Here is a 56,783-nt window from a genome sequence, read left to right on the forward strand (position 1 = left end):
GATCGGAGCGAATACCCGTTCCTTTTCGCGAGGTGCGTTGCCTGCAGGAGCCATTCAATCTAAGGAGATGACCGTCGCGCTGGCAATTACTGTCACAGAGCATGCCCGTAGGCACTAGGGTCAGATGGGATATTCGGCTTGAGCCCATCTTCGAGAATTTTGGATAGGAGGTGCTGCGCTTGCTGCTGATGATAAACGTGGTCTGTTCTCTAACAGCCACAAACATCAGAAAGGAAGCGCAGCATGAAGTATGATGCGGGTTTGGACGTCTCTCTGAAATGTCAATCGGCGCGGAATGTTAGGCGCGATTACGACCGGCGTGTTGATTCCGGTGCGGTCACAATGGCGGCAAGCGTACTTGAACCGCACATTCTGCAGGACCTTTGCCTTGACCTCGATATGGAGCTGTTCGCTAACAGCCTCGCCCATGCGATGCATCTGACCTTGGCAGCAGGGACATGACTTCTGATCCTCAGGGAGGTCATATTCGACACGCTCGCGCGGCAGGTCGTCAGGCAAAGGCCTGCGGCCACGCTTCTTTCCCGCCTGAACTTCTACCGCTGGCAGGCCCGTATCCGGGAGATCGGCGACGTCATCGCCGTAATTACGATCATCCCCGTCCGCGGCCGCTTCGGCTTCGTGGAAGAGACGATCGATGTGCTTTTCGCTGCGTGGGGCAAAACGGTGCAGCTGTGCAAGCGCCAGCTCTTCTTCCAACTTGACGACACGCCGCGAGAGCGCCGCCTTCTCGGCCTTGAGCGCGGCGATTTCGGCAGCATTTGCCGCCAACTGCGCCATCAGCACTGCAATGTCAGGACCGCCGGCCCGTACCATCCCATTCTTGAATCTGACCGCCTCGTGGCGTCAACGGCTCAATGCGCCACCTTCAACCGGCAATCCGATACTGCCGCACCGGATGGCGGGTCATCGCATCGATATCGATGCCGTCAAGAATCCAGTGAAGCTGTTCTGTCGTCAGCACAACGACCGGCACCTCGCGTCGAGGCCATCAGAACTTGTCCTCGGTCAACCGCTTCAGGACGAGCACGAAGCCCGAGCGATCAAAAAACAAAAGCTTCATCCGGTCACGACGGCGGTTGCAAAAGGCAAAGACCGCGGGAGCATAGGGATCGAGCTCCATCACCTCCTGCACCAGGACAGCAAGGCTGTTGATGCCCGCCCGGAAGTCGATCGGTTCGCGATGCAGGTAGACCTTGAGATCAGCGTCCAGTCTGAACATGACCCAACGCTCCTATGATCGCCGCCAGTCCATCGACATCGCTGCATTCCAAGGTCAGACTGACCCCGTTCGGCAGCAGAGCGCTCACCTTGTTGGATGCATGAGAATGTCTGATCGGCTCCGCCTCCGTCAGTCGACCGCTGGCAAGAGACGTGTGCGTATCCGACGCAATCTGAACGGAGCGACCGCCGAGACCGCGGGCAAAGCACGCTCTTCTCTGGCCTTCTTCACCCACTTGCGAACGAGATTGGCATTGACGCCGTGCTCCAGAGCCAGCCGCGAGACCGAAACGCCGGGCTTTAAACACGCCGCGACAAGCTGATCTCTCGAGGCAAGGTCATATCGGCGGCGGCCGTCGCGACCAACAAGCCGCACCTGCAGTTTAGGAGCATCTTCATCCATGATTTGGTGTCCACCTATTTCAGACTGTGCAAAAACTCCGTGGGATTCCAACGGTAAGCGAACCGTAGTATGTTGTTTACATGGCACATTATCTGGCTCAGACCGCTCGCAGCTGCTGCTTCTCCCCGAAGCGGTTGATGATTATGTCGGATCGGACAATCCGGTTCGCCTCATAGAGGCTTTTGTGGATAGCCTTGATCTTGTCGCCGCTGGGTTTTCCCGCGCAACGGCAAAAGAGACGGGCCGCCCCGGTTACGATCCGGCTGATCTGCTTAAACTTTATCTCTACGGATATTTGAATCGGGTACGTTCGAGCCGAAAGCTGGAAGCAGAAACCCGCCGTAATATCGAGGTGATCTGGCTGCTGCGCCATCTGAAACCTGATTATCGGACAATCGCATCTTTTCGCCGAGTGAATTGCGCAGCTTTCAAGCAAATTTTCCGCGAGTTTGCCATCGTCTGTCGTCGGCTCGATTTGTTCGGCAGGGAAATGCTTGCCGTGGATGGTACGCGCATCAAGGCGGTCAATAATAGGCATCGCAACTTCACGCGCACAAAGCTGTTGGATCTTGTACGTCGCGCCGACGAAAAACTCTCCGACTATGTGAAAGCGCTTGATGACGGTGATGCCGACGAGGAGAAAGCGGCCAGTAATATCAGTTCGAACGGTAGAAGCAGTGACACTGAGAAGAAGATTGCGGCGCTCAGGACGAGGCGGCTGAAGTTCAGCAGTTTGCTTGCCGAGCTGGACCGCACAGGTGAGGATCAGATATCGCTGACGGATCCAGATAGCAGGGCTATGCCGAATATGATGAAAGTTGGGGTTGGGTACAACGTTCAGCTGGCAGTTGACGTGAAGCATAAGCTGATCGCTGAGGAAGAAGTCAGCAACAATGTTCTCGATATCGGCTTGCTCGCGCCGACCGTTGAGTCAGCCATGCAGCTACTCGGTGTCGAGCAGATCGAGGCAGTTGCCGATCGTGGCTACTACAAGATCGAAGACATAGAAGCTTGCGAGAAGGCTGGCATCACCGCCTATGTGCCAAGACCAAACCGTGGATCGACAAAAGACGATGGGTTTTTCTCGAAGGGGAAATTCACCTACCAGCCAGATATAAACGCTTATATCTGCCCCAATGGCGCAGTCATGTCTCCTCGTCGGAGTGGTAAAAAACGAGGTCTTGCAAGAACCTATTTTGCAAACCGCATCGCCTGCCAATCATGTTCCATCAAAAACAGATGCACGCCAACTGCCTTTCGACAGATCATGCGCCTGGAGAATGAAGCTGTTCTTGATCGCATGGCGGAAAGGCTGAGCCAACGTCCAAATATTATGAGTCAGAGAAAGGAAAGCGTCGAGCATCCTTTTGGGACTATTAAGCAATGGATGAACCAAGGCGCGTTCCTGATGCGTGGGCTGAACCACGTTCAGGGAGAGTTTAGCCTAACTGCAGTCGCCTATAATATCAGAAGGGCAATCGCCCTTGTTAGCATCCCGGACCTCATAGGCGCTATGAAGGCATAATCGGGAAATCTGCGTTTTGAGCGCAGGAAAATCCATTAAGGTACTACATTTTGGTCTCCTACTGACCCAATCGCGTTAATGAGAGAAATTCCCAAGAATTCCTCATCGGTCCAAGACGAGTCCGCGTATCACCCGATCCTTCGACGTTTTAGGACGGTCTGATTTTGGTGGACACTTCATGCCTGAGAGCACCGCACTTCAGAAGGTGCGCAGAAATTCGCGCTTACGATTTAACAGCTCCTGAGCCTAGATCATCCCGAGCACGAAAGCAGTCGTTGTTGACAACAAAAAACGCCGGCGAAACTCGCACCGACCCTTCTAATCGTGGGGCATAAGGTTTGCTCTATGATTTCGGCCGGCGCCTGCGCGAGTGGCAAATCGGCTTGCTCAAAGACCAACTCAAGTTCGCGTAAAGTTGAAATACCTGCTAAGCGTTCTCTGCCGTCGGCGCTGATTTTCACGGGTACAACGTCACGTCACAGCACCTCCTTTCCGAAAATTTTCAATCGAGCTCGACGTCTTTTCAGATCATCCATGTTTGCTGAAGGGCCGGTGGTCCGGTCAGGGCTATGCCAGATGTCTGCGGCACGGCGACAGGAACATATGTCTCTTTGTAGTGCTTGGTTGGGCTGCGGCAGAAGATTACGATGGCAATTAGGCATATCATGCCGAGCAAGATGAGAGCGGGCAGATCAAAACGCGGGTCATTCAGCAGCTTTGAAATATTCTGTTTCATTATCCTTCGCCCTACCAAGTCGATGCCACGACAGTCACCTGAAACAATGTTCTGCCGCTCAGGTCTTTCGCCTCGACACTCATGCCCATGGTGTCGCCGATCACTTCGGCCTCGAGCAGACACATGGCCAAAACGCGCTTTGCCTCCTCCTGCACTTGCTTGTGATCAACGAAGTAGCGACCCTTGGGATCGTTGAAGAACCGTTTGCCGTCGCTCCTGTGTAAATAAACAAATGGCATTCACTGCTCCCGCGGATCACGGAAGGATTTTCGCCTCTCCGGCCCAAACCACACAGCGGCGGCTCCTGCGATGAGCGGCACAATACTTTCCAGTAAGAACACGGTCGTCGGCCAATTCATCCGGAAGCCCTCGCCCAATTTGCAGTGTTTTCCTTATACAGCCCGTTCATCAGCCGGGGGCGCGCGCGAGCAAGGCTTTCAATGGTTTCGATCATGCTATGCACTTCGTCGGCGACTTCGTAGGAGGTGGCGCCTACCGAGATATCCAGAGTGAATTGCCTCTGCTCATCGCTAATCTTGTCACCAAGGGCAGACCGCTCCGACTTCGCAGAAGCGCGCGTGACAATTTCCTCGACGAGATCATTTTGCAGGTCTTCGTCCAGTGTGGATCCTACGGCAAGCCGCCGAAGAGCCGGTATGAGCTCTTTGACATTAAATTTGCAAACCAGGTTTTGCATGAAAAGCCTCATCTTTAGATGGCAGGTCAACTTACCTGCTTATGATGCGTTCCCGTCCGATAGCGTACCGGGTAACGGTTGCAACAGTGCTCGTACAAGTGTTCAGTGTCGTGGGAACATTTACTCTGGCAAAGGGTTGGGGAGCCAGATGAAAGGAGTTCCCATGACAACCAAAGATCCTCAGGGCAAGAATACGAGTGGAGGCGGCCACCTCGGTGGAACGCATCTAGGACAGTCGCCAGATGCGAAAACAGACTCTTCAAAGGTCAAAAAGGGCGATAAGGCCCGCCCGAACGACGGCAAGAAATAATTTTATCTCCCTTTTGACCACGGTGCACTGGGAGTACGGAAGGAAAGAGGCCGGAGCGACATCGCCCGGTCTTTTATTTGGAGTCGCTTGAATATCGTGCCTACAGTCCAATGCCGCACGAGACGGACGGGCTGTGTACTAAGAGCGAGAATGCCAACGATCGATGAGACGTGAAAGGTGATAGGTATCGTGAGTGCCAGATAGGGTCTGCAGGTGCGAATAGGCGGGACGCTGCCGTACCGCACATCCGGACTTGTCTTCCTCATGGATAAAGCTTGGCAAAACCAGCGCTGAGAGGGCTTCGGCTAAACCGCGTCGAGTTTATCAATCAAGCGATGGCTTACCTTTTCTGCCAGAGGAACCGATCGGTTGCAGTGTCGGATCCGTGACATCCTTTGAATTTTGCTCGCTGGATTCCCCACCGGCGGCTCAAGCGTGGGATCGGCCTTTTGCGCCGGCTTGACAGGCTGCGCGCGAACATCAACTTTGTTCCCTTTTCGATGATCTGGCATTACATCTCCTCGTTGCACGTTTGCTAAACGTTCTCGATCCATCCGAAGCACACAGGCTACGAGCTACCGGCCTCGAAACTCGCCGCAAAAAAAGCCTCACGTACCACTTCGACAGGCACTTTTCTGCGAAATGTTTAGGCATTGAGGACGAGCATTGTCGTAGTGGATTTCGTCTCTGCCGGCCAGCGATAGGTTAGGTAGTTCAAGGCTTCTTTCGGGCCATGAACAGCCTCAACAATTCCCCGGCCGTCCTTGATCCGGACCGGAAACTGCTATTGCGCAGCCTCAAGATGATTCCGTGTCATTAGTCCTTGCTTTGTTTGCGAACTAAACTCGCTGCTTCCAACATTCGTTGCCGTACGATACCAGACACAAGGTCTCGCGAGCGCTGGAGACCGCCCCCAGACGCGGCCCTGGTAGAGAACTGCCGGCAAAAGGGATTTCGGAATGCCCCCTTCGCAGTGGATTATTTGCAAACACGCAAGCCTGCTCAGTATTCGACGGGCATCGTCGACATCGATACCCTACCGGCAAGAATCTTCCGCTTGGTATCGTCGGTGGTTGGCACGCCGATATTGTCCGGGCTAGGCTTGGTGACGCTGATCGCGTGATCCTTGGCCAAGTGATCGAGATACGAAATCGTTGTGCCTTCCTTGTCGCAACGGGAACCATCACCGCCTGCGCACTGACGACTGCGGCATCGGTCTAAAGACCTGCGTTTGCTGCCATTTTGACCGAAACAACCTCTCCTCGCTCTCGGTTGAATTTCGCGCTTAGAAACCCGCGTCCGAGTCTTCTTGCGTATTACATCCTTCTCTCCATTATAGACAAAAAAGCTATTCCCACTCCCAGTTGTTCTGCAGGGCTCTATGGATAGCGAGAATTGCCGGATGTACGGCGGAGTCTGGCCTTTTGATTGCGCTCATGTGACTCGGCATACTCGGATCCAAACCAGCCCCTCGGTTACTGGTGGCCTCTCGCGGCCCGAAATCAGACGTTGGGCAAACGAGGGGATTAGTGATCTGGCGCGTGACCCATAGGGTAACGAGAATCTCGGCGGATCCACCCCGCCGCTCCAATAAACCCGCCTTCAACCGTGACAATAGCCAAGAGCAGACGTCACAGAACACCAAACCAATAGATCCTGGTCCTCCACCCCTATGAATCGCGGCACTGGCTGGATCCCGCGAAGACAAAGCGCGACTTGTTGGACGCTGGGAGGTCCCTCCGTATGCGGATGAAGGGAACAAAAAAGATCTTGTGTTGTTCAAGCTTGCGGAGCGCAAGATGGCCTAGTATTGCGAGTGTTCTGCCACGGAAGGACCCAGGTTGGAACATATCAGCATCCCGCTATTTGTGGGAAAACACGTTCTTATCGTTGAAGACGAGTATTTCCTCGCGGATGAAACCCGGCGGAAGCTGGAGGCCGCCGGAGCCATCGTCATCGGGCCGGTCGCCGCAGTGAAAGCCGCGCTCGATTTGCTCGATACGGAGAAGATTGATGGCGCCATTCTTGACATCCATTTGGGCGACGAGCTTGTGTTCCCTGTTGCGGAAGAACTCGAACGGCGTGATATCCCGTTCGTGTTCGCGACCGGGTATGACCCGTCAGCTCTTCCCTTAAAGTTCACCGGATTCTCGTTGTGCGAAAAGCCGGCAGAACTTTCCTACATTGCAAATGCCCTGTTCGGCAGGGGTGGCGCGGATTTACATTGAGGTTTCACGGTCCTAAGGGTAAAGCACCTTACTTAACTGGATCCGCGCCCGGCTAATCCGGCTCTTAATGGTTCCTACAGGGACATCACATCGCTGTGCCGCATCTCCATAGCTCAGGCCCTGGACGAGAACGAGATCTACGACGAATCTGTGGCTGTCCGGCAAGTTTGTGATTGCTCTCTCCAACTCGCGTCCCATGATCGCCCAGTCCTGCGTCGGAGGCGAAGAGGCGCGCCCAGCGTAATCCTCGACTTGGCCAACTTGTTCCCTCTTGGCAACCTTGAACTTTGTACAGAAGGTATTTCTCATGATGGTAAATAGCCAAGATCGAAGCTGGGTTCCATGTTGGTAGCTGCTGGAATGGGCGATAGCCTTGGTCAAAGTCTCCTGCACGAGGTCTTCGACATCTGAGGGAGACTTATGGAAGCGACGCGCGAACGCGCGCAGAGCGGGCAGTGTATCCAGCAGCTCAGCGTCCGTGAACCCTGATGTGCGATCAGTCGACATAGTTAGCTCTCCTCTGTCGAGAACAACTAATCCGACGCGACCTCGTTCCATACGCCCGCTCACTTTATTGACGAGTGGCGCCCATCCTCCGTCATCGTCCGCTATTTGTATTCCTCAAGGGGGACGACTACCTGCAGGCCATTGATCTGACACTTGGGCGTGAGCTGCAAGAAAGCATGTTGTCGGTCCATTTCCTGGCCTCGAAGGTGGCCTCGCGCAGCAGTTCTCGACATTCAGAAGAGGCCTAAAAAGTCGCAGACAGTCTGACGACCCATCAAGCGCCGCCGAGACTAGTCGCTGCAAGCAGGTTAACGGTCTCGGTCAGATGGATGCTGTCATCCTAACGCCAGGGTTTTATCAGTGGGGACCGGAGCGATACGCTAGAGGGCGTCCGACGATAGTGGCGGTGAGCACCCTTGCCGCATGAACGCTGACTGCGATTTTCACCGCGCGACCGAAAAGGCAGGTCTATCGCTGCCTTTTTCCCGCATGGATGAGATTGGCGGGCAAAGCCCGCCAATCAAACTTAGCGAGATTTCTTGTAAAGCTTTTCGGCGATCTCAAACATTTCTTCCGGCGCGTAGTCCGGGGTAAACGCAGAGGGGACGCCGACAAATTGTTGGATTTTGCCACCTTCCGGCATGCCGTCTATGACCTCAAGCTCACCGGGGGGGTCAAGCGGCAGTGCAACCTCGCCATTGCCCCAAATGCCCGACATCTCCTTGTAGTCATTCGGGCTAAAGGTATAGAGGCGACGATGTGATCCCTCATCGAGATATTTCTGGCACTCGGGGATATTGCCAAGTGGGATGTTCGGGGTTGGCAGGAATTTCTTGACGTCGACGCCGGTGATCTTTTCGAGAGCAAGCGCGTATGCATGCGCATGAACTGATCCTCGCACCAGCAGGTAGCCGCAGACTTCGCGGCCGGTCGGATCAGAGAGGGTCTCATAGACACGAAGCTTGTGAAGCCGGGCGCCGCATTCGAGATGGAAATTATGCAAAAGATCGACGACCACGTTTCCAGTCGTGGTGATGAAATCGTTATTCCAAGAAACGCCGTTGCTATTGACGGGCATCGCGCCGCCTCCTCCAGAAAGGAACGCTGCCGCGAGGCGAATGTCTTTCATGCCTTCCCAAGGGGCGCTTGAGATATCGCCGCCATCACCGGCATCGCCATCCGGAATATCCGGACCGTTGTTCAGCATGGCAACGCCATTACTGACGAGCTCCACATGCCCGAGTTCCTCAGCGGTAATGCTGGCGACGAGGCTGTAGAACGGTCGCAGCTTTTCCTTCGAACGGAAGTTGAAGCTCTGGAACATATAGTTGCCGAGGGTCGACATCTCTCCGTATTTGCCGCCGAGAAGCTCTTGTAAGGCAGCGGCGGCATTGGGATCGGCGCGTTTGGGCGCCGGCAGCTCCGCTTGGAGCTGGTCTACTCGCATGAACATGGTACGTCCTTTCGGGTTGAGGTCCGCACGAACAGTCAGTCCATCCGATAGTTCCGTGGTGGGATGATATTATCTTATGTCATCGACCAGAGTTTTGCGCCTTCAGTCCAAAGCGCCGCAAATTGCTAACCCATCCTAGAAAATACTGCCCGCGCGAAAAAGTTTTCGTACCAGTGGATTGACGCGATGCTCCTGGTAACTGCTCACGACGGATAAGGTTGAAGATCCCGTCGAATGGCCGAGTGTGCTTGGCGTGGCCGGCGACAAGTGTTGTTAGATGGCGTCGAGCCGCTCTTGGATGCCTTGGCCGTCTTCCGGAATCTCCTACTGGATCTGCAACGAACAACGGATTTTGAAAAAGCCGACCGTGAGATTCTACGGTTTACAATTTGACCCTCTCCACGAGAAGAGGAGGTGCCCTCGAGGTTGGGGTTGCCGCCCCTAAGTCGGATGGCCGCGGACCATCAAGCGCCTTGCGGGGACTATGGGTTGGGCGACCTCGCGAGCTAAAGGGCGCCGCTCGAACCGGAGAAAATTCGAATAGTCATGACAGGACAGGCAAGATTGTGGGCTTCCGTGATAGCAGGTATTATCTCAGACCGGCGTGCGGAGTTAAGGAACTATCGGCCGCCCCTCAAGTTAGCCTAAAATGATAGATGGAGACTTGTTAGCTTGCCGCCGGTGAAAAATCCAGGCGTCTCCTCGCCATCGGGCTGAAGCGGATGTCTTCCATGCGTTTTCGGATTGTCGCAACCGTTTTTATTTCCGCAGCACTGGTAGGTCTGGGCGGCGCATGGCTCCTGACGACCCCTCGCCCACAATTTGGGCCGAGCGACCCGTTCCCGCGCACAGACGGAAATGCCGAGCGCGGGCGTGATGTGTTTAATGCAGCCGATTGTGCGTCCTGTCACGCTACGCCCGGCCAGCCGGATCGCTTGAAACTCGGCGGCGGCTTGGCGCTCGCGTCGCCCTTCGGCACCTTTCGACCGCCGAACATTTCTCCAGATCCCGTCGACGGGATTGGGAATTGGGGCGTTTCGGACTTTGCGAACGCGCTCGTTGCGGGGGTATCGCCTGAAGGACGTCATTATTACCCGGCTTTTCCTTATACCAGCTATACCAGCATGACAGCCGCTGACATTAACGACCTCTTCGCGTATCTGAAGACCTTGCCCCCGGTCGCCGGCCGTGCACCGCCGCACCATCCAAGCATTTTGTTCGCAGTCCGCAGATCCGTCGGACTCTGGAAGCTGCTTTTCTTTGATCCTGCCAAGTCAGGGTCGAACAGCGACGTTGCAACGGGCGGCATCGAGCGGGGCCGCTATATCGTCGAGGCGCTGTCGCATTGTGCTGAGTGTCACTCGACCCGCAACATTTTCGGCGCGATCAAGTCGACTGCCCGATTCGCCGGCGGCATCGATCCGCAGGGTACGGGTTTCGTTCCGAACATCACCCCCGTGGGGATCGGCGGCTGGACTGAGGACCACATCGTCGGAATGTTGGAGACGGGTGACACACCCAGTCACGGACGCGTCGGCTCGTCGATGGCCGATGTTGTGAGAAATACCGCGATGTTGTCCGACAAGGACCGCAAAGCGATTGCCCAATACATCAAGTCCCTGCCGGCACGGCCGACCCCCGAACCGTGATTCAGCGCTGGTACAGGTAGGCGGCGACGTCCCTTGCCTCGGACTCGGTAATGCCTGTGATTGGCATCGCAGTGTTCGGTGAGAATCTTTGTGGCGCAACGATCCACTCGACCAGATTGTCTGGCGAATTGGTGAGCACACCTCCAATATAGACACGGCCTGAAAGTCCGGAAAGGGGTCCTCCCACCTGGCCGTCAGCACCTGGCGCGCCCGGAATGCTGTGACATCCGGAGCAACCGTATTTCCGCAAGAGCGGCAACGCTTTTGAGGCGTCACCATGGGTCAGAGCGACCGCCACGGCGTACCGCTCTTGATGTTCGGATATGATCCCAGCAGCCACAAAAGTTCCGCTTACGGCCAAAAGCCCCGCAGATATCGATACTATTGGAGTCAGCCAGTTTGAAACTCTCACGTCAGACATTGGCGACACCTTTTAAGCCGGAGCCGTTGATCCACATGGCCAGCATGGTCAGAGCAGCACCTGCATAGACAGTGCCAGTCGGCACCCACATTAGCATTCCCGCAAGCTGCTGGTCCTCCAGAGGCGTCAGTCCCCATGCCTGCGCATCCGCAGTTTGGGCGAGGTATAGAACCCTTGGGGCAAGCGCCATAAGTGCTCCTAGGATACCGGTGTGGATCATCGTTACGAACAGGTGCCATGCGGCGACCCCGCGACTGCAACGCCAAAGGATCGACCACCAGAACACCAGGGCGGTGATCAGGAAACTCAGATGCTGCAGGCGATGTAGGCTGATATCGGTCACGGAGGCGTCGAACAGCCAGGGCAGATGCCAGGCCCAAATCGCTACCCCGTGCAGCAGCGTGGCGTTTTGCCCACGTGTCGACCATCCCCAGATCCCCCGCATCACTGCGCTGTTCATTGCGGTGCCCACAATATGCCGCCCGTGCCTTGGCAGGGCCCAGACAAACGCTGACACCGGACGTGATAAGGCAAACAGAGGGGCCGACACGGCCATGACCACTTCGTGCTCGATCATATGGAAGGTGAAGAGGTGTTCGCCCAGCCAATGGAGGGGAGACGTCAACGCCGCGGCAAGCGTTGCCCAGCCACTGATAAAAAATCCGAGGCGCAAGGCAAAAGCGCCGTTGCCATGTGCTGCTCGGCTCGAGATCTTCACCGATCCCACGCCATAGGCCATCGCCATGATCGCGAGAGGTACGACGATCCAGGGGTCGAAGGTCCAGGTCGCACCGTCGGAATGTGCGTCTGTGCCATGGGCCCATGCGGGGTTGCTGGCCACCACGATCGTGAGGAAAACGATCATCTCTCGCATGGGCTTATCAGCAAAGCTGCTGCTCCCTGCAGGGAGACGGCAAAACAAAACAGCAGGCCTCCACACCAGCACAAGGTTCCGAATTGGACCCGTCGATGATTTTCTATTGATCTCGACGCCATTGCTCCGGCTCCAATAGCAGAAAGAGAGATGATCACCGCCAGAAGGCAGGCACACAGCGTCAAAGCCGTGTTGCGATCGCAATCGACCGGGGGTAAGATCAGTCCTAGTTGCGTGGTCAAACCCCAAAGACCGACGGGAACGAGCAAAGCGGCATTTTGGACGATCGCAGTCTTCATAGCCGCGGAACCCAATAGATACAGACGTAGATCGGGATCCAGGTAGCGACCACGAAGTTCCAATACATTGCGTTGTCGCCGACATCTCCGAAGCGTCGCGGATTATCGCCGTGACGAGTGAACATCAGGCAGGTGAGAACGAGGGTCTCTACGAGATCTGTCAGGATATGCGTCGTGTGCAAACCGAGCAGCAGCCAGACCACCGACCCGTAAGCATTTTGGTCCCACGGGATGTGCATCGCCGGAAACTCAAAGATCCGGACGACAAGCGGAACAATCCCGAAGAACGACATGACGATCAGCCCCAAGCGCACCTTGCGCATGTCTTGCTGCGCCGCCCAGCGGGAGACCAGGAGATTGGGAACAAGACTTGTGACCAGGAGGACAGTCATAACTGTGCCCGCCCCCAGATCGGGCGGCCCGACCCCAATTGGCCATATCGCCGCGATGCTCATGAGGTAAAGATAGAGCACGATCGCCAATGCGAAGCCGGTACCTTCGATGAGCATGAAGGCAAGGGTGCCCCACCACGCAGGGCTTGCACTGCCATCGCAATGTCCAGTCAGGTCGGAAACGTCGAGAACCACGGCTTCTTTCACGATTCGTCCTCCGGTTCGCCTTTGGGCCAGAACCACCCGATCAAGGCTATGGCGATCGGGATCGAACCCCAAACGACGGCCCAGGGTGTAAAGATCGACCAGATCAGCACGATGGTGGTGGCGATTGCCGTCCAGAAAGGCCAGACCGAGTGACCCGGCGAAGACTCCCGGGCTTCCGGCGACGCATCGACCACTCCCGTGACCAACAATTCCCGCCGATCAACACGCAAGCCGCTCGCAACGGTCAGGACTTCGCCGTCAGTCCAGAGCGGCGTGCTGTCGCCAACAACTGGAATGCGCTGGAAATTGTAACAGGGTGGAGGTGACGGCGTCGCCCATTCGAGCGTGGATGCCCGCCAGGGATTGGCTCCGGCGGGTCGGCCGTGACGTGCGCTTCGAACCACATCGATGAAGAACAGAAGAAATCCGGCCGTCAAGATCAAGGCGCTCAGGCTGATGAACATGTTCAACCCGCCCCAAGGCATTTCGGGTTGATAGGTGTAGATCCTTCGCGGCATGCCTCGCAGGCCAAGAATGTGCATCGGAAAGAAGGTCAGGTTGAACCCAACGACAATCAGGCCGAACACCCACTTCCCCACCCGCTCGCTCATCATCCGACCGGTGAATTTCGGGAACCAATAATAGATCGCGCCGAGCAGCGGAAACAAGGCACCCCCGACTAGGACATAGTGGAAATGGGCGACGACGAAGTATGTGTCGTGAACCTGCGTATCGAACGGAACCGAGGCGACCATGACCCCGGTCATCCCACCGATCACAAAGGTAAAGATGAAGCCGAGGACGAACAGGAACGGTGTCTTGAAGATTGGCCGGCCCCACCAGATCGTCGCCAGCCAGCAGAAGATCTGCAGGCCGGCGGGAAGTGCGATCGCCATGCTGGATGCTGTAAAGAAACTAGCGCCCAGCCGGGGCAAGCCGGCGACAAACATGTGATGCACCCAGAGCCCGAACGCCAGAACTCCGGTGGCGATGAGCGCCATGACCATCGCCAGATATCCGAAGACGGGCCGCTGCGTGAAGGTGGCTACAATAGTAGAGACCATGCCGACGGCTGGTAGGAAGATGATGTAGACCTCAGGATGGCCGAAGAACCAGAACAGATGTTGCCACAGCAACACGTCACCGCCCTCGGCGGGATTGAAGAAGTGGGTGCCAACCAGACGATCGAGGATGAGCGATGTGCTGGCGATCATGATGGCAGGCATTGCGAGAATGACTAGAAATGACGTGACAAGCATCGACCAGACAAACAGCGGGATTCGATCGAGCGACATACCGGGAGCGCGCTGCTTGAAAATGGTGACAACCAGTTCCAGCGAAACCGCAAGGGCGGAGATCTCGGTAAAGGTGATCATCTGCGCCCAGATGTCCGCCCTTTTTCCGGTCCCGTATTGCGGACCAGCCAGTGGCACATAGGCAAACCAGCCGACATCGGGACCGGTATCGATTGCAAAAGCCACCCAAAGTAGGATCCCGCCGGCGAGAAACATCCAGTAGGAAAAGGCGTTCAGTCGTGGAAAGGCGATATTGCGGGTGCCGACCATTAGTGGAACGAGATAGACCGCCATCGCCTCCATCACCGGCACGGCGAAAAGGAACATCATGTTCGTTCCATGCATGGTAAAAATCTGATTGTAGCGATCGGGACCGATGAAGCGGGCTTCCGGCTGGGATAGCTGCAGCCGCATGGCGAGGGACAGGATACCGCCGAGGGCCAGAAAAACGAAAGCCGTGACGATGTAGCGCCGACCGATAACCTTGTGATCGACATTTGTCAAAGCGCCCCAGAAACGGCGCGGCGAGCCCCATGTCGCGTTCAGATGTCGCTGAAGCTCTGCCTCTGTGAGTTGGCTGTCCCTGGTATCCCGATCTGGTCTAATAGCGTTCATTTGAGACTGTCCATGTAACGGGAAATCTGGCGCAATTCGTTGCTTGTGAGTGGCACCATCGGCATGTTGTTGCCGGGTTTGAGGGTTTGAGGGTCGGCAATCCAGGCTGCGAGCGAGCCTGGGGTCGTCTCAAGAAGCCCGGCGCCGATGGTCTGGCGGCTCCCGACGTGGGTCAGGTCGGGGCCGGTTGTTCCCGTGGAGGACCTGCCTCGGACAGTATGGCAGGCAGCACAAGGCTTGGCCAAGAACACTTTTTCGCCGGCCGACGCTTCGGGGTCCATGGTTTGTGATTGGACTTTTCGCTGCGAGGCGAGCCATCGCGCATAGGACGCCTCGTCGTCCGCCACGACCAAGATTCCCATATGGCTGTGCTGCAGTCCGCAGAACTCGGCGCATTGGCCGCGGTAGATACCGGGGCGCTCGGCGCGAATGAGCAAGGTATTGCTGCGGCCGGGAACGAGGTCCTGTTTTCCGGCGAGACTTGGGACCCAGAAGGAGTGGATGACGTCAGCGCTTTCCAGTTGCAGGCGTACGTCCCGTCCGACAGGGATATGAATCTCGTTTGCAGTTTCGAATTCCAGCGCCGGATCCCGATTTGGATACCGGATGCGCCACCACCATTGCTCGCCCTTGACGGATATCGAAATCGCGTCGCCCTGGCTCCCGTCGATGGCTCGCGTGGTATAATAACTCGCGATGGTAAGTCCCGTGATGATAACGCCAGTCGCGGCGACAGCGCCAGATACCACGATCTTCGTCCAAGGGCCGTCCGGTTGGGTTGACGCCTCCCCGGTGCGTGACCTCACCAGCGCGTAAATCAGCGCAAAGATAACCAGCAGCCAGACAAATCCGCAGATCCAAACGAACGCTGTCATCAAGTCCTTGAGGTGGATCGCGGGCGCGCCGTGCACGTCAAGCGCTGATTGCGAACCGCTGCAACCTGCAACGCCTGTCAAGAAGAAGAAAAGAAGAATATCGACCACTTTCATGGTCTCGGACCCTGGTCGGGATTAACGCGGGTTGGGACGGGCTCGAACAGGATCACTGCTGGAGCACGGTTTTCAGCCGGGCGCGTTTGCCTGGCATCGTTGCGGCCAGGTGCTGCAACCTTGGCCTGATAGGCTCCAATCGATTGGACATATCCTGCCAGCTGCCAGATCTGCCCGATTGGGATCTTGTCCTTGTAAGGCGGCATGCCATGCGGCCGCCCGTCGCGGATGGACGATACGATCGACACCATTTCCGGCCCGTAGTGCCACCAACCATCGAGAAAGGAAGGTCCTTTTCCTCCCTGACCGTCGCCGTGACATGTGGCGCATCCAAACCAAGAGTACAGGCGTTTACCTTGGGCAAGGTTATAGGAGCCGTTCTCATAAGGCTGGCCGAGCGCGAAATCGACATTCGGCGGCGCGCCGCTGATCCCGTTTGGCATGAGTCTGATCTTTTCCAGCTCCGAGATGACGACAGGGTCCTGGCGCAACTGCAGGGGTTCCCCGACGTAGCCGAGCAGAGCGGCAATCCCCAGGCACGACGCGAAAGCAGTCATGATGCCCAGCCACTGATCTATCTTGAGACCCGAAAGTGCGGCCCGGTACACTATGAGTCGCGAACTACGAACAAGCGTGCGATCGTCAGGCCCCTTTGCAGTCTTCGAGATCCTTGCAGATATCGCAACGGCTACACCTGCCACGATGGCTAAAGACCAGAACACCAAACTCGACCGCCCTTTGCGTAAACGCGACGACATCATCAAATCCTGGGCCAAAAAGTTTAATCGTGAGGCAGTACTGAGGACGGTGTAATCAGGATGGGAAGGAGTTTGTAGGACGGCGTTTTCGATTGGGCATCGTGATGTTCTAGAGGAAACAGCGGGTTCGTCTCAGGGAAATAGGCCCCGCACGACCCTCTCGGGATATTGTATTCGACAATCCGGAAGCCAGTAACTTTGCGTACCGTCTCCTCCCCGATCGCCGTGGTAAGATCGACGCTCGTGCCGTTAGTCAGCCCCATTGCGGCTATGTCGTCGCCGTTCATGAACACCACTTTTCGCGTCCCCTCCACACCGCGGAACCGGTCGCTATAACCGTAGACCGTTGTGTTGAACTGATCGTTCGACCGCAGGGTCGCCAAATGCAGCACGTCAGTTCTGCCGGAAGTAGAAAGATCCGGAAACAGCTTGCCCGGCGTAATGAAATTTGCCTTACCACTCGTCGTCACCCATCTGCGCTCCCGCGCTGGCAAGGGCCGCGGGAACCCGCCCGGCTGAAACAGCCGCTTGTTGAAGTCCTTGAACGTCTCTGGATAGGTTGCCTCGATCGCATCCCTGACCGTTCCATAGTCGCCCACCCATTGTTCCCAAGGCACCCTGGTGGTACCTAGCGTCGCCTTGGCGATACCAGCAACGATCGCCGGCTCGGATAACAGATCCGGGCTGGCGGGCTTTGTTTTTCCGCGCGAACCGTGAAAATATGCAATGGAGCTTTCCATAGACACGGCCTGGGGACCCGTCGCTTGCTGGTCAATCTCTATACGACCAAGACAAGGCAGGAGGTAGGCGATTTTCCCATGGATGACATGGCTGCGGTTAAGCTTGGTAGCGATCTGCACAGTTAGACGCAATTTTCGCCAAGCTGCTTCCACGGCTTCCGTTTCGGGAATGGCTTTTAGGAAATTACCGCCGAGGCTCACGAAACCGCGACTCGAACCGTCGATAATTGCCCTGCAGGTTTCGACCGTTGAGCGGCCCATCCAGCGCGGCGGCTCGAACCCGTAGAGCTCAGCTAGCTTGTCGAGTGGCGCGAGCCCCGGTTTCTCGGTTATGCCGACCGTTCGCTGCCCCTGGACATTCGAGTGGCCACGCACAGCGCAAATGTTTGCACCGGGCTTGCCAATATTGCCCCGTAGAAGTGCAAGGTTCACGACCATATGAACGTTCTGAACCCCCATCAGGTGTTGGGTCAGCCCCATCCCGTAAATCGTCAGAACGGCGTTCGACTTAGCATAGGTCGCGGCCGCCTGGATCATTTGTACCCGGGTCAGGCCGGAAATGCCCTCGAGATCTTCCCATCGATGTCCTCGGGCAGCTGCTGCGAAGAATTCGAAGCCAGCAGTGTGCTCCTTGATGAAATCATGGTCAAGAATATGCTTCTTGTCGGCCGCCGCCATCGAGGCGGCAAAGGCCACCATTGCTGCGTTCTCCGGATCGGCTGGCTTGTCGTCGTCGCCGGCAACCTGCGACACACTGGATGCGTTCAGCGTATCGTCGGCTTCGATTAGCGCTTTGCAGACGCCGAACAGGGCCGCGATGTCGCCGCCGTTCCTGACCTGGTAGTAGTCAGAGGAAATCAACGTCTCATGCCCGGTCAGCATCTGCGTCGGAGATTGCGGATTGACGAACCGCTCGAGGCCACGCTCGCGCAGCATGTTGAAGGTGACGATCTTTGCGCCGCGATCGACTGCATCCTGCAGATCATGCAGCATTCTAGGCGACGATGTGCCGACATTCTGGGCGATGTAAAAAATGCAGTCGGTGTTCTCGAAATCCGATAGGATTGCCGTGCCGACTGACGCACCAAGGCTCTCGGGCAGAGCGACCGACGAGCTCTCGTGACACATGTTGGAACTGTCGGGCAGGTTGTTGCTGCCGTACATCCGGGCGAACAACTGGAACATGTAGCTGGTCTCCAGCGAGGCCCGGCCCGATGTGTAGAGATCAACTTGTTCGGGCGCCAGACCCCCCAATTCGTGGCCTATTTCCGCGAAGGCCTGTTCCCATGGCACCGGAAGATATTTGTCGGAAATGGCATCCCATTTCATCGGATGGGTCAGTCGGCCCTGCTCTTCCAGGTCATGGTCTCGCCAGCTTTCCAGTTCGGTCAGGGTGTGGGCGTCAAAAAACGCTCGGTCGGCGCGCCGACTGGTGACTTCCCAGGCAGTTGCCTTTGCCCCGTTCTCACAGAACTCCAGTGGATGGGTCTTTGCCGGCTTTGCCCAGGCGCAACTCACGCACATGTAGCCTTCTGGCTTGTTCTGATGCCGCAGCAGGTTGGCGCCTCGAACGGGGACATGTTCGCGAACTAAGATTTCCGTTACGGACTTCGCGGAACCCCATCCGCCCGCAGGACCGGCATAGGTTCGAACTGTAGGCTTGGAGGGACTACCACTCATGACGGGCACTCCGGTTTACGATATCTCGGCCGACCTCGCGTTGACCAATCCTTTGGGGAAAGACAGGAAACGGGCAGGTCGACGCAATATTTCTGTCCGGTCGAACACCTGCAGCTGGGTCCTCCTCCGATCGACCCCGCCTTATTCGCGTAGGATACGATCTAGCGTGTATCTGGTCTACTCGCCTGCACATGTTGCATCCTTTCGGTTGGAGGCTGCGCACGAACAGAGGAGTTCGTGGAAAGTTCCACCCAGCTTGTGGCTTGCGCTTCATTTTAGGAGCTCGAAAACCTGACTCAATCGTACTTGTCCGTGGTCGGAGGACCCTCCACTTAAACGCCAATTGCACTCACGGGTAACCATCGGCATCACGCGAAACCTAGACGATGATGGCTCGGGGTCTGCCAGCGCTTTTGCTTGCGTAACAAGAGAAGCCTTAAGTCACTCCCCTCAGTCAGTTCATCCCGCGACAGAGAATTTTTGTCGGGTTGGGCTTCGCGATATCATATGGCATACGGCGCCTGCAGAGGCCGTCGAAGCGGACCATAGGCGTTCGACCCGCCGGTCCTTGACGAGGTCGATCTCTCATACGCTGATTTCGACGCTTAATGCCTTGCGGTAGCGGAGTTGCCAGAGACGATTGTTCAGAACGCTTCCAGGCATGGTCGCCAAGCGCCTGCGGAAAGGCTGAACGCCGTTGGTTCCTTAGGCGGGCCAAATGCTCCCGCGTCGTATGCTGGTTCTACGCAGGCCAGCGTTTCCTCGTCGTCGAGGACTAAGAGAGCCTAGCTTTGCAGCTTTGCACTCGATGTCGCTGTTTCAGATATCAACCTGAATGGACAGTTGGTCTACCCACCAGCAGCGTTGCTGGCAGAACGCGGGACGCCGTTCGTCTTCGTTACCGGCTACTGCGAGATGCCGATACCTGATAATTTGCTAAGGCACCGTGCCTCAACAAGCCATGCGATAATAGAACGCTTTCATGCATAGTGAAGCCGGCCAGCGTTTGACCTCAAATTGCTACCCCCGAGCGCCGACCAAGCAGCACGTCGGCGGAGCGCCGACGCTATGACTTAACTGCGATAGATCGCCGAAGGCGACTGAGGCGGTGATAGGCTTCGAAAAAGCACCCGCCGAGGGAACTTTCGCTGTTGCAGTTTGTTCGGTCGCTCTCGCAATTGCTTAGCCTGCTCCGAGCGTCTCAAAGTGATCCATCGCGCTCATCGGCTGACAAGCTCGGAATATTGTATGACCGGCACCACTGACTTTATAGCGGAACTTATTCGGGCCGCCAACTCACCGGCGCGGCTGACACCAGATGATAAACTAAGTTTGCTCAAGCGCGGTCGATCGACTGGGGTTGCACCGCGCGGACTGATCCTCAAAACAAGAAAACCGGATCCGATTGAAATATCCCCCAGTCACGCCGGCGGGGGTATGCCTCAGAGAATTTAGAATGTTCAGGATCAAACGGTTTCACACGCCATTCTTGCGATCGCCGAAGAAATACGCAAGCTTCGGATCATCAACCAGGGCGTCAACCGTGAGTAGAATGAGCACGCGTTGGTCGTCATATTCACGTTGACCTGAACAGCAAAGGGACATGTGACATGAAGGTAAGAACAGATCGGAAAATCGATGAGCGCCTATGAAAATCTTGCGAAGGCAGGAGTAGCGGTGTGGCTGGACGACCTAAGCCGGGAGCGCATTACCTCCGGTAGTCTGGCGCAGATGGTGGATAGAAAGGAAATCGTCGGAATAACGACCAATCCGACAATTTTCGCGAAATCGATAAGCGCTGGATCCGGTTACGACGGGCAAATTCGTGAACTCGCCCTGCGCGGAACAGCAGTTGGTGAAGCGCTTCGGCTCATCACCGGGCGCGATGTACGGGATGCCTGTGACGCGCTAAGACCAGCGTTCGAAGCCAGTCAATTTCGAGACGGACGCGTTTCGATCGAGGTAGATCCCCGTATATCCGCTGACGCTGAGCGCACGGCTGCGGAAGCCCGTGGGCTTTGGTGGCTTATCGACCGGCCAAATCTCTTCATTAAGATTCCGGCAACCAGGGCAGCACTGCCGGCGATCACGGCGGCTATTTCAGACGGCATTAGCGTCAACGTCACCCTGATATTTTCTGTCGAGCGATATGGTGCCGTTCTCGATGCTTTCATGTTGGGGTTGGAACAGCGGCTGAGCAATGGCGGCAGCTTAGCCGGTGTTGAGAGCGTTGCCTCGTTTTTTATCAGCCGGGTCGATATTGAAGTCGATCGCCGTTTGAGCGAACTCGGTTTTTCGGAGGACGCAGATGATCTGCTCCGACGAGCCGAGTTGCACGGAGAGGTTGCCATTGCAAATGCTCGGCTAGCATACGAGATCTACGAAACCGCGCGCACCTCAGGCCGGTGGCAAAATCTCGCCAGTCATGGAGCCTCACTACAGAGGCTACTATGGGCCTCGACCGGCGTAAAGGACAATACCCTCCCCGCTACCCATTATGTGACAGAACTGGTGGCGCGAGACACGGTGAACACCATGCCTCAGGCGACGCTTGAGGCTGTTGGCCTCTACAGCGCCCCTACTCCTGATCGGATTAGAAACCAGTATGATGAGGCCCGGTTGGTGGTGGGGAACCTCGCCAACCTGGGCATCGATCTTGAGGATATAGCGGAAGCGCTCGAGCGGGATGGTATCTCCGCCTTCAAAAAATGTTGGGCAGAGCTCGTCAAGTCCGTGGAGGATCAACTAACCGACAACGGTGCGGACGTCACGGACGAAGGAGCCGTCAAGCCAGCACAAGGTGACAGCACGACGGCGTCCCCAGCTGCTGCGGCACCCGCCGGGACCGAAAAAAGGGTCGGCGAACCCCGCTCTTGATGTGGAATTCACGAGGCATACCGAGATACGGAGGGACCAATCGCTCGCATGAGGAAAATGGGTGGGCTAGCAGTCGTCAACAATTGCTTCAAAAAATATCTTGCCCTCAAGCACGGAGTTTTTGCAAAACCGACTTTGCCGTGCGCGCCACGGAGCCTGCCGATATATCGAATTTCGCATAGACATCGCCGATTTTACCCGACGCACCGAAGCGATGCATTCCGACGAAGCCTCCATCAATACCTATATAGCGGTCCCAGCTATCTTGCACCGCAGCTTCGACGGCAACACGCGCTCTGGTCTTGCCGAGTACCGCGTGTTTGTAGGCTGTTTCCTGTTGCTCAAACAGCAGACGACACGGCATTGAAACGACCGCCGTCCGGATGCCTTCGTTCTGGAGCGTCGCCCGCGCTTCGATGGCGAGATGCAATTCCGATCCGGTTGCAATCAGGGTGAGTTGACGCTCACCGCCCTGTGCTTCCTTAAGGACGTACGCACCTTTCGCCGACAGATTCTCTTGCGACCGTTCGCGACGTAGCAGCGGCATGGGTTGCCGGGACAGTGCGATAAGAGCTGCTTGGCGCGGCGTGTCCAGAATGACTTCCCAGCACTCTGCAGTTTCGATCGCGTCACCGGGGCGAAAAACTGCGAGGGCGGGAATGGCGCGCAACGCCGAAAGGTGCTCAACCGGCTGGTGGGTCGGCCCGTCCTCCCCAAGCCCGATGGAATCATGGGTCATCACGAAGATCGTTCGGATTTCCATCATGGCCGCCAATCGGATTGCAGGGCGGCAGTAGTCGGAAAATGTCAAGAAGGTGCCGCCGTAGGGGATAAGACCACCGTGCAAGGCAATCCCATTCATCGCTGCCGCCATGCCATGCTCACGTACACCATAGTGAATATAGGATCCTCCATAGTCACCGGGGTTGATACCGACCTGGTCCTTCGCTTTAGTATTGTTGGATGGGGTAAGATCGGCAGAGCCGCCGAGTAGCTCTGGAATAGCGTCGAACAGGTGATTGAGTACGGTTCCGCTAGCCTGGCGGGTGGCGAGTTCCTTGTGGCTTCCCAGAAACTCGCGCTTCGCCGCGTCGATGGCGGAGCGCCAGTCTGCGGGAAGATGTCCGTCGATCCGCCGCCTAAACTCCGGGTTGTTCAAGGATGCCGCTTCGACAAGATCCATCCATACATGGCGGGACTGACGGCCTTTACGGCCGATTTCGCGCCAGCTGCCAAGCAAAGAGGCCGGAATTTCAAAAGGCGGCGACGTCCATCCGAGCGATTTGCGGGCGCCGGCAATCTCTTCCTCGCCGGGTGCATCGCTGTGAGCTTTCTGCGTGCCAGCTTTTGTTGGGAAGCCAAAGCCAATAATCGTCTTGCAGGAGATCATCGACGGCTGGTCGCGCACATCCTGCGCTTCAATGATCGCGGCACGGATCGCGTCCGGATCATGACCGTCTATCTCTTGCACGTGCCAGTGCGAAGCCCGGAACCGCGCTGGCTGATCGTCCGATTCAGAGAGACTCGTCGCTCCGTCAATGGAAATTGAATTGTTGTCGAAAAAGGCGATAAGCTTGCCGAGTTTCAGGTGGCCGGCAAACGAAATGCTTCTTGGCTGATACCTTCCATTAAACAGCCGTCGCCTACAAAAACGTAGGTGTGATGATCCACAAGGTCGTCGCCAAATTCGGTATTCATTATTCTCTCGGCGAGCGCCAAACCAACCGAATTCGCAAACCCCTGACCAAGTGGGCCAGTGGTGGTCTCAATTCCCGGGGAAAAATGATACTCCGGGTGTCCCGGCGTCCTGCTGTCGACTTGCCGAAACCGCTTTATTTCGTCAATCGTCATATCCTTATAACCCGTAAGGTAAAGCAGGCTGTAAAGAAGCATCGAGCCATGGCCATTGGAAATCAAAAAACGATCACGGTCGAACCATTTTGGTTCTTCAGGGTCGAATTTCATGAATTCTGAAAAGAGTACGGTCGCGATGTCTGCCATTCCCAGAGGCATACCGGAGTGACCGCTGTTTGCATATTCGACCGCATCCATCGACAAAAAGCGAATGCAATTGGCAAGCTCGCGCAGCTGCTCCAGCCCCATTGCTTCGTGAAGACGTGACATCGTCGGACTCCTTAGCTTCTGAGGTTGTGCTGAACTCAGCGATTAACGTTTTGTCTTATGGGGTAGGTTGGCAATGCGTACAGGCGAGCGATCTCAGGCTTCTATGCCAACATGGCTCGGTCGCGGGCGTCAGCTTAGTTGCCGATCAGGCCAAATATGACCAGACCCGCACCTAAAGCTATCATGGCTGCCAAAACGATTGCGATGGGGTGAAGTTTGGCTTTCTCCGAAAATTTGTTCGCAACCTCCGGCTCGCGCATTGCACCGTCATAATTTTCCTGGACATCGGGTTTTACGTCAATATGGTCGTCGACAGCGATGCGAGCCTGTTCTGGAGTTATAGCCTGTCCGCCAGCCTCAGAATCCGTCTCCATGGGCGCAGCGGCTGGGTCGAACCCTGGCCTTATATCCCCTGTTTCACCCGACTGGATCTGCCCTCGAACTTGTGCACCGGTGGGACTTTGACGATTTACCATTATTGATCCAGCGTGTTTGCAATGGGTGTTGAAAGCTTCTGCAGTCGTGCATCAAGCTTATTCCAAGTAAGGGCGCCGCCGACGATAATTAGGCCGATCGCAACGATCGCGCCGACGTAGACGAATATCAGGCCCCGGGGCGTTCCTTGGTTCATTTAATATCCGGTCTTAATCCAACCCGGTCCCACCTCAGTATGAGATGTCCCCAGCACTTCCGCCGGCGCCCAACATTGATCGGCGCTGAAAGTTCCCTAGAATCTGAAGATACACGTGGTGGCAATTTTGCACTACCGCGGCACCGCAATATCGCAAACGGGGCACCTAGCGGCGTGTCAGTTTAAGGTCGCTGGTCGAAATCGATTTGCCCGTTTTTGGATCACGATCGTTTGTCGTCAGCCGCAAACCCGTTGCGCCTGTGCGCTGGACAGTCGGCACTGCATCCCTGTCTCCGTTTATGACCTTCGCCCAGCGAATCGCAAAGCGTAAGCGATCGCCGGACCTGCTTCCCGCAAGCCTTGCAGTTCCACTTCCTGCGCCGATGTAGCTGCCGCCGTATTTCCTTCGCTCGCAAAACTCGGTACTGCAAAGCCTGCGAGTGTGGCAAAAAATAGTGGAAAGAGGGGCTTCATGCACACTTTTACAGTCCTTTTGATTCCAGCGAGAGTCGAGCCAACCGTCGTCGTAAAGAGATGTTCCACCTAAAGGGATCGATACTGTCGAAAGTCCAATCTGCCAGGCCCGTTGCAATGCGGCTAACGAAATCTCCTGCCCACGAATTCCGCAATCGGCTCCCGCCTAAGTGTGGAAGACCGGGATCGTTATTCCTTTGCCAAGCCATGAATACGTACATTATGCGCTCTCAGCGTTCCGAGCGTCTTTTCAGCAAAGGACTTCAGAGGACCGCCAGGGCTCTGTTGTGCGTACTCGGCAAACAATTCTACCACCGATTCATGGGCGGAAACTTGGGTCGAAAGGTATGCCTGATCAAAATCCCCGTCAGGGGAGGCCTTCAAAGCATTAAGCTTTTGTCGATGTTCATCATCAAGGCCAGCTTTCAACTGAAACTTTTCTTCGCGTGCTGCCTGTGCGAGGTCGAGTCCTGCTCGTTCATGGTCAGCGATCATGTCTTTAGCAAATGTCTTTGCCGAAGCATCATTTCCACGTTGTAGGACAAGCTTGGCCGCCTCGATTTCAAAGGTGTTGGATATGGCCGCCTTTTGTGCAAATGCCTGAGGCGTAAGCGCCTGCTGTTGAGCTGTAAGCTGGATAGGGATTAGCCCTACTCCGGTGAGAATGAGCAAGTAAATAGCTTGTTTCAAGGTTAGTTTAAACATTCGGGATTCTCCGGCTCCGGTAACTGCTAACTGCGGTTGAGCGTGCAAGTTCCCTGGCTTCAAGCGAAAGGTACGCTTAGATGCAAGCCTGCCGTTACAAATGCCGTTCTTGCCTCTCGTTACGAGAAGGCGGGCTGAGCGCAGCGCTGCATTCTTAAACTGTTTTCTCGTAAAAACGGTTATCGCGGCATATCCAGCTTTCCAATGGGCAATCAATAGGCCGGCACGACGACCTGACCCTCTGCCGCATTTACGCGAGTCGGCTTCGACCAGAGTAGCTCACTCACGGCCCCCTCCCTCTGTGCAACGCGGCATTATAATCGAGTGGGAAGGATGTTCCATCATTGGGAATTTGATCTTGGTTTAAGGGCAAATGCCAAGTCGCCTTGGGAAGCAACGATGCCATGTTCGGACAAATCTGTCGGAGAGCGTTGATGAGTTGGGACCTCGCACGAACATCTTGGGTCCGGGAGAGTGCGAGTAGACTTGTTGGCTTTGTGTTTGGTACGCACTACTTTTAAGTTTGGAGAGGCTTCAACGATCGCCTCGGCGTGAGCTCTAATATTTTTCTGCCGTTTAACGAACGGCTTAATGTAAGCCTGGACGGCCAAGCGAACATCATTGCGAAGCTTACCTGTCACAACCCGCTCGGTGTCGCGCGGTGGTGTAGGTTTCCACGCAACCGTCCATTTGGTTTAGTTCGGTAAAAGGTACGTCTTGGCCGCGCGAAATTTCATTGCGCAATAAAACAGCAACATTGCTTCCAGCAGCAAGACGCCGAAGCACCCGCTTTCATTGTTCCAGGCAACAATGCTGATTCCCTCCATGGGCGCCTCTCTCTCTCTCTCTCTCTGTGGTGTTCTGGCGGACATCAATTTGGACCACTGCGATACCGTCGGGAGCGGCATCCACTTTATCGGCTCTCCATGCAAATCGACATTGGGCAGTTCAGGCGGAACAATTTTTCGCTGACATGGTTGGGTAACGCGATCCATACCGTCCATCAATAGGAGAACCACCAATGACTGAGAAGACACTCGATGATCTGTTCCTTGACACACTCAAGGACATCTACTTCGCCGAAAAGCAGATTCTCAAAGCCTTGCCTAAAATGGCCCGCGCGGCCCAGTCCCCGGACGGCAAGGCCGCTTTCTTGAAGCACAAGGACGAAACCGAGGGCCAGATCGAACGCTTGCAGCAGGTGTTTGAAATTATTGGCAAAACCGCCCGCGGCAAGACCTGCGAAGCGATCCAGGGTATCATTGCCGAAGGCGAAGAGATCATGGAAGAATACAAGGGCTCGGTCGCTCTCGATGCTGGCCTGATCTCCTCGGCCCAGGCCGTCGAGCACTACGAGATTGCCCGCTATGGCACCTTGAAGTCTTGGGCGGAACAGCTTGGCTACACGGAAGCCATCGCCCTGATCGATGCGAATTTGCAAGAAGAGATCGCTACCGACGAACTCCTGACCCAGCTGGGCGAAGCTTCTGCAAACCCGAAAGGTGCGAAGAAGAAAGTCGCTTGAGACGTTCTTTCATAGTGGATGCAAGAGGCCCGCTTCGGCGGGCCTTCTATTTTGCGACCTGAGGATCTGATGAATATCGATAGCCGCCGCAACAATTCAAAAGTTGATCATCAGAGGGGCGCGCCGGCCTCCCAATAGAAGACGATGCCGAGTTCCTGTCATTGGCGGAACGTTGGATAGACCGAAATCGACAAGCTGGAGCTGCATCGGTTGTACGAAGTGGTTCGAGAAGAGCGGCGCAGAGCAAAATGGTCGCCGCAACCCCCGGCCGGGTTGGAACCCTTCCCTTCTAATCCACGGCCGTCTGTAGACTATTTTTGAGAAAAATTATTCGAATGAACCGACTCCACTGAATGAAGATCTGCACCGTCGCTTCGCCTGTAGGGACGTGGTCGATTTCATTCTCCCGAAAAATCCGCTCTCCTATCCAGGTAGCAAGGCAATGTCGTTGTCGGAAAAGTTCGCCCTTGACTGTCAACCGTGCTCACGCAAAAGAGCAGCGTGCTGTTCAAGTAAAGCCGCTGCTTCCTCGATGCTCATATGGGTGACGCAGAGATGCACCGCGCATTCCAAAAAATGCGCCGACGATCGTTTGAGGTACGCGTTCCGTTGGTCGTCACACATCCGTTTAATGTAATCGTCTCGGTCGTTTTCGGTCGGCATGGTGAACTCGCTCCGAAATTGTGGAGGCTCTACGCTTCGCTCTTGGATAAAACGCCACTTCGCGGCATCTAATCCATGGCGGCGGAGACATTAAAGCTCCAGCAGGTAGTTCTCGATCAGCGGCGCAAGCCCCTTTTAACTCAGCCACGGAAGAACCCGCGGCCTCTTTTTCAAAAAAAGCGCTTTTGCTACAAGTTGGAGGTCGGACTTTCCGACCGTTTCTTTTAGAAGCTTACGAGCTGCGGGATTGGATTTCAACCAGTCCTCGGTATCTTGCATGACAACTCCTCTCTCTTACTTGCTAGCGTAAAGCGTGGCGTCTACGGCCTGAGTACGACCTTGATCACGCCGTCCTCCTTATCGCGGAATTTCTTGTACATTTCCGGTGCATCCTCAAGTGACGCCGGGTGCGTCACCACAAAGCTGGGATCGATCTCTCCCGCTTCGATTTTCTCAAGAAGAGGTTTTGTATATTTCTGGACATGGGTTTGTCCCATCTTCAAAGTAAGCCCCTTGTTCATTGCGGCTCCGATCGGAATTTTATCACCCATTCCCACATAGACGCCCGGAATGGAGATTGTGCCGCCTTTTCGGCAACTCATGATTGCCTCGCGGATCACATGAACACGATCCGTGGCAAGGTACAGTGCTGCTTTTGCCTTATCGAGGAGAGCGTCTGCGGAGCCGTGACCTGATGCCTCGCATCCGACAGCGTCGATGCAACTATCAGGCCCCCGGTTTGCGGTGCGGGACATGAGTTCGTCATAGACATCGGTCTTGGAGAAGTCGATCGTTTCCGCGCCACCTGCTTCCGCCATGGCGAGACGTTCCGCTACTTCGTCGATGGCGATTACACGCCCTGCGCCGAACATAAGAGCGGAGCGAATTGCGAATTGACCAACAGGGCCACATCCCCAGATCGCCACCGTATCTCCAGGTTGGATCTGCGCATTCTCAGCAGCCATGTAACCTGTAGGAAAAATGTCAGATAGGAAAAGTGCCTGCTCTTCGGAAACTTTGTCTGGCACCTTGATCGGACCTACATCTGCCATCGGCACGCGTAGGTATTCGGCCTGACCGCCACTGTATCCGCCAAGCATATGACTAAACCCAAACAGCCCTGCTGGAGAATGGCCCATTGCCTTACGTGCGATCTCGGCGTTGGGGTTGGTGGTGTCGCAGCAGGAAAACATGCCCTGTTTGCAAAACCAACAATTACCGCAGCTTATCGTAAAAGGCACGACGACGCGGTCGCCGATTTTCAGGTTTGTGACATCGGACCCCAACTCAATAACCTCGCCCATGTTTTCATGGCCGAGAATATCGCCGGCTTTCATTGTTGGCTGATAACCATCTAGAAGATGCAGGTCAGAACCGCAGATGGCGCAACAAGTTATTTTTATGATGGCGTCGCGGGAATGTAGGATTTTGGGATCGGGAACGGTATCGACGCGAACGTCACCTTTTCCGTGCCAGCAAAGTGCGCGCATTTCAAATCCTCCGTTGATGAAATCGCACAACTGAGTGATGCCGCAGATGTTCCCCGGACCGGCAGCATTTGTCATCTGTTCTAAAGCAAATAATCACAGCAGAGCTCATCATCACTTGGAGGATGGCCATCCTCACTGAGCCCATTGAATACAGCACCAGCCAACACGATCCTATTTGGAGGTTGGAGAGTCGGGTTTAGAACTGCCAGCAGACAAAAGCCCCCTTGTCCTGTCCCCGACCACAGGCGCTGGCGCAACTGACTGTCGTACAAGCATCTCGCACTCCAGCTTCACCTTGTGATTGTCATGCCGCAGCCGAGGCGCGGCGATGATCTCGGCGAGCTTTTCCACGGCATAGCGCGCCATGTCCGCATGAGGCAGTTGCATCGTCGTGAGCGGTGGCAGCATGTCAGCGGTATAGGATTCATTGTCAAAGCCGATGACGGAAAGATCACGCGGGATCGAGAGACCGGCTTCCTTCGATGCCTCGTATACCCCCATGGCGATACGGTCGCAGAAACAGCAGATCGCGGTCGGCGGCTCGTCGAGCGCCTGCAATCGCTTGAAAGCCGCATAGCCACCCTGGATCGTCCATCGCCCTTTGATGACCAGATGATTGTCGACCGGAATATCGCGCATTGTCAGCGCGCGGCGGTAACCCTTCATTCGGTCGCGAGAGGCCTCAACCATATCTTCCCCGCCGATATACGCAACTCGTGTATGGCCGGCGTCGATTAACGATAGTGTTGCCTTCATGGCCGCCGCAAGGTCTCCGGGAACCACGCTCGGCAGGGGTTTATCCACGGCATAGCAGTTCAAAAGCACCGTCGGCCAAGCCGCCAACTGCGGTGCAAGGGTCACCTGCTGCGTGATCAACCGCGCGTAGATGATACCGGCGACCGACATCGTCGCGAGATGATCGAGGGCGGCTTGCTCGGCTTCCTCGTCCGCATCCGTCGGCATGATCGACAGCAGATAACCCAGCTCGTTTGCGGCCTCGGCGGCGCCATCAATCAATCCCGCGGCATGTGGCGAACTCGAAACCTCGTTGATGATCATGGCGATAAGCGGTCGCCGGTCGATGCGGCGGGCTGGCGTGCTGTATCCCAAATTAGCCGCAGCGCGCAGCACGGCCTGGCGCGTCGACGCAGATATCCGGGTTCCCGGAGCGTTGTTGAGCACAAGCGACACCGTCGCCTGCGAGACGGCGCAGGCCGCGGCGATATCGGACATAGTCGGTTTTTTTTCACACGGACCCTGACAAGCGAACTTTTCGATTAGCACGAAGTTCGCTGACCGCAAAAGGGCCAGGTGGGACTTGCTGCTAATAAATTTAGTTATAATTGGTAATATATAACTAATCGCTCTGGGAGGAGTGCATGGCAGGGGTAAAGCTCGCAGGAGTATCCAAGAACTATGGCGCGGTGAACGTCATCCGTGACGTTTCGCTGGCGATCAACGACGGCGAATTCGTCGTCTTCGTCGGTCCCTCTGGTTGCGGTAAATCTACACTTCTGCGCATGATCGCCGGTTTCGAAGCCATCACCAGTGGTGAGGTCCTGATCGGCGGCAGCCGGGTCAACGATATCGCTGCGCGCGATCGCGGCGTCGCCATGGTCTTCCAGAACTACGCACTCTATCCCCACATGACCGCCCGTGAAAACATAACCTTCGGCTTGAAGAACATCGGCACGCCAAAGGCGGAAATCACCGAGCGCGTCGGCAGGGCCGCTGCCATCCTGCAGCTCGAACCCTATCTCGACCGCAAGCCCAAAGCGCTTTCCGGAGGCCAGCGCCAGCGTGTCGCCATCGGCCGCGCCATCATGCGCGAGCCGGATGTCTTCCTGTTCGACGAGCCGCTTTCTAATCTCGATGCAGCGCTTCGCGTCTCGATGCGCACCGAAATCGCCAAGCTCCACCATCGGCTGGGCTCAACCATGATCTACGTCACCCACGACCAAACCGAAGCCATGACGATGGCAGACCGCATCGTCGTGCTCAGGGCCGGCGAGATCGAACAGGTCGGCGCACCGATCGAGCTTTACGAACGTCCGGCCAACGCCTTCGTCGCCGGCTTCCTCGGGGCACCGCGAATCAATCTGATCCCGGCCACCGTCGCGACCGTCGATGGCGAAAGCGTCGAACTCGCCTGCCCCGGAGCTGCCAGGTTGAGCGCCAAAGTTCGTGCCGGTTCTGCAAAAACGGGAGACCATGTCACGCTCGGCTTGCGGCCTGAAATCCTGTCGCCCGCCGATGAGGGTCCCCTTACCGGCACCGTCGACGTCGTCGAACAGCTGGGCTCGATGCAGCTTGTATATGCGACGCTTAACGATGGCACATCCATCGTCTCCGAACTGCGTGGCGGCGCCGCACCTGTCATCGGCTCGGTTGCCCGTTTCGCAATCGGCCCCAGCACGCGTCATGTATTCGATGCCGACACGCTCTCGATCACCCTGCACTCTGATGCCCTGCATTCCGGAGGCGGAGCATGAGCGTCACCAGCCTCAAAACGGCGCACAGGCGGGATGTCTTTGCCGCCTATATTTTCCTCGCCCCCTTCGCTGTGATCTATGCCACGTTCCTGATCTATCCGTTCTTTAAGGGGCTCTGGATCAGCCTTCACGATTGGGAGCTTGCCGGCAATTATCGGGAATATATCGGTTTCCTGAACTACGAAGACCTGTGGCTCGACGCGATCTTCTGGAAGGCTGTTGGAAACACCCTTAGCTTCGTCGCCATGACGGTTCCGACCATGACGGCGCTGGCGCTGATACTTGCGCTTGCCGTCTTCGGCCAGGGAAGGCTCAAGGGCGTGTTGCGCTCGGTCTTTTTCATGTCGAGTGTGTTTTCCGTCTCGGTCGTGACGCTGATCTGGTCGATGGTACTGTCGGCTGACAACGGCCTACTGGTGCCGTTCTTCAACATGATCGGCGTCAAGCCCATCAATTTCCTCGGCCATCCGACACTTGCAATGCCCTCCATCGCACTCACCACGCTCTGGTGGGGTGTCGGCCTGCCGATGGCGCTGTTTCTGGCGGCCCTCAGCCAAATACCGCCCGAGCTTTATGAGGCAGCCGAACTCGATCATGCCGGCCGGTTCACGGTGCTGAGGAACATCACCCTTCCTTCCATCCGTCATACCGTTCTGCTGGTTCTCGTGCTGCAGATCGTCGGCCAGTTCCAGATCTTCGGTCAGGCGTTTTTGATGACGCAGGGCGGGCCTGCGAACCGCACGCGCACTCTGGTTCAATACATTTACGAGACCAGTTTCCGCGACTGGCAGGTCGGATACGCCACCGCCATGTCGTTCGGCCTCTTTGTCCTGATGCTCGGCTTCACTGTGCTGCAGCTCTGGCTTGGCCGGAAGGGAGACGAGTGATGGTAAGCGCACGCACCCGCGGCCTTCGCCGCGCCACCGATCTTCTCATTCTCGGGGCAACTGTCGCCTTTGCGATCGTATGGCTGTTGCCCGTCATATGGGTTGTCGCCATGTCGCTGAAACCGAGTGCCGAGCTGATGCGCTCGACGGCCGGTTTCCTGCCGATCCCTTTCACGCTGGACAACTACATCGGGCTTTTTAAGCTAGACACGGTGCCGCGCTGGCTGATGCACAACCTGATCGTCTCGGTGACGATGACCTGCCTCGTCCTGGTCCTCTCGTCCATGGCCGGTTACGCCTTCGCGCGGCTGGAGTTTCCCCTCAAGAAAACGCTGTTCATGCTTATGATCGCCGGCCTGATGGTCCCTGAGCAGGCCGTGTTTATTCCGCTGCACACGATGGTGTCCGGCTGGGGGCTGCACAACACCCATTTCGCACTGGTCATGCCGCGTGTCGCCGTGCCGATCGGTGTGTTTCTGATGATGCAGTTCTTCCGCAGCGTTCCGAAGGAACTGGAGGAAGCGGCTGCCATTGACCACGCCTCGCGGCTGACGATCTTCCTGAAGATCATGCTGCCGCTCTCCATCCCGGCGCTCACTACGCTTGGCCTGTTCACCTTCATCTTCGCATGGAACGACTTTCTCTGGCCGCTCGTCTCGGCAACCAAGGCCGACATGTACACGGTCACGGTGGGGCTTGCCTCGATCCAGAGCAACTTCGCTTTCTCGGAAGGGCTGGGCGCGGTCATGGCTTCGGCGGTCTTCGCTAGCCTGCCCATCGTTCTTCTTTTCCTGATCTTCCAGCGCTTCATTGTGGCGGGTGTCGCCATGAGCGCCGGAAAATAGACGCCGGTCTGCCCCGGCCATGCCGGTACGGCCATTTCATAACCGCATCGACAAGGAGGATATGATGCAAAAGACCAAAACGTTGCAACATCTGGCGCTGGCCACGACTTTGCTGACCACGCTCTGGGGAGGAGCAGCCCACGCGGTCGATATCTCGTTTTTCCGTTTCTTCGGCGACTGCAAGACTGAATATGGCGAAGTGACTGATGTTGCCAAGGCGAATGGCGAGTGCGGCATCATCACGGCGCTGACCAACAAGTTCAACGCCGAAAACACCATCGGCGCCAAGGTCGTCACCCAAACGGTCGATTGGGGTGCCTACTACGACCTGCTGACCGCGACCTATTCCACCGGCAACATCCCCGACGTCGCCGTCATGCACGCCTCGGTCATGCCGAACTTTTCTGACCGCGATCTTTTGACACCGCTCACCAAGCCGATGGCCGATCTCGGCATCGATACCAAGGACTTTGTACCGGCGGCTTTGAAGAACGCATCCGCAAAGGATGAGGTCTACGCACTTCCCTACGACCTTCACGCTTTGCTGTTCCACGTCAACATGGACCTGATGAAACAAGCCGGGCTTGTCAACGCCGATGGCACGCCGACCTTGCCGAAGTCACCCGAAGAGCTTCTTGAACAGGGTAAGAAATTCAAGGAAGCCACCGGCAAGTATTACATGGGAACCGAGTCCCAGAGCGCCGAAGGTATGATGGTTCGGTTCTTTGACACGCTGCTGTGGCAGCAGGGCGTCGATGTCATTTCTGCCGATGGCAAGACAGCCAGCATCAACACGCCGGAAGGTCTAAAAGCCGCCAAGCTGATCTCGTCGATCTATTCCGAAGGTCTCGCCAACGCCGCACTCGATTATCCCGGTGCCGAACAGGCTTTTCTCAACGGCGAAACCGGCATCATGATCAACGGCACCTGGGCCGTCGACAACTACAATGCGCAGGCAGCGGCGGGTAAGGTAGGCCTGAAGAACTATGCGGTGACCAACGTCGCGCAGATCTACTCTAAGTCCTCGGTCTGGGCCGATAGCCACATGTGGGTTATTCCTAAGGATGAAAGCCGCAGCGAGGAAAAGACGCAAGCCGCCCTGGCTTTCGTCAAATTCCTGAACGACAACAACTTCGAATGGTCTCGCACCGGCCATCTGTCGGTTCGCCAATCGGTCCTCAATTCCGAGGAATTCAAGGCTCTGCCGCATCGCGCCGAGTTTGCCGACACGGCCACGAATGCAACCGCGCTGCCGCAGGTTCAGAACCAGCGAGCCGTTTAGAACGCGATGGTCACAGACCTTAACGCTATGTGGCTGACGGGCACAGAACCACAGGCCGCAGTTGAAGCCATGCAGGGCGGGGTCGAACGCGTGCTGCGGCGTAACCGCTAAGTTCCTCCCAATCCCTTCCGAGGGGTTGGTCTCCCGCGGGATACGCGCTGCAACGCGCGTATCCGTTATCAATCGCCGACCTTCCAAGGACAATCCGATGAATGCGCATTCCCAGTCGCTACCACCAGCGAATACGCCTCTGCGCGCCATCCTCTCTCTTGACGGTACCTGGCAGTTCCGCCACGAAACCGATGGCGCATGGCGGCAGGCAAAGGTACCTGCGCACTGGCAAGCTTGCTTCGAGGATCTGGCCGTCAGTTTCGGAACGGCAACCTATCGCAAGGATTTCACGTTGCTAGCGGAGTGGAACGGTCGGGAAATCGCCATTTGCTTCGGCGCCGTCAGCGATTTTGCAATCGTCTCCGTCAACGGCACCGAAATCGGCCGTCATGAGGGCGGCTATCTTCCCTTTGAATTTGTCATTCCCGCGGGTCTCCTAAAGGCCGACAATACCATCGAGGTTATCGCCTCCCTGCCCGACGGGCATCGCAACGAGCACGATACTGATTTTGCCGAAATCCCTCATGGCAAGCAGAGCTGGTACGGCCCGCAGGGCGGCATCTGGCAGCCCGTGCGGCTTGAGGCACGTCACAAGCTTCATATTTCATCCTTGCGCCTCGACCCCATCTGGCCTGAAGGCAGGCTCGATCTCAAAGCGAGTTTCGCAGGCGCGATCTCAGGTTCGCTGAAGCTCGAAGTCACCGACCCAGAGGGCACAGCTGTCTTTTCCGGCACGCTTCCAGTTGCGGCAGACACACTCAGCCTTTCAATCCAGCTCGACACGACGCAGCCCTGGTCGCCGGACCGTCCCAACGTCTATTCGATCAAGACGACCCTCGTTGCCGATGGCATCGAGATCGATAGCCGGCGAGAAAACTTCGGCTTCCGCTGCTTTGAAGCCAAGGACGGCTTCCTGCTTCTGAATGGTGCGCCGCTCTATTTGCGCGCAGCGCTCGACCAGGATTATTACCCCGACGGTTTTGGCGCGCCGCCCTCCCTCGACCTTCTCGAAGACCAGTTGCGCAAGGCGAAAGTCATGGGACTCAATTGCCTGCGCTGCCATATCAAGGTGCCGGACCCCCGCTATTACGAGGTCGCCGACCGGCTCGGCATGTTGGTCTGGACCGAGATTCCCAATATCGAGACCTTCACGCCCGCCTCCGCCGAGCGCCTGCGCAAGACAATGGAAGGCATTCTTGCCCGCGACCGCAATCACCCCTCGATCGTCATCTGGACGCTGATCAACGAAGACTGGGGCACGCGGCTTCGCGAAGCCGCCGAGCAGCGGCAGTGGATTTCCGGCATGGTCGACTGGCTGCGCGCCGAAGACCCGTTGCGCCTCGTCGTCGACAACTCCGCCTGCTTCCCCAACGTCCACGTCAAGACCGACATCAACGACTACCATTTCTATCGAACCGCCGTTGATCGTCGAGAGGAATGGGACGCCCTCTGCCGCGAATTTGCCGGCAATGCAGACTGGACCTTTTCGACCGAGAAGGAAGCGGTGCGCAGCCGGAACGAACCGCTGATCCTCTCAGAATTCGGCGTGTGGGGCTTGCCCGACCCTGCCCGTCTGCGCGACGAAAGCGGCCGCGACCCGTGGTGGATGGCCTACGGCGCGACCTGGGCGGACGGCACGGCGCTGCCCCAGGGCATGGAGGCCCGCTTCCGTGAACTCGGCCTCGGCCAGGTCTTCGGCGACGTCAGCGGCTTCATCGAGCAGGTTCAGTGGTACCAGTACATGAACCTCAAATACGAGATCGAGATCATCCGGACGCACGCTCCGATCGGCGGCTACGTGATCACCGAATTCACCGACGTCCATTGGGAAGGTAACGGCCTAATGGACATGGCGCGCAATCCGCGCGTATTCGCGCAGGCGCTGCCGGCCGTCAATTCCGATATCGTCATCGCGCCGGGCGCTGTCCGCCATGCGGTCTACGGCGGCCAGACGGTCGCGTTCGATGCCAAACTTTCAACCGGCGGCGCGACGCTGCCTGAGGGCAGCCATCTCGTCTGGGAACTCGGTATGGAAAAGGGCGAAATAAGGTTGCCGGCAATTGGGCCGATGCAGGTTCATGATATCCCGGTTTCCGTGACGACAAATTCGGCGTCGGCATGCAAGATATCAACGGCGGGCTTCCGCATCGTAGGGCCGGATGGACGTGTTCTGTCGGAAAATTCCGAGACGATATCGCTCTACGGTAGGCGCGACGCCCGGCCGTCAATACGATTTGCATCAGACGATGACACGATATCCGAGCGGCTGACAGCACTCGGCCATGTCAGTGTTTCGCCGGATCAGGCAGATGTCTTCGTCACCCACGATATCGACGGCGAACGCGTTGAGTCCATCCATTCTGGACAGCGCGTGCTGCAGATCGTAGCCAAAGAGCCCGGCCGCCTGCGTGATGATCTTGCCCCACGTGATGGTCCGATGTCGGTCGCAATCGATCCGGGTTCCGGGGGCATGATTTCAGGACCCTACTTCAGCTTCCCGGGATACAATCTCGTCAACCGCCACAAGTCGATCTGGCGCGGCGACTGGGTCGGCAACTTCTCCTGGCTGCGGCGCGACGGGGTTTTCGCCCACATTCCCGGCGCCCCCCTGTTCGATCTGTCCTTCACTGGCGTCGTGCCGCACCAGGTAATCGCCGGTTTTCGCCCCTGGGAGTTTCAGGGCCGCGTTCATTCAGGCGTCGTCATCGGCTGGGTCCATAAGCCTGCAGCCTTCATCATTGAAAAGCGTCTTGGCCGCGGCAAGCTTGTTGCGAGCACATTCAGGCTCCACGAGGAAACGCCCGATGTCGATCCCCTCGCAACCGCGCTTTATGATGGGCTTCTGGCGCTCACGACGAAGCGGTGAGGTAACCGCGTGCAGAGGCAGCCCTTCTCCGTAGAAAAATCGATGGAGTGCTGGCTTCTGGGAACATCGAGATTGGTTTTACGTTTTTGTTGGGGATGGTGCACAGATGCTCGGGCGACTTGCTACCTGACATGTGCTTGAGATCGACGCTCCGCCGCGTAGGCCAAAATATCGAGCGGCGTGACCCAGGGGTGTTGAACTTCCAGCACTGAGGAGGCGACCAGCGCAGACCAAAGCGAGCGGCGTCCGACTAAAAATATCGAAACGCGCTATCATGATGATTGGCATGAGGAGCCACCGGAACCAAGCGGCTCGTTCCGAGTTTTTGCGGAACCGGAGGAAATCCAATGATCAAAGGGCCGAAAGAAAATCTGAAAGACGATGATCTTGAACGCCAGGAAACATTGGAACCTTCGTTCCTCGCCATCCACGAGCGTGATGAGTTCACTAACCTTGACCGTATAGACGAAGTTAGGCTTCGCTTATCGAAGCCACGTTCGTACAACAGCAACGGTCGGCCAGGAATAGAATGGTGCATTGAGCTCGACCGTCTCGAAGTTCGACTGGTATATATTGAACATTTCATTCGATGGAGCATCGGCCGGATAAAAATTTCCTTTCCAGTGCCAATAGTACCAACCCGAGCAGCCAATAAAGGTTCGGCCCATTAATGTCGGTCCGTTGTCGACCTCCTTTTGGCCGTCCTGAGCGCCGACCCTGGCATGATGCATTTTCTCGGCGCGCCCGACATTTACGTCGCGCTGCTCCTGCCGCCGTTCGGCGCGACGTGCCCGTCGCTCGGCTACTGCTTTAGGCGATTGGTCAACCATAACACTGCGTCCATCTGCGCCTATGTGCGCTGGAGGTTCGTCCATCCATCAGTTGTCCTGCAATGTTTCCGCCAGCGCGGCTGATCAAGTCACCTTGATGCTCGATAGCAATATCTCCGAGCGAGACGAACCCGGTGCGGTCGCCATCAAAAACGACGAGCCGACGCATTTTGATCTCGTTTATCCGCCAAGTGGCTTCAGAAATCTCATCATTTTCCAGGCACCTTTCCACACCGGTTGTCATGACATCGGACACCGGAGTAAGCCCATCCTTTTGTTCCATAACCACACGGATGACAATATAGCCGTCTGTAATTATCGCAACGACCACGTCATCGTTAATAACCGGAATAGCACCGCTATCAATTTCGGGCATGATGCGGGCAACATCCTCAACGGTGCCGGTTGGCTTCGCGGTGACAACCTGGACCGTCATAAATTCTCGACCTCTCACTGTTTTTTCCTCTGTGCAATGGGAGTTGCAGGACCTGTTCCCTCGGGAAGCTCAACCAGTGCGGTGGAACTCTGTTCCACAGAATATCAACGTTGAAAAAATGGCGAGATAGAAAAGGCCGATGGTCACAATGTGAGATCGTCGGGCTGATCCTAAAAGGCGCCCACTTCCACGAGCTTTGCGGATCGGAATATGTCCGGAATCAAAGGTTCAGAAATGTCTGCGATCAGCCCAACAGCCGCAGCGCCCTAAAGGATGTGAAGGCGTGCTGACGCTCGCTCGTACTTTCAGTGTCCGCGCCATCGGAAGCGATATTCTCGGACTACCCCATCTTGAACGGAACTTTTACGCGAGATGGTGGTTCGCTGTTGCGTTCACACAAGGAGATAGTCATGAATCGCCGCACTTTGCTAACATCCGCAGCCTTCGCTGCCGCCGTCCCGACACTGCTTTCAGGACCAGCTTTAGCCCAAACCGCCTCCTCTGCCGGCGACACTGAAAAGAAGCATGCCGATGACACGAAGAAGGTCGGCTCGCTGTCGCTTGCGACCAGCCGCGTAGCAGTCGAGCAGGCGTCGGACCCGATGGTGAAGGCATTCGCTAAGTGGGAGGTCGCCGAGCAGGAGACGATTGCCGACGTCCTAAAGTCCATGGAGATGGGAGATAAGGCTGAAGGCGCACTGAAACCACCGTCGGAATCGGAAGTGCAAGCCATGCTCGACGCAGAAGGCAAGGCATCGCTCGACAAGCTGAAGTCAGCGTCCGGAAAGGACTTCGACAAGGCGTACGTCACCGGCCAGCTCGACGGCCACACGAAGCTGCTGAGGATCCAGGAGGACTACCTGAAGGTGGGCCAGAACCGCGAGCATCTCGGCGTGACCAAGCTCGCCCGAGGACAGATCAAGGAGCATCTCGACCACCTCGACATGCTAAAGTCAAAAACCGGCTGATGACAGACGGCGGGTCACTCTGGCCGCTACACGCCTTGAGGTCGTGAGATGATCGTTGGCTACCACCCTTCCCATGGGCAGTTTCACCGTCCGAACTTCTCACCAATGGCAAGGCCGGGAGTTTGCGGGCTCCGGGGCGGTGATGACGTCCAACAATATCGCCCCTGTGATCAAGCCCTTGCAAGTTTCAAGCCTTCAGAGCGAGGAGGTCGAGTTAACGGGGTCCAAAGGGCCCGGAATTCTTTGGCAGCTAGCAACCTCCTGCTGGCGGCATTTTGGAACAGCCAAACTGGCTAGATTGAAGGTAGGACTATGGATCGCGAAGTCACCCTTCCAGCACTGGGAATTGTGTTGTCGCTGACACTCGGTGCCCTCGTGGTTTACTCAATTGTTTTCGCCGAACCAGCGCCGACTGCGGCGGTTGAGGGCAAGGAGCAGAAAAACACACAGCCAGCAGGTCCACTCGACAAGAGCGCTCTTCCCGGCAGCAAACCCTAACGCTTGACGAAGCCTTAAGAAAGCTGGAGGACGACGGCGTATGTCGTTGAACTGGACTCAAACGCTTGGAGCGTGGGCGCGCAGGTAATCGCCTATACCAGAAACCCGACAGCCTTTCGTGGTCGGCGTTAAAAGGCCCGGCTCGCTAGGCGGCCGGGCCAACGACCGAATCGAAGCGGTCAGTTGTTGCGACGTGGGGGGCCTCGCAACGTTACCCTAACCGCTCCAAGATCTATTTGTTCCCGCTTATATGCTGCGGGTGGGCTCTCCGTTCTTAGTTTCTTATTTTGTTTGCAAAACGGTCACAGTAATACCAACCGGCACAGTCTTTGACTTTTGATGGTTCACAAAGTGCGATGAATCTGACTCCATATTGCAAACAGGAGGTTTGTCATGGGTTCAGCACCTCAGCTTCGAACGGACTTTGTCAGCGACGACCTGCGCAAGGCGGCGCGCGGCGAGGCCGCCAGAGTCGGCGGCGTGACTATGCAGATTGTGCGGGACTGGGTTGAGCGCTTTAACGCGCATGGCCCCGAGGGGCTGTTGAATGTGAAGGCTCCTGGCAAGCGTTCGAAACTCAACGACGATCAGCGCCAGCTCTCGTTTTGTTATGAGGCTGGTCCGACCGGATATGGCCTACATCGTCAGATCATGGATCTTGGATATGAGTGCATCGTGATTGCACCGTCTCGACGCCCGCTGGCAGATCGAGGTAGCCCCAGGACGAACACACGGAAATGCGGTATTCAACCCGCGCATCAGAGTCTGCTCAACCGTCGTTTTTAAAGCTCTGTCTCCAGCCCTACGCAGCCACTTCATCCTAGCCACACCCCATATACCTTGGTAGCGGGTCGCTGGAAGCTGCGTAAATTGGTTGACAATGAACATCAGAATTCATGCGCGACAACTGGCTGCCAAACCGGGTTTTTACATCCTACGATGACATCGTCGATCACTGCTGCGAGGCTTGGAACAAGCTCATCGATCAACCATGGAAGATCATGTCAATCGGATTGCGAGATTGGGCCTATCGGTCGTGATCAATGTCGATTGGTATAAGTCTGTACCGACAGGACTAAGATAACTACATTTGCTCCGCTTGGGCACGATTGTGGCGCCGAGATTGGCTTCACCTAAGGGGCAAGGCGCGGATTTAAATTCCGCGTTATCGTTGATCGACGAACCGCACGACTATCGGCCCGCGACTAGAGCGTTCCCGTCACTGGAAGGGGCGGTTTAAGCTCGCGCCAAGGTGCACGAGCGAGAGCCCGTTTGATGCGCCCCCCGTGGTCGTGGCCATTATCGCGGCAAGGTTCCGCGCTAAGAAAGCCGGATATCCAAGGCTTATCTGCTGAGCGTTTCGAGGCGCAAGGTCAGTGTCTGGGACAAATATTGCTAGAGTTCGCAAAGGCTTTTGGCGGCGATGCCGATGGCCGGCGGATCAATCTCGATCTGATTGCTGGCCGCGACCGAAGTGTCAATCAATGCTATCAAAGCGGGAATTATCCCGAGAGCCGAGCGTGTTATTGTATCTTCCAATTCGGCCAAACCCGCAGCGCGGGGGATGTACATGATTTCGCGAAAGTTTGACGTTCGACATAACATCAGTTTCTTCAGGGCAAGTCACAATTTTGCATTGCAGCTTCAGCGAGCACAAAATTTTTTCAGACTGAAGCGGAAGCTAGGACCACCTACGGTTGGATTTCTTCGACCCAAATTAAAAGCTCAGATATTTGAATAGCGCCTTCATGGGGTCCCGGTAGCATCCCTAGCTCTTCGCTAAGTAAGTGTCGGCAAAAAAGAAGGCCAGCTTCATTATTGTGAACGTCGGATTGGCACTTCCCGCCGTGGGGAAAACCGATGCACTTACCACTGAAAGGTTGGGAACCGCATGACAACGCAGATCAGCGTCGACAATCGACTTTTTTGGGTCAGTTCCCATGCGGGTGGTTCCTGACGGGTGCGCACATGCCTCGGCGTACGGAATGATGGCTGCATCGTTATCCAGAGCCGTCCAAGACCAGATAAGCGGGCAAACGAGATTGAGGCCGGCTGCTTCCCAATATAGTCTGAGTCGCGCGATTGTGGCCCGAAAGGTGCGTTCTTCACTTTCCATCGGCCGCCAATCTAGTTTCGCTTTCGGGATTCCCAATATGTCTGTGGCAGATGATAGCGAAATCGTGTTCTGCCAATTTGGTAGCTGTTCCGCGCAAAGCATCATCTTGAATTTGACATCGGGTGGAACATAGAGCTGACTTCTCATCAGCCGCCAATAGGCGGCCTTACTCAATATGCCCGCGCTCTGCGGCAAAAGAGAAAGCTCCTTCCAGTTGAACTGTCGGCGCTGCAGACCCTGCATAAGTTTCTTGAGGCCCGCAAGTGGGCCGTTGGCAAAGTCCATTGCGATGTAGGCAAAAGCGCTACCAGTCCCCGCCTCTTCTTGCGCGTGATGTGGTAACTCCAAATGAAGATCGCGTCGGGTGGCGTTTAAAAAACGGTATGCAAAAAAGCGATTGGTCAAGTTCGCGTAGGCACGCGCTATTTCAGCGACCTCAATTTTGAGGTGATCTTGAAAGTAATGACCCAGCACGCTGGCCTTTCCGAACACCTGCCCATCGGCGCATCGGTCCATCAGAAGTAGCAGCCTCGTACTTTCGATTGTCCCTGCGGCAAGCACATAGTGCTTTGCGACGACGTGTATCGTCTTGCCAGCGGAATTCCGAGCTGCCAACTCGGCCAATCGCCCAGTTTCACGGTTAACGGTAAAATTGCAAGCAGTTGCGTCGAGCCAAATTTCAAGATTTGGAGTGATTTGCAGTTCCCGTTTTAACAGTGTTGCAACGTTGCATTTAGTGAACGCTGGACATTTCGCCCATCGGACTTCCATACTATCATCCGACAAAAGGTCTTCCCCGATGCCTTGCATCGCTGTCTGATCAAACGGGCCGTTAGCTACCCCGAAAAAGCGTTCTATCTCATCCGAATAGCTATCCAGGCCCGCGATGTTGATCGGCCAAGCGGGCAGATCGACATGCGGCCGCTCGTCAGTATCTCGATCGCTGAGGGGTATCATCCTCCCGCCCCAACGGCTCGACGTTCCTCCCAACCCACGGTAACGACCGGATAGCTCGCGGCCGTATCGTCCAGACTCGTCATCCACGAAGTTCAGGTTTTGGATCTCGGAATCAAATTCCTTTTTACCACTCTCTAATACAATTACCTTCCGACCAGCCCGGGCAACGCGAATTGCAAGGAGCAATCCTGCGATGCCCCCTCCGACGACACAGAGGTCTCCCGTCACAATGGGCGTTGCATTAGTTGTGGATGTGAGATCTCTAAAAGCCATGAGAGAAGAATGCGGCGGTTTCACGCAATGTAAAGTCAAACAACTGTTTGAGCCCGCACTCTATGGTCGTACGTTAGCGCAGCTATCGTACCCGCGTGACATAACGTCCTCTCGGTGACCTGTGCCCAAATACTCCAGTCGAATTATCAACATCCACCATTCATTATGCACCAATTGTTGAATATCCACCTTGCGTCCGGCCCCCAGTGCGAGTGTAGGCATAGTTACATTCCCGCGGGTTAGCATTTTCTAGACGGGCGGCAGAGGGAGGTAATGGTGAGCACCCCGGGGCTTATAACGCCTAGAGTTATCGCATATTAAAATGTTAAACACGGAAGCGGAGGACTTTGGTCGCTTGACGGGGCAATTAGCTATTGCCCGCCCCCAGCGACGTTGAGGACGTCGAATGATGGAGGTGCGGGCCACGCTGGGGCGCGCATAGATTGATGGCAACCAGATCAGTTCTGTATGTCACCCAGCGTCCTTCCATAGGGATTGTTTTCGCCAATGGATGTCATGCTAACAGTGCAAAGTCATAGCCCTTACCTCGCAGTACTCCTATTTCGATGCCATCTTGCGTTCAAATGTTCCGACGATCTCACCTTTTGAAAGCACATGGCCCTCCATGGGCGCTGTGCGCCCGGTTCAAGCCCAAGCGTGTCGACGTCCAGTGCAAAGACCTGGAAATGATAAAGATGAGCGTTATCGCCGACGGGCGGCTTGGGGCCTGTGTAACCAATTGAACCCCTGCTGTTGGCACCCTGCTTCATGCCCTCGGGCTCCTGCAGCACTGTCAGGGCGCTGTTGGGCGCGAAATCTCCCGCGCCGACTGGGAAAATGCATGGCGCTTTACGAAAGGCAACGGGTGGCGACGCTGTGCATCAACACTTGCATCCGAAACCGAAGAACTAAACGCCTTCCAAGCCGCGGCGGCTCGGGCGGCCCCGGGCGCATCAATTGCCTCGAGACATGCGGTCATCGCTAACCGGGAAACAATTGTGTCGCAAGGCCAGTCTATCATAAGCGCCATTAGGGCGGCGTATGGACCGTGGATTGTTTGTCTGCCCGATGTTTCCAGATTAATAATGATTGGCTTCCAAGTCATGTAGTCCTCCAACCTCGAATGGACGTTTGGTGCGATGGCGCTTCAAGGTAGATACTAATTGGCGAGCCATTTGTTCCTGTCCGCTTCCGTACGCCACTATGCCGAATTCCGAGCTCCGTGATAATTTTCCTCCTTTATCCATTGTAAGGACCAGAATATTAGGTTTGAAGCCCAACCGTTCCCCGGGTGCCCGCGCGGGTTGGCGACCACCTTGGTCTCGCCTATGCGTTAGTCAACGTGTTGATAGACGTGACCATGCACCCACAGCGACGGCTTACCCTTTCAGTAAATCACTAGATCAATTTCCCATCATTAGACTTGATCGTTGAACCAGCACTACTGCCGTATTGAACTGCCAGCCATGCCTCGATCATCTGGGTAAGTACGGCATGTATGTCTTCGACAGGCGTTCCCTTCTCTTGCTCAGCCTTAACGCGTGCTGTCCACAATCGAATGTCCGACCCAGTTGGTTGTTTGCCGCCCATGACAATGTTCCTCCACAACGATCGTGCAAGTAAACACCTTCAGGTTGCTGCAAGCAACTGTTCGTGGCTTCGTTGGAGTGTCCCAAGGTAAGGATCGTAAATAGAGGATGGGTACAGATGCCCTGGGCAAGATCCCGTTTGGTTGGCGTGCCGTGGCAATTTCGAGGAATCGAAGCGAGTAGCCAAGACGGTCATCGCCGCGAAGTTAATGCTGATCGTCACATATCTGAGGTCCTAAGAGCTTACGCTTGGCGCTAAGGGTTGCCAGCCGGTCGCTTCAATGACCGTAGCTTGGTCATGAATGCGAAGAGTAGCTCATGAATTCTACTTGGGGGAAATGCTTCCCCCGTGGTTATGTATTCTACACAACTTGGAAAACGAGACTCCAATCGCCTTCGACCTTGAAACCAGAGGAGCCACGCGTAGCTGGTCAAATCTATGTAGCACCACCGGACAGGCATATGATTGTTGATGAAGGATCGGCCCTTCTCCTTCGTGGTCCGAAGGAAAACTGCGCTCAACCCGCTGTGGACCCGTTGTTCCGGAGCGTGGCTGAGAGCTACGGCCCCGCCGCGATCGGCTGATCTTGACGGGTAATTCAAATGATGGGATGGCTCGTCTATATGAAATCAAACGCCGCGGGGGGATTGCCATCGCCCAGGCTGCGTATGGTGCGGCCTATCCCGACATGCCGACAAGCGCAGCTGCCCATGTTGCGTTAAACTACTGCCTCCCGCTGGCGGAGTTAGCAGGATTGCCATCATGCCATCCCTGCCTCCTGGCATATCGATATCTGTAAAAACGATGCGGATATCAGCTCTTGCCTCAAGGATCTGAACAGCTTCAAAAGCGTTTGTCGCCTCTACCGCTTCAAACCCGGCCTCTTCGACAAGATCGATTGCCATCATCATCAAAAGCGGCTCATCCTCCACCACAAGGACGACCGCCTAGAGAGGGTCTGGGCTGGTATTCGCCTGCCGTTGACACTATGGAACCCTCAAAGTGCTGATTTGTTCCAACGTATCCCGACGCGGATAGTCTGACGCATCCTGCCTACCTAATGCCAATTTGCGCAACGGTGAAGCGTGGGGCGAGCTTGTTCCATTGGACTGTCAACTACTACGATATGCCTTGAAGGACGTTTTGTGGTCTACTCGTAGCTAAGTGTTTTCAGCACCGGGAATAGACCAGCTGGCTGAAGAGCGCAGCGTCACAGTCCGCTAGAGTGCGTTGGCACCACCCTGATGTAGTGTATGTCTCGACATACGAAGCCAGTTTTGATTATACAGTTCGCCAGCGTGAAAAGGTGTGCTGACGGTCTTCGATCTCGCAAGCCGATGACCGAAATTTTGGAGCTTTAATGACGACGACGCCTGAGACCCTTAAACCCCTTCTGTGGGAACCGAAAAACCTCATCCGCGCTATCGAGGCGGCCGGGGTCACTCTCTGGTCCTGGAATGTCGATACCGACGCCTTTGCGATGGACGACCATTCCTATGACCTCTGGGGAATTCCACGCGGCGTCGACGTTACCTTCGAAGATCTTTCCGCACACATACATCCAGCCGATCGCGACAGGGTGCGGGCCGCCTTCACGGCTACGCGTGCTATCATCGGGGCGTATGAGATCGATTTCCGGATTATGATCGGGGACGAACTCAAGTGGATTTCCGCGCGGGGTCAAGGTGATGATGTCGGAATGGTCCGGCGGATCATGTTTGGCATTTTCATTGATGTCACAGGTCGCAAGCAAGCCGAGGAAGGCCGGGAATTGCTCGCCGGCGAAATGAGCCATCGGGTCAAAAACCTTCTGACTATAGCTTCCGGCCTAACGGCGATCACCTCGCGATCGACATCGACTGTCGGCGACATGGCCCGCGAATTGACGCTTCGGCTAACCGCTTTGGGGCGCGCTCACGATCTCGTCCGGCCTGTCCCCGGTCAGACGGAAGCCCCCTCGGCGCTGCTCGGCGATTTGCTGACCGTGCTCCTTGCCCCTTACGACGATCTCGGGGCCTTTAGCGGTCGTATTCGCGTGTCGGTGCCTCGAATGAGTGTCGGAGAAGCCGCGACGACCATCGTCGCGCTGATCGTTCACGAGCTGGCAACAAATTCCCTGAAATATGGCGCACTGTCTGTTGATACGGGCACGCTCGATGTTTCCTGTTCAGCGCATAACGAAGCCGTCACCATTGTCTGGACGGAGAGTGGCGGTCCAAGGATCAAGACGCCTGAGGGGATGAGGGGCTATGGAAGCAAGCTTGTGGCGCGTAGTGTTACCGGGCATCTGCGCGGTACGATCAACTACAATTGGGCAGAAGACGGTCTTGTCGTGACCCTGCTGGTCGACCCGACGCGTTTGGCAGCGTAAAGACTTTTGGTCAAAAAGCTTGCGCTGCGCCGCAGCCGTGTTCGCCTCATCCAAAAAGGGGGCCAGTGCTCGCACGTCAGTCACTTTGGTAAAAATGCTCGGGCTATGTCGTCAGAAATCCGATCCTCCCCGCGTTTGAACAGAGTTGTGAAGGTTGCCTTGATCCGCGCGTGCCAGTCGCCGAAGCTCGAGAAACCCCCGCACTGGGCGCGAGCAGTTAAAATTCGACGAGCAGACCCGCATCGCCCGGAAACAGTGGAACGCGACGCCCCCGTTGCAGCGTCCGCTAGAGCTGAAACCGATGCGCGCGAGCTGGCTGACAAGTGCCGTATCGCACGTGTTCTTGAGGATGAAGCAGCCCGCAAAGCTGAACTCGATCGCCGGTTCGCAAACCACAAAGCCCGCCAGGCCTGACGTTCGTCAGTCTCTCAGAGGGGCTGCCGGCAAGGCATTCCTTCGACGGACATGCGCCATCTTCCTGTCTATCCATCGCATCGTCGGTGTGACCGCCACACCGTGAGCGACAATGGAAGCAAGAATGATCAAGAGCACGGTGGCCCAGACAATCTCAACCTTGTCGAAGTTGGCCTGGCCGGTCGCATAGGCAAGATAATAGATCGATCCCAAGCCTCTGATCCCGAATATTGCAATGATGATACTCTCGCCGGGCGCATGACCCGTTCCGGTTAGGCTTAGCCGCCCGAGGACAGGGCGCACGATCACGAGCGTTAGTGCGGCAACGGTCACGATCTTCCAGTCGATATTGGCGAACAGAGATCCGCTGGCCGCAATGGCTCCAAGACAGACGAGAAGAATCATCATCAACAGACGCTCGATTTGCTCTGCGAAGTCGTGCAGCTGCTGGTGGAAGTCGTGTTCCCTTTCGGCTTGACGGAAAGCCACTGCTGCCAGAAAGACGGCGAGGAACCCGTAGCCGCCCAGGAGCTGCGTAATCCCATAGGCCGTGAAGGTCATCCCAAGCGCAACAAACCCGTCTTTCGTCCGCGATAGACTTCTCACGCTGATCTTGAACGCCAGCCAACCGAACAGTTTGCCAGCGGCCCATCCCAATGCCACGCCAATTGCCAGACGCCAAACGATATCAACGGCAGCCCAGTGCTGGAAAACCGCCGAGCCGTCCTTGTCGGCGAGCGCTATGGCGATGGCGAGATGGACGAATGGAAAGCTCAATCCGTCATTGAGGCCAGCCTCGGATGTCAGTGCAAACCGAACTTCATCTTCGATCCCGCTCCCTGGTGGTCCAACCTGGATATCGCTGGCAAGAACCGGGTCTGTCGGAGCAAGTGCGGCACCCAGCAACAGGGCAGACGCGAGCCCCAGGCCAAGTATCGAGAACCCGAGAAACGCGATGGCGCCAATCGTGAGCGGCATCGCGATGCCCAGCAGGCGCCAGGTCGTCCTCCAGCGTCGCCACCCGATGGGTCGGTCAATTTTGAGACCGGCGCCCATCAAAGCAACAATGACGACAATCTCGGTCATCCTTTCCGTGAATTCCCTGTTCTCCAGCGGATTGAACGACGGCAGCAGTCGATAAGGAGACCAGGCCAGAAACATGCCGATGGCGATACACAAAATGGGAAGCGACACTGGCATGCGCCGCAATACCATCGGCAGCCATGCCGTCAGAAGAATGACGATCCCCAGGATGGTGAGCGTTACGATGTAGGGGTCCATGGCCGCTCCGTCGAATGTTCTGGTCCGCCTACGCGTGCACATCGAAGGTACGGCTGGACGATTGGCCTTCGCCAACTTGTCTTACTCAGTCAAAACCGGCCGAATAGCGATCCCCTGCCGATAGTGGCGAAAAGGGGAGTGCGCAATGGGACGTGTAGAAAGATCGTATTTGTGAAAGAGTATTCCCCCGATTTCTTAATTAGGATGCTGTCACTGCCTGACAACAATGCGAGCGCCTTCAGGGACACGATTGTAGAGGTCGATGACATCACCGGACGCAACCCGATGATTGCGCCTTCCCAATCGATCGCCAGTCGGGATTTCCATGCAGGCGATAATGCATGTCCTCCCCATTCGGGAAAATATACAGGGCGCGGGCGCCAAGCGGGTTATCAACGCCTGGAGCCATGCCGCCATTTCCAATCGAGTATCGTGTCAACTTCGGTTGCCGTGCAACCATTTCGTCGGATGGATTCTAGCGCGGCCATTTTTCCGCCACTGAATGACCCCTTCCCCCTGCCAGCCGAAGCCGTCCTTACCGATACTGACACCGTAGCGTACTGCAGTGCCACCCTGCTCGACCAAGTATAAAAACCAGCGTTTGGTGTCGACGACAACAGTGCCAGCCCGTTCGCCTGTCGGATCGCTAATGCGCTGCCGGTAAAAGCGCTTTTCGATTTGACGATAGGGATTCCGGCAGGTTAAAACCTTCGTCGGTGGTTGCCGCATATATTTGGGCGGGGCCGGGCTGGGTATTTTGCCGGGGGTCCGGTTCAGAAATTCCGGCATGAGAGAGCCGATGTCAGTTGTACTGCAGCTTTGCAGCGCAGAGAGCGGCGCCAGACCTGCACAGAGTAACAAGTGGCGACGAGGTAACACAGATGATGATTGTGATGATGTGATCCGGTGAATTATGTGCTGTGGCGGCGGGGGACGGGGTGCGCAATTCCGACGGCCGACGGATGATTTTTGGATGGCTTCAGGATGTTGCTGGTATGGTTCGTTGTTCATGATGCCAAAAATCGACAGAGCAATCTGTATATCCAGCGCTCTGGTGAGACATGCCCGGGTATAGGGCTTGGGTATGAACGGAATACTATCGGGCAGGCTTGGGGGCTCGACCCGCCCAGTCGTGACTAAGATACGGACAGAAGGAAACGCGTGCTTCACCAGGACCGCCAGGTCGGCGCCGGAAGAGCCGTCAGCGAGACCGGCATCAGTGAAGACAAGTGAAATTCCTTCCCCCGTTGCCAGCAGCGCCATCGCATCCGTACAGGTCCGCGCTTCAAGAACGATATGCCCTATGTCGTGAAGCAAAATCGCTACCCAGCATGGCAATCACGGCCTCGTCCTCTACCACCAGCGCTATGCTGACTGGGGCGCTCATTTCTTATCCGGCTTGGGGGTGGTATTTTGTTCGAGCGGCGATGTCTTCGACATCAGGCTCTGAAAGATGGCATCGTTCTTAGTGCGCCATGCCCTATCGTCAAGCCAGACGTAATCCTGGTCGGGCATGAGCGGCACGGATTTCACCTGGGCGCTGGAGATTGGTAGGAAGAAGCTCGTCCTTGCGCGGTCGATGACCAATGACAAAAGCGGAACAACGAGACTGTCTTTACCTGGCACGAAAAACCCGCCAGAGGCGACAATCACATAGTCCTTTTGGTCTTTCGTCCCGATGACGACGTTGCGAGTTCACCGACGATGCGGTCGTCTGAGGTCCGGACTTCTGCCCCGACAATTTCGTTGACAAGCAGGCCGGGATCCAACGCGCTGATTGGGACAAGCGGGCCTTCATTGAGAGTGCCGCGGCTACCCCTTATTTTACCAAGTCGTTGCTGCAGGGGTTCACCTGCGGCCTGTTGCTGATCAACGGCGTCTTCGTCGGTTGTACCACGCTCGCCCAGCGATGGGGCAGCGATCAACTCGCGGATATTGCCGAGGAGGCGCTCGCAATCATCCTCTAGGCCATAGGTCCAAAGTAGAAAGGCCGCATCCCGCATGGTCCGAAGGTTAAGCACGAGGTATCGATTATTCGGATCACGCAGCTCTGGTTTTTGTGAGATCGCGTCCGCGAGCTTGGCATCTGATATGTTGCATGCAGCAAGCACAGGGGTACCGAACAGGGCACAGGCAATTGCAGCAGCGGTTGCCGCTGTTTTGATTAAAGCCATGGAAATGGTCCGATCGGCGGATGGTGCTTCGACGTCGTGGTGTGAAGCACGTCAATCCGGAAAGAGCGTATCGCGTGACGCTTCGATCATACCATCAAACGCGTCATGTTTCGATTTGTTCCACCTGCCGCAAAATTTTATAAAATACACATGGCGGGGAGGCGAAATGATCGCACCGGGTCAAAGACATGGTACATGGCACACCACTCGGCACTGCTGGCGGCTACGGCAGAGCAGACCATTTCTGCTTGATATAGGAATTTCTTCTACTAATATTGCTCGTGGATGGGGACTTATCCCGGCATTCTTACGAGCCACCTGAAAGCTTTGCTGCGACCGCTATGAGTGAAGCCCGAGCGATCCTGCCGCGCTGGTTTGCACCTGCTTCTCTCACCTTGACTACCACCTTACGTGGCGTTGAGCCATTGGAGCGGATCGAAGTCTGGTCTCAAGGTTATCAGAGCGTTTCCACGATGCCGTAGGCAATATCGATCGTAGGCCCCATCGGCCGCCGTCAATCTGGGGCCGCCTAATCAACCGCTCACCAATTTCGAATGTCTTGCACTCTTTGCGCCGACTCGAGATTTCTGTGGTACACCTATTCCGGCTTGCATGACCGCGGCCTGAAACGCTTCACGCGCCTCATCGCTGCCCGATGATGTGCTGATCGTCGCTCGGGCCAGTCGATAAGGAGCGCAATGAGCGCGGCGTATGGTCCATGGATGGTCTGCGGACCCGCCATTGGCAAGTGAACAATTATCGGCTTCCAAGTCATACGTTACACCTCAACCGTCTCCTGCGGGCGGCATCCGCTTGAGGACCCATGCCGTCTTGCGAGGTTGCCTCTCTTTTCCGCTCGGTCTAAAGGCTGGTTCGAGAGTTTGGCCTCTGGACGGCGTCCGCTGCAGATCGCCACGCTCTATATATTGCGTACCAACAACGACGCTGTCGGATAGTTCCCCTGCGAAATACTAATGTTTTGTTTGAAAGCATTTCGAGGTCGACGATACACGCAGGTTGACTGGCACCGGTCTACAACGGTGTCGGGAAACGATGTTTTGGGCAAATTCGATATGTGTCGGCAGGTAACAGCCCCTCACGATAATCGTTAAGTTGAGTCCGGTTATGTCAAATCCGGACGGCCGTTTCACACGTTCAACGCTTGTAAGTGTCAGCATTTGACCAAGCCGACTAATGTGACGTGGTTTCATATTTTGAAAACAAAAGATGAACTTTTGTAGCTATCGGCAGTTAGGGAGTCATTGAAAGTGGTGAGACGCAGAAACTGCCCTCGTTCACGACATCAAGAGAAGCTGGCACAAACGTGTTCCGCGCCAGCTAGATGGAGGAGATGGCAGTGCAGCTATCGACGACATTTTTCCTGCCAATAGGTGCGCTACCACCCTTCGCAGCCGATCGCGTAGATAAATGTCCCTATGACAACGTAAAAGTGGTTAGGAACGTCCGTGAAAGTCCCGCAGTTAAGCGCACCCCTCTGTGATATTGACGATAACTGCACGGCACGTCACCATCGGTAGCTTTGGATAGAGATAATAGACAAGTCGCATTACGGCTTTGCACATAAATCTCATTTTTCGCCCTTTGATCGGAAGCGGCAGCGACCTTCGAGACATAGTTTTTTTCATGTTCAGTATCAACACATCGCGTGCACGATTGTTGAACTCCATGCGGAAACAAAAAGTGACGGAGTTGTTAAACTCGGCAAATGAGAGATTGGTGTAAATTCAATCGATTACCTGCTCATTGTACTAAGAATCTGGTCGGCCGCGCGAGCACCCCCCACCCGTGTACGACGTAAACACTGCGTGTAAATTTAATGCACGCTCAGCCCGGACCTTTTGGTCCGAGGCATTTCATTTCCAATCAGCCGAACCTCAACTCACCTCTTAGAGCGGTCGCCGTAGCCGAGCATGCGGGGCAAAACCGGGCTTATCAACGTCCTTTTGGCCGCTGCAACCCGCTCGCGGCCCTTTAAATCTCGTCCCGTACTTGGCCATGAGCAACTACGGCAAAGAGGCCAGTGCCACCGATGATGTTGCCAAGGAGGGCGGGGAGAATAAGGCCGCCGACAGCCCCGAATAGCGTCGTTTCGCCGGCCAACATCAGCAACCAGGCTTCACCGGAGCCGGCAACGACATGACTAAAACCGCCAAGTGAGATCACGTAAGTGATCAAGACAATGACCCAGAACTCGTTGCCGCGGGCGTTGGGCAGTATCCATGCAATGGAGGCAATCAAAAAACCTGCCGGTGTTGCCAACAGCAAGGTTTTCAGGAAATCATGTTTTAGAATCGCTCTGGACACTTCCAGTGCCGCGCCAAGCTCATCGGGTCCCACGATGATTTGATTGCCGATCAACGCGGCGACAAGGAGGGTGCCTACCATGTTTGCGAGGAACACGAAGGCCCACAAGCGAAGAAGCCTGCCAAAGTTGCGGCCGGTTGGATGAGTTGCGAGTGGAAGAACTGCGGTCACAGTCGTTTCAGTGAACAGTTGCAGGTTACCAAGGATAACGACGACAAAGCCGACGGTATACCCGAGCGACACAATCAGCTCCCGCCATGGCGCTTCGGGCAGCCGCATATAAAGGAATGCCTCTGCTAATATTGAAGCGCAGATTGCCACGCCGGCCGCGAACCCGGAAAACAATAAAGACCGGGCGGGACGGTCGAGCTCTTCGTCGCCCTGCAGCCGAACGACCTCGTGAACCACCCTGGCAGATCCGGCGCCCCTGTCACTGACTTCCCGTTTATCCTCCTCAGACATATTGCCGGAAGGCTGGGCCTCAAGATCGGGTGCTGGAACGCTGCTATCTAACATCTACATCTCTCCGCGATTGCGCGCCGGGTCATTCCACCAGCACTTCGTCGGTGAAGCGGCCGGATCTAACCGCGACTGTGGCAATTCCACATTTTCGGGCTGCTTCGATGTCGTATGGCGTGTCCCCCACGACGATTGCCTCTGAAGCAGAAATCCCCTTCACTTTAGAGAGGGCTGTCGAAAAAATATCAGGTGCCGGCTTGGTGTTTTTCACGTCACGGCTGCTTGTCGTCGCTGCGATAAGATCGCGAACTCCAAGAAGGTCTAGGTAGTAATCGAGATCGTCCTGCGAGGCGGAAGAAGCCAGCACGACCTTCTGTCCGAGTCTGTCCACATGAGCTAAAAGGTCACGTGCCTTAGGAAAGGGCTGCACGTCGCTCCGATACTTGGCCTTGAATATATCATTGTGCGCCTCGCCAAGCTTTTCTCGTCCCAAGTCATCCAGGTCCGGAAGGAGCGCGGGAAGAAGCATATCGGCCCCTTTGCCGATCTGGTCGTGGATTACATTTTGCTCAATCGTTACTCCGATACGGGAAAAAGCTTCTTTCCAAGCATCGACGTGCATGTCGTTGCTATCAACCAGGGTGCCGTCGATATCAAAAAGGATTGCTTTGATCTGCATAATGGGATCCCAAAGTGACGATTATCCAGTGCATTATCGTTGTCGAGCCACGTCAGTCATGGCGTTTTGCTGTTCGACCAGGTATTGCTCGACGTCTCCCCCGCAAGCGTCCTTCAGTTGCGTCGCGCTGTATCCAGCTGCTTGCGCCTGGATCCAAAGCTGCTTCGCCTGGGGCTGGAAACCTGCCTTTTCGTAGTGAAGTCCGGGAACGCCGATGACGTCTTGCACTCTGTCATCTAGCCAATCATCGATGGTCTGCATCGCAAGTCTCCTTTGAACGCAGGGTTACCGGGGAGCTGTTTTACCCAATCAACCACTGTCGGGCTCAAATGTTCACGCCCATCGCATTTAATGCAGGATCACCGGCTGGCACGACGGACTTGGCAAACGCGAAGAATGGGGGCGCCCGCATTTAAAAGAGGCAACACGAGCCGGCCCGTTCTATGCCCCTTACTTCCGTCATTCGGGCGATGGTTCGGCTGCCTCTGCCCCCGGAGAAGGAACGGGCGTTGCCTTTCCGTTGCCATTGGTTTCCTCGTTGGGCTGGCTGGACTTCTCCTGCCGCTTCAGATCTTTCTCGATCGTTTCGCGCGACCCCTCTGCTGGGTCTTGTTCCGGACGTTCGTTTTCTTCGGTCATTGCGATCTCCTTAGCCCGACAAACCCGCAGTATTGAACAAAGTTCCCGTACAGTTTTGCCACCAATGCCATCATGTCCGTAAGCCCCATGGAGCGGAAGCGATTTACCCGCTAAAGATCGTGTCCGAAGCGAGCGAGCTCTTAAAACGCGTCAGGACTGGCAGTTCGTGGCACGCCTACGCTGCAGCCACCATCTCCCTGATGGGGAAGCGGTTCTGGTCAGGAATTCCCCGCTAAAGCCCACTGAGAAACCGTTCCAGACGCCCGCCGTGGGGTTTGTGCGGTCTGGGTCTTGAAACGCAGGAGCCAACGATGACATGCCCCATCCTGCCCATCCTGCCCATCCTGCCCATCCTGCCTTTCCTGGGCGTCACGCTTTCTCTCACATTCATTGCTGGAAGCGTCATGGCAATCCCCAAGTTTGTGGCTGACGCCGAACCGGAAAAACTTGGCAACATCGAATTGCGTCTCTATGGACTTCCCGGCCAGTGCCTATCGATCGCAGCAAGCAAAGCTTCGAACGCCTCCCGGCTCTCGTCGTTCAACAGCCGGAGACCGCCAGAACCAACTAAGGACCGCAGAGAATTGTGACCAGGGCGAGCCTTGCTCCCAGGGGGGTATACCGAACCGCACGGCATGGATCAGAGCGAGGCGGCATGACCAGTCCGCTGCAGGTCAGCGGTGGCGGTATCGGTCGAAGCTGAGAAATCGACCGCCGAGACCAGGGCGACATCAACGTTGGGCTCTCGCCGATCGGCCTCGGATGCAGGCGCCTCCGATCCCAA

At 56.1% G+C, this 56,783-nt stretch carries 51 protein-coding genes and 8 pseudogenes (1 of these 59 only partly in view); 20 read left to right on the top strand and 39 right to left on the bottom strand.

Features of this window, described 5'->3' with window-relative positions; translation table 11 throughout:
* Positions 1-118 carry the final stretch of a hypothetical protein gene (locus ACP7BS_RS25380; RefSeq protein ID WP_426240303.1) on the top strand. Its footprint begins 230 nt before the window's first position, so the window shows 118 of its 348 coding nt (coding positions 231-348); its start codon lies off the left edge, out of view; its stop codon occupies positions 116-118.
* Positions 119-300: 182 nt separating this feature from the next.
* Here ACP7BS_RS25380 and ACP7BS_RS25385 read toward each other — a convergent pair.
* The 3 genes and pseudogenes from ACP7BS_RS25385 to tnpA form a co-directional block, all read right to left on the bottom strand.
* A pseudogene (locus ACP7BS_RS25385) lies at positions 301-834 on the bottom strand (IS66 family transposase zinc-finger binding domain-containing protein); the annotation flags it as partial.
* A 175-nt stretch (positions 835-1,009) separates the two neighbouring features.
* The gene (tnpB, locus tag ACP7BS_RS25390) at positions 1,010-1,240 is read right to left on the bottom strand and encodes an IS66 family insertion sequence element accessory protein TnpB (RefSeq protein ID WP_426240304.1); all 231 of its coding nucleotides are present in this window, start codon (positions 1,238-1,240) and stop codon (positions 1,010-1,012) included.
* Positions 1,221-1,642 (bottom strand): annotated as a pseudogene (gene tnpA / locus ACP7BS_RS25395) (IS66-like element accessory protein TnpA). Before tnpA ends, tnpB begins: the two are co-directional and overlap by 20 nt.
* Between tnpA and ACP7BS_RS25400 the strand changes: the two are divergent.
* The gene (locus ACP7BS_RS25400) at positions 1,641-3,167 is read left to right on the top strand and encodes an IS1182 family transposase (RefSeq protein WP_426240306.1); all 1,527 of its coding nucleotides are present in this window, start codon (positions 1,641-1,643) and stop codon (positions 3,165-3,167) included. The pseudogene tnpA and the gene ACP7BS_RS25400 sit on opposite strands and share 2 nt — an antisense overlap.
* A gap of 523 nt (positions 3,168-3,690) precedes the next feature.
* On the opposite strand, the gene ACP7BS_RS25405 is transcribed toward ACP7BS_RS25400, so the two are convergent.
* From ACP7BS_RS25405 to ACP7BS_RS25415, 3 genes are all read right to left on the bottom strand, one after another.
* Positions 3,691-3,903, bottom strand: a complete 213-nt coding sequence (locus ACP7BS_RS25405) for a hypothetical protein (protein WP_426232158.1) — start codon at positions 3,901-3,903, stop codon at positions 3,691-3,693.
* Positions 3,904-3,914: 11 nt separating this feature from the next.
* A complete protein-coding gene (locus ACP7BS_RS25410; RefSeq protein ID WP_426240307.1) occupies positions 3,915-4,142 on the bottom strand; it encodes a DUF6894 family protein in 228 nt (75 codons plus the stop codon).
* A 116-nt stretch (positions 4,143-4,258) separates the two neighbouring features.
* Complete coding sequence (locus ACP7BS_RS25415) at positions 4,259-4,600, bottom strand: hypothetical protein (RefSeq protein ID WP_426240308.1); 342 nt, start codon at positions 4,598-4,600, stop codon at positions 4,259-4,261.
* Between the two features lie 163 nt (positions 4,601-4,763).
* Here ACP7BS_RS25415 and ACP7BS_RS25420 point away from each other — a divergent pair, with 163 nt between their 5' ends.
* A complete protein-coding gene (locus tag ACP7BS_RS25420; RefSeq protein ID WP_426240309.1) occupies positions 4,764-4,910 on the top strand; it encodes a hypothetical protein in 147 nt (48 codons plus the stop codon).
* Between the two features lie 1,002 nt (positions 4,911-5,912).
* Here ACP7BS_RS25420 and ACP7BS_RS25425 read toward each other — a convergent pair.
* On the bottom strand, positions 5,913-6,044 hold the full coding sequence (locus ACP7BS_RS25425; RefSeq protein ID WP_426240310.1) for a hypothetical protein: 132 nt from the start codon (positions 6,042-6,044) through the stop codon (positions 5,913-5,915).
* Positions 6,045-6,751: 707 nt separating this feature from the next.
* Between ACP7BS_RS25425 and ACP7BS_RS25430 the strand changes: the two genes are divergently transcribed.
* Complete coding sequence (locus ACP7BS_RS25430; RefSeq protein WP_426240311.1) at positions 6,752-7,138, top strand: response regulator; 387 nt, start codon at positions 6,752-6,754, stop codon at positions 7,136-7,138.
* Between the two features lie 12 nt (positions 7,139-7,150).
* Here the strand turns inward: ACP7BS_RS25430 and ACP7BS_RS25435 are convergent, their stop codons facing one another.
* Together ACP7BS_RS25435 and ACP7BS_RS25440 are read right to left on the bottom strand one after the other, a co-directional pair.
* Complete coding sequence (locus ACP7BS_RS25435; protein WP_426240312.1) at positions 7,151-7,645, bottom strand: sigma-70 family RNA polymerase sigma factor; 495 nt, start codon at positions 7,643-7,645, stop codon at positions 7,151-7,153.
* 526 nt (positions 7,646-8,171) lie between these two features.
* Positions 8,172-9,098, bottom strand: a complete 927-nt coding sequence (locus tag ACP7BS_RS25440; protein ID WP_426232167.1) for a manganese catalase family protein — start codon at positions 9,096-9,098, stop codon at positions 8,172-8,174.
* Between the two features lie 731 nt (positions 9,099-9,829).
* On the opposite strand from ACP7BS_RS25440, the gene ACP7BS_RS25445 reads away from it, so the two are divergent.
* Complete coding sequence (locus tag ACP7BS_RS25445) at positions 9,830-10,747, top strand: c-type cytochrome (protein WP_426240313.1); 918 nt, start codon at positions 9,830-9,832, stop codon at positions 10,745-10,747.
* Between the two features lies 1 nt (position 10,748).
* Here ACP7BS_RS25445 and ACP7BS_RS25450 read toward each other — a convergent pair whose 3' ends face one another.
* From ACP7BS_RS25450 to ACP7BS_RS25480, 7 genes are all read right to left on the bottom strand, one after another.
* Positions 10,749-11,168 (bottom strand): c-type cytochrome, encoded by a 420-nt coding sequence (locus tag ACP7BS_RS25450; protein WP_426240314.1) that lies wholly within the window; start codon positions 11,166-11,168, stop codon positions 10,749-10,751.
* The gene (locus tag ACP7BS_RS25455) at positions 11,161-12,042 is read right to left on the bottom strand and encodes a cytochrome c oxidase assembly protein (RefSeq protein ID WP_426240315.1); all 882 of its coding nucleotides are present in this window, start codon (positions 12,040-12,042) and stop codon (positions 11,161-11,163) included. Before ACP7BS_RS25455 ends, ACP7BS_RS25450 begins: the two co-directional genes overlap by 8 nt.
* Positions 12,043-12,337: 295 nt before the next feature.
* Complete coding sequence (locus tag ACP7BS_RS25460) at positions 12,338-12,940, bottom strand: cytochrome c oxidase subunit 3 (protein WP_426240316.1); 603 nt, start codon at positions 12,938-12,940, stop codon at positions 12,338-12,340.
* Positions 12,937-14,850: a cytochrome c oxidase subunit I gene (ctaD, locus tag ACP7BS_RS25465; protein WP_426240317.1), complete on the bottom strand. Its 1,914-nt coding sequence runs from the start codon at positions 14,848-14,850 to the stop codon at positions 12,937-12,939. The genes ACP7BS_RS25460 and ctaD overlap by 4 nt, the downstream gene beginning before the upstream one ends.
* Positions 14,847-15,839, bottom strand: a complete 993-nt coding sequence (gene coxB, locus ACP7BS_RS25470; protein WP_426240318.1) for a cytochrome c oxidase subunit II — start codon at positions 15,837-15,839, stop codon at positions 14,847-14,849. Before coxB ends, ctaD begins: the two co-directional genes overlap by 4 nt.
* Positions 15,836-16,396, bottom strand: coding sequence for a c-type cytochrome (locus ACP7BS_RS25475; protein ID WP_426240353.1), 561 nt, complete (start codon positions 16,394-16,396; stop codon positions 15,836-15,838). The genes coxB and ACP7BS_RS25475 overlap by 4 nt, the downstream gene beginning before the upstream one ends.
* A gap of 224 nt (positions 16,397-16,620) precedes the next feature.
* Positions 16,621-19,017: an FdhF/YdeP family oxidoreductase gene (locus tag ACP7BS_RS25480; RefSeq protein WP_426240319.1), complete on the bottom strand. Its 2,397-nt coding sequence runs from the start codon at positions 19,015-19,017 to the stop codon at positions 16,621-16,623.
* 1,638 nt (positions 19,018-20,655) lie between these two features.
* Between ACP7BS_RS25480 and tal the strand changes: the two genes are divergently transcribed.
* The gene (gene tal, locus ACP7BS_RS25485) at positions 20,656-21,894 is read left to right on the top strand and encodes a transaldolase (protein ID WP_426240320.1); all 1,239 of its coding nucleotides are present in this window, start codon (positions 20,656-20,658) and stop codon (positions 21,892-21,894) included.
* Positions 21,895-22,000: 106 nt separating this feature from the next.
* Here tal and tkt read toward each other — a convergent pair.
* From tkt to ACP7BS_RS25505, 4 genes and pseudogenes are all read right to left on the bottom strand, one after another.
* Positions 22,001-23,997: pseudogene (gene tkt / locus ACP7BS_RS25490) on the bottom strand (transketolase).
* A 155-nt stretch (positions 23,998-24,152) separates the two neighbouring features.
* Positions 24,153-24,494: a hypothetical protein gene (locus ACP7BS_RS25495; protein ID WP_426240321.1), complete on the bottom strand. Its 342-nt coding sequence runs from the start codon at positions 24,492-24,494 to the stop codon at positions 24,153-24,155.
* Entirely contained in the window at positions 24,494-24,649 is a 156-nt protein-coding gene (locus tag ACP7BS_RS25500; RefSeq protein WP_426240322.1) for a hypothetical protein, read from the bottom strand. Before ACP7BS_RS25500 ends, ACP7BS_RS25495 begins: the two co-directional genes overlap by 1 nt.
* Positions 24,650-25,312: 663 nt before the next feature.
* Positions 25,313-25,828 carry a DUF4142 domain-containing protein gene (locus ACP7BS_RS25505; RefSeq protein WP_426240323.1) on the bottom strand — a complete coding sequence of 172 codons (516 nt, stop codon included), beginning with the start codon at positions 25,826-25,828 and terminating at the stop codon, positions 25,313-25,315.
* A 1,021-nt stretch (positions 25,829-26,849) separates the two neighbouring features.
* Between ACP7BS_RS25505 and ACP7BS_RS25510 the strand changes: the two genes are divergently transcribed.
* Entirely contained in the window at positions 26,850-27,353 is a 504-nt protein-coding gene (locus ACP7BS_RS25510) for a ferritin-like domain-containing protein (RefSeq protein ID WP_426232177.1), read from the top strand.
* 474 nt (positions 27,354-27,827) lie between these two features.
* Here the strand turns inward: ACP7BS_RS25510 and ACP7BS_RS25515 are convergent, their stop codons facing one another.
* The 3 genes from ACP7BS_RS25515 to ACP7BS_RS25525 all read right to left on the bottom strand — a co-directional run bounded on the left by ACP7BS_RS25515 (position 27,828) and on the right by ACP7BS_RS25525 (position 30,790).
* Complete coding sequence (locus ACP7BS_RS25515) at positions 27,828-28,016, bottom strand: hypothetical protein (RefSeq protein ID WP_426240324.1); 189 nt, start codon at positions 28,014-28,016, stop codon at positions 27,828-27,830.
* 320 nt (positions 28,017-28,336) lie between these two features.
* A complete protein-coding gene (locus tag ACP7BS_RS25520) occupies positions 28,337-29,506 on the bottom strand; it encodes a zinc-dependent alcohol dehydrogenase (RefSeq protein ID WP_426240354.1) in 1,170 nt (389 codons plus the stop codon).
* Positions 29,507-29,677: 171 nt separating this feature from the next.
* Entirely contained in the window at positions 29,678-30,790 is a 1,113-nt protein-coding gene (locus ACP7BS_RS25525) for a LacI family DNA-binding transcriptional regulator (RefSeq protein ID WP_426240325.1), read from the bottom strand.
* Between the two features lie 95 nt (positions 30,791-30,885).
* Here ACP7BS_RS25525 and ACP7BS_RS25530 point away from each other — a divergent pair, with 95 nt between their 5' ends.
* The 5 genes from ACP7BS_RS25530 to ACP7BS_RS25550 all read left to right on the top strand — a co-directional run bounded on the left by ACP7BS_RS25530 (position 30,886) and on the right by ACP7BS_RS25550 (position 37,989).
* A complete protein-coding gene (locus ACP7BS_RS25530; RefSeq protein ID WP_426240326.1) occupies positions 30,886-31,998 on the top strand; it encodes an ABC transporter ATP-binding protein in 1,113 nt (370 codons plus the stop codon).
* A complete protein-coding gene (locus ACP7BS_RS25535; RefSeq protein ID WP_426240327.1) occupies positions 31,995-32,885 on the top strand; it encodes a carbohydrate ABC transporter permease in 891 nt (296 codons plus the stop codon). The genes ACP7BS_RS25530 and ACP7BS_RS25535 overlap by 4 nt, the downstream gene beginning before the upstream one ends.
* Complete coding sequence (locus ACP7BS_RS25540; RefSeq protein ID WP_426240328.1) at positions 32,885-33,730, top strand: carbohydrate ABC transporter permease; 846 nt, start codon at positions 32,885-32,887, stop codon at positions 33,728-33,730. Before ACP7BS_RS25535 ends, ACP7BS_RS25540 begins: the two co-directional genes overlap by 1 nt.
* Before the next feature lie 64 nt (positions 33,731-33,794).
* On the top strand, positions 33,795-35,012 hold the full coding sequence (locus tag ACP7BS_RS25545; RefSeq protein ID WP_426240329.1) for an extracellular solute-binding protein: 1,218 nt from the start codon (positions 33,795-33,797) through the stop codon (positions 35,010-35,012).
* 208 nt (positions 35,013-35,220) lie between these two features.
* Complete coding sequence (locus tag ACP7BS_RS25550) at positions 35,221-37,989, top strand: glycoside hydrolase family 2 protein (RefSeq protein ID WP_426240330.1); 2,769 nt, start codon at positions 35,221-35,223, stop codon at positions 37,987-37,989.
* Positions 37,990-38,471: 482 nt separating this feature from the next.
* On the opposite strand, the gene ACP7BS_RS25555 is transcribed toward ACP7BS_RS25550, so the two are convergent.
* A complete protein-coding gene (locus ACP7BS_RS25555; protein ID WP_426240331.1) occupies positions 38,472-38,819 on the bottom strand; it encodes a DUF72 domain-containing protein in 348 nt (115 codons plus the stop codon).
* Entirely contained in the window at positions 38,812-39,255 is a 444-nt protein-coding gene (locus tag ACP7BS_RS25560; protein ID WP_426240332.1) for a CBS domain-containing protein, read from the bottom strand. Before ACP7BS_RS25560 ends, ACP7BS_RS25555 begins: the two co-directional genes overlap by 8 nt.
* A 410-nt stretch (positions 39,256-39,665) precedes the next feature.
* Between ACP7BS_RS25560 and ACP7BS_RS25565 the strand changes: the two genes are divergently transcribed.
* From ACP7BS_RS25565 to ACP7BS_RS25580, 4 genes and pseudogenes are all read left to right on the top strand, one after another.
* Positions 39,666-40,223 (top strand): DUF4142 domain-containing protein, encoded by a 558-nt coding sequence (locus ACP7BS_RS25565; RefSeq protein ID WP_426240333.1) that lies wholly within the window; start codon positions 39,666-39,668, stop codon positions 40,221-40,223.
* Between the two features lie 312 nt (positions 40,224-40,535).
* Positions 40,536-40,721: a hypothetical protein gene (locus tag ACP7BS_RS25570; protein ID WP_426232190.1), complete on the top strand. Its 186-nt coding sequence runs from the start codon at positions 40,536-40,538 to the stop codon at positions 40,719-40,721.
* A 393-nt stretch (positions 40,722-41,114) separates the two neighbouring features.
* A complete protein-coding gene (locus ACP7BS_RS25575) occupies positions 41,115-41,507 on the top strand; it encodes a helix-turn-helix domain-containing protein (RefSeq protein WP_426240334.1) in 393 nt (130 codons plus the stop codon).
* A 104-nt stretch (positions 41,508-41,611) separates the two neighbouring features.
* Positions 41,612-41,761, top strand: a pseudogene (locus ACP7BS_RS25580) (IS630 family transposase); the annotation flags it as partial.
* Between the two features lie 728 nt (positions 41,762-42,489).
* Here the strand turns inward: ACP7BS_RS25580 and ACP7BS_RS25585 are convergent.
* The 4 genes from ACP7BS_RS25585 to ACP7BS_RS25600 all read right to left on the bottom strand — a co-directional run bounded on the left by ACP7BS_RS25585 (position 42,490) and on the right by ACP7BS_RS25600 (position 45,657).
* Positions 42,490-44,067, bottom strand: a complete 1,578-nt coding sequence (locus tag ACP7BS_RS25585) for a GMC oxidoreductase (RefSeq protein WP_426240335.1) — start codon at positions 44,065-44,067, stop codon at positions 42,490-42,492.
* A gap of 542 nt (positions 44,068-44,609) precedes the next feature.
* Entirely contained in the window at positions 44,610-44,837 is a 228-nt protein-coding gene (locus ACP7BS_RS25590; protein ID WP_426240336.1) for a hypothetical protein, read from the bottom strand.
* Positions 44,838-44,860: 23 nt separating this feature from the next.
* Positions 44,861-45,172: a DUF982 domain-containing protein gene (locus tag ACP7BS_RS25595; RefSeq protein ID WP_426240337.1), complete on the bottom strand. Its 312-nt coding sequence runs from the start codon at positions 45,170-45,172 to the stop codon at positions 44,861-44,863.
* A gap of 293 nt (positions 45,173-45,465) precedes the next feature.
* On the bottom strand, positions 45,466-45,657 hold the full coding sequence (locus ACP7BS_RS25600; protein WP_426240338.1) for a hypothetical protein: 192 nt from the start codon (positions 45,655-45,657) through the stop codon (positions 45,466-45,468).
* A gap of 317 nt (positions 45,658-45,974) precedes the next feature.
* Here ACP7BS_RS25600 and ACP7BS_RS25605 point away from each other — a divergent pair.
* A pseudogene (locus ACP7BS_RS25605) lies at positions 45,975-46,456 on the top strand (chemotaxis protein CheB).
* Here ACP7BS_RS25605 and ACP7BS_RS25610 read toward each other — a convergent pair.
* Positions 46,419-46,592: pseudogene (locus ACP7BS_RS25610) on the bottom strand (response regulator); the annotation flags it as partial. The pseudogenes ACP7BS_RS25605 and ACP7BS_RS25610 sit on opposite strands and share 38 nt — an antisense overlap.
* Positions 46,593-47,017: 425 nt before the next feature.
* On the opposite strand from ACP7BS_RS25610, the gene ACP7BS_RS25615 reads away from it, so the two are divergent.
* Positions 47,018-48,028 (top strand): sensor histidine kinase, encoded by a 1,011-nt coding sequence (locus ACP7BS_RS25615; protein WP_426240339.1) that lies wholly within the window; start codon positions 47,018-47,020, stop codon positions 48,026-48,028.
* A 276-nt stretch (positions 48,029-48,304) separates the two neighbouring features.
* Positions 48,305-48,442: pseudogene (locus ACP7BS_RS25620) on the top strand (DUF6481 family protein); the annotation flags it as partial.
* A 6-nt stretch (positions 48,443-48,448) separates the two neighbouring features.
* Here the strand turns inward: ACP7BS_RS25620 and ACP7BS_RS25625 are convergent.
* From ACP7BS_RS25625 to ACP7BS_RS25665, 9 genes and pseudogenes are all read right to left on the bottom strand, one after another.
* Entirely contained in the window at positions 48,449-49,723 is a 1,275-nt protein-coding gene (locus ACP7BS_RS25625) for a cation:proton antiporter (protein ID WP_426232201.1), read from the bottom strand.
* A gap of 210 nt (positions 49,724-49,933) precedes the next feature.
* Positions 49,934-50,626: pseudogene (locus tag ACP7BS_RS25630) on the bottom strand (L,D-transpeptidase).
* Positions 50,627-51,106: 480 nt separating this feature from the next.
* Positions 51,107-51,376, bottom strand: coding sequence for a hypothetical protein (locus tag ACP7BS_RS25635; protein WP_426240340.1), 270 nt, complete (start codon positions 51,374-51,376; stop codon positions 51,107-51,109).
* Positions 51,373-51,897 carry a hypothetical protein gene (locus tag ACP7BS_RS25640; RefSeq protein ID WP_426240341.1) on the bottom strand — a complete coding sequence of 175 codons (525 nt, stop codon included), beginning with the start codon at positions 51,895-51,897 and terminating at the stop codon, positions 51,373-51,375. Before ACP7BS_RS25640 ends, ACP7BS_RS25635 begins: the two co-directional genes overlap by 4 nt.
* Positions 51,898-52,495: 598 nt before the next feature.
* Positions 52,496-52,672, bottom strand: coding sequence for a DUF982 domain-containing protein (locus ACP7BS_RS25645; protein WP_426240342.1), 177 nt, complete (start codon positions 52,670-52,672; stop codon positions 52,496-52,498).
* A 1,217-nt stretch (positions 52,673-53,889) separates the two neighbouring features.
* Positions 53,890-54,738, bottom strand: a complete 849-nt coding sequence (locus ACP7BS_RS25650; protein WP_426240343.1) for a formate/nitrite transporter family protein — start codon at positions 54,736-54,738, stop codon at positions 53,890-53,892.
* A 28-nt stretch (positions 54,739-54,766) separates the two neighbouring features.
* The gene (locus tag ACP7BS_RS25655; protein WP_426240344.1) at positions 54,767-55,360 is read right to left on the bottom strand and encodes an HAD family hydrolase; all 594 of its coding nucleotides are present in this window, start codon (positions 55,358-55,360) and stop codon (positions 54,767-54,769) included.
* Between the two features lie 33 nt (positions 55,361-55,393).
* Positions 55,394-55,621, bottom strand: a complete 228-nt coding sequence (locus ACP7BS_RS25660) for a hypothetical protein (RefSeq protein ID WP_426240345.1) — start codon at positions 55,619-55,621, stop codon at positions 55,394-55,396.
* A 198-nt stretch (positions 55,622-55,819) separates the two neighbouring features.
* On the bottom strand, positions 55,820-55,999 hold the full coding sequence (locus tag ACP7BS_RS25665; RefSeq protein WP_426232214.1) for a hypothetical protein: 180 nt from the start codon (positions 55,997-55,999) through the stop codon (positions 55,820-55,822).
* A gap of 311 nt (positions 56,000-56,310) precedes the next feature.
* Here ACP7BS_RS25665 and ACP7BS_RS25670 point away from each other — a divergent pair, with 311 nt between their 5' ends.
* On the top strand, positions 56,311-56,589 hold the full coding sequence (locus ACP7BS_RS25670; protein ID WP_426240346.1) for a hypothetical protein: 279 nt from the start codon (positions 56,311-56,313) through the stop codon (positions 56,587-56,589).
* The last annotated feature ends 194 nt before the right edge of the window (positions 56,590-56,783 follow it).

It is taken from the genome of Pararhizobium sp. DWP1-1-3, assembly GCF_049896125.1.
Taxonomy (GTDB): Bacteria; Pseudomonadota; Alphaproteobacteria; order Rhizobiales; family Rhizobiaceae; genus Pararhizobium.

Bases quoted from the DNA above. Each gene is read 5' to 3' on its own strand.
- ACP7BS_RS25560 (WP_426240332.1), bottom strand. From the start codon at position 39,255: ATGACGGTCCAGGTTGTCACCGCGAAGCCAACCGGCACCGTTGAGGAT.
- ACP7BS_RS25540 (WP_426240328.1), top strand. From the start codon at position 32,885: ATGGTAAGCGCACGCACCCGCGGCCTTCGCCGCGCCACCGATCTTCTC.
- ACP7BS_RS25405 (WP_426232158.1), bottom strand. From the start codon at position 3,903: ATGAAACAGAATATTTCAAAGCTGCTGAATGACCCGCGTTTTGATCTG.
- ACP7BS_RS25665 (WP_426232214.1), bottom strand. From the start codon at position 55,999: ATGACCGAAGAAAACGAACGTCCGGAACAAGACCCAGCAGAGGGGTCG.
- ACP7BS_RS25505 (WP_426240323.1), bottom strand. From the start codon at position 25,828: ATGTTTAAACTAACCTTGAAACAAGCTATTTACTTGCTCATTCTCACC.
- ACP7BS_RS25450 (WP_426240314.1), bottom strand. From the start codon at position 11,168: ATGTCTGACGTGAGAGTTTCAAACTGGCTGACTCCAATAGTATCGATA.
- ACP7BS_RS25520 (WP_426240354.1), bottom strand. From the start codon at position 29,506: ATGCGCGCACTTTGCTGGCACGGAAAAGGTGACGTTCGCGTCGATACC.
- ACP7BS_RS25500 (WP_426240322.1), bottom strand. From the start codon at position 24,649: ATGAACCAAGGAACGCCCCGGGGCCTGATATTCGTCTACGTCGGCGCG.
- ACP7BS_RS25660 (WP_426240345.1), bottom strand. From the start codon at position 55,621: ATGCAGACCATCGATGATTGGCTAGATGACAGAGTGCAAGACGTCATC.
- ACP7BS_RS25615 (WP_426240339.1), top strand. From the start codon at position 47,018: ATGACGACGACGCCTGAGACCCTTAAACCCCTTCTGTGGGAACCGAAA.
- ACP7BS_RS25655 (WP_426240344.1), bottom strand. From the start codon at position 55,360: ATGCAGATCAAAGCAATCCTTTTTGATATCGACGGCACCCTGGTTGAT.
- ACP7BS_RS25440 (WP_426232167.1), bottom strand. From the start codon at position 9,098: ATGTTCATGCGAGTAGACCAGCTCCAAGCGGAGCTGCCGGCGCCCAAA.
- ACP7BS_RS25530 (WP_426240326.1), top strand. From the start codon at position 30,886: ATGGCAGGGGTAAAGCTCGCAGGAGTATCCAAGAACTATGGCGCGGTG.
- ACP7BS_RS25510 (WP_426232177.1), top strand. From the start codon at position 26,850: ATGACTGAGAAGACACTCGATGATCTGTTCCTTGACACACTCAAGGAC.
- ACP7BS_RS25535 (WP_426240327.1), top strand. From the start codon at position 31,995: ATGAGCGTCACCAGCCTCAAAACGGCGCACAGGCGGGATGTCTTTGCC.
- ACP7BS_RS25565 (WP_426240333.1), top strand. From the start codon at position 39,666: ATGAATCGCCGCACTTTGCTAACATCCGCAGCCTTCGCTGCCGCCGTC.
- ACP7BS_RS25410 (WP_426240307.1), bottom strand. From the start codon at position 4,142: ATGCCATTTGTTTATTTACACAGGAGCGACGGCAAACGGTTCTTCAAC.
- ACP7BS_RS25420 (WP_426240309.1), top strand. From the start codon at position 4,764: ATGACAACCAAAGATCCTCAGGGCAAGAATACGAGTGGAGGCGGCCAC.
- ACP7BS_RS25455 (WP_426240315.1), bottom strand. From the start codon at position 12,042: ATGCGAGAGATGATCGTTTTCCTCACGATCGTGGTGGCCAGCAACCCC.
- ACP7BS_RS25650 (WP_426240343.1), bottom strand. From the start codon at position 54,738: ATGTTAGATAGCAGCGTTCCAGCACCCGATCTTGAGGCCCAGCCTTCC.
- ACP7BS_RS25545 (WP_426240329.1), top strand. From the start codon at position 33,795: ATGCAAAAGACCAAAACGTTGCAACATCTGGCGCTGGCCACGACTTTG.
- tnpB (WP_426240304.1), bottom strand. From the start codon at position 1,240: ATGTTCAGACTGGACGCTGATCTCAAGGTCTACCTGCATCGCGAACCG.
- ACP7BS_RS25400 (WP_426240306.1), top strand. From the start codon at position 1,641: ATGATTTGGTGTCCACCTATTTCAGACTGTGCAAAAACTCCGTGGGAT.
- ACP7BS_RS25555 (WP_426240331.1), bottom strand. From the start codon at position 38,819: ATGGTTGACCAATCGCCTAAAGCAGTAGCCGAGCGACGGGCACGTCGC.
- ACP7BS_RS25495 (WP_426240321.1), bottom strand. From the start codon at position 24,494: ATGGTAAATCGTCAAAGTCCCACCGGTGCACAAGTTCGAGGGCAGATC.
- ACP7BS_RS25595 (WP_426240337.1), bottom strand. From the start codon at position 45,172: ATGACTTGGAAGCCAATCATTATTAATCTGGAAACATCGGGCAGACAA.
- ACP7BS_RS25625 (WP_426232201.1), bottom strand. From the start codon at position 49,723: ATGGACCCCTACATCGTAACGCTCACCATCCTGGGGATCGTCATTCTT.
- ACP7BS_RS25600 (WP_426240338.1), bottom strand. From the start codon at position 45,657: ATGGGCGGCAAACAACCAACTGGGTCGGACATTCGATTGTGGACAGCA.
- ACP7BS_RS25515 (WP_426240324.1), bottom strand. From the start codon at position 28,016: ATGCCGACCGAAAACGACCGAGACGATTACATTAAACGGATGTGTGAC.
- ACP7BS_RS25590 (WP_426240336.1), bottom strand. From the start codon at position 44,837: ATGAAGCAGGGTGCCAACAGCAGGGGTTCAATTGGTTACACAGGCCCC.
- ACP7BS_RS25550 (WP_426240330.1), top strand. From the start codon at position 35,221: ATGAATGCGCATTCCCAGTCGCTACCACCAGCGAATACGCCTCTGCGC.
- tal (WP_426240320.1), top strand. From the start codon at position 20,656: ATGAGCGCCTATGAAAATCTTGCGAAGGCAGGAGTAGCGGTGTGGCTG.
- ctaD (WP_426240317.1), bottom strand. From the start codon at position 14,850: ATGAACGCTATTAGACCAGATCGGGATACCAGGGACAGCCAACTCACA.
- ACP7BS_RS25435 (WP_426240312.1), bottom strand. From the start codon at position 7,645: ATGTCGACTGATCGCACATCAGGGTTCACGGACGCTGAGCTGCTGGAT.
- ACP7BS_RS25585 (WP_426240335.1), bottom strand. From the start codon at position 44,067: ATGGCTTTTAGAGATCTCACATCCACAACTAATGCAACGCCCATTGTG.
- coxB (WP_426240318.1), bottom strand. From the start codon at position 15,839: ATGAAAGTGGTCGATATTCTTCTTTTCTTCTTCTTGACAGGCGTTGCA.
- ACP7BS_RS25570 (WP_426232190.1), top strand. From the start codon at position 40,536: ATGGATCGCGAAGTCACCCTTCCAGCACTGGGAATTGTGTTGTCGCTG.
- ACP7BS_RS25575 (WP_426240334.1), top strand. From the start codon at position 41,115: ATGGGTTCAGCACCTCAGCTTCGAACGGACTTTGTCAGCGACGACCTG.
- ACP7BS_RS25640 (WP_426240341.1), bottom strand. From the start codon at position 51,897: ATGGCTTTAATCAAAACAGCGGCAACCGCTGCTGCAATTGCCTGTGCC.
- ACP7BS_RS25415 (WP_426240308.1), bottom strand. From the start codon at position 4,600: ATGCAAAACCTGGTTTGCAAATTTAATGTCAAAGAGCTCATACCGGCT.
- ACP7BS_RS25645 (WP_426240342.1), bottom strand. From the start codon at position 52,672: ATGACTTGGAAGCCGATAATTGTTCACTTGCCAATGGCGGGTCCGCAG.
- ACP7BS_RS25475 (WP_426240353.1), bottom strand. From the start codon at position 16,396: ATGACTGCTTTCGCGTCGTGCCTGGGGATTGCCGCTCTGCTCGGCTAC.
- ACP7BS_RS25445 (WP_426240313.1), top strand. From the start codon at position 9,830: ATGCGTTTTCGGATTGTCGCAACCGTTTTTATTTCCGCAGCACTGGTA.
- ACP7BS_RS25670 (WP_426240346.1), top strand. From the start codon at position 56,311: ATGACATGCCCCATCCTGCCCATCCTGCCCATCCTGCCCATCCTGCCT.
- ACP7BS_RS25480 (WP_426240319.1), bottom strand. From the start codon at position 19,017: ATGAGTGGTAGTCCCTCCAAGCCTACAGTTCGAACCTATGCCGGTCCT.